This window comes from Knoellia koreensis (assembly GCF_013041615.1).
Classification (GTDB): domain Bacteria; phylum Actinomycetota; class Actinomycetes; order Actinomycetales; family Dermatophilaceae; genus Pedococcus; species Pedococcus koreensis.
In genome coordinates this window covers 340703-397091 of the sequence record NZ_JABEPQ010000003.1, presented here as the reverse complement: position 1 = coordinate 397091, position 56389 = coordinate 340703, and the positions used below count along the sequence as shown (strand labels likewise).

At 70.8% G+C, this 56389-nt stretch carries 52 protein-coding genes (2 of these 52 cut by a window edge); 26 read left to right on the top strand and 26 right to left on the bottom strand.

Annotation, left to right across the window (positions count from 1 at the left end; all coding sequences use genetic code 11):
• The 3 genes from HJG52_RS15400 to HJG52_RS15390 form a co-directional block, all read left to right on the top strand.
• On the top strand, positions 1–604 hold the 3' portion of the coding sequence (locus tag HJG52_RS15400) for a response regulator (RefSeq protein ID WP_171244485.1). Its footprint begins 71 nt before the window's first position; the window shows 604 of its 675 coding nt (coding positions 72–675); its start codon lies beyond the left edge, outside the window; it ends in the stop codon at positions 602–604.
• 86 nt (positions 605–690) lie between these two features.
• Positions 691–1572 carry an ABC transporter ATP-binding protein gene (locus tag HJG52_RS15395; RefSeq protein ID WP_171244484.1) on the top strand — a complete coding sequence of 294 codons (882 nt, stop codon included), beginning with the start codon at positions 691–693 and terminating at the stop codon, positions 1570–1572.
• Complete coding sequence (locus tag HJG52_RS15390) at positions 1569–2834, top strand: ABC transporter permease (RefSeq protein ID WP_171244483.1); 1266 nt, start codon at positions 1569–1571, stop codon at positions 2832–2834. The genes HJG52_RS15395 and HJG52_RS15390 overlap by 4 nt, the downstream gene beginning before the upstream one ends.
• 21 nt (positions 2835–2855) lie before the next feature.
• Here the strand turns inward: HJG52_RS15390 and HJG52_RS15385 are convergent, their stop codons facing one another.
• Entirely contained in the window at positions 2856–3464 is a 609-nt protein-coding gene (locus tag HJG52_RS15385; RefSeq protein ID WP_171244482.1) for an LURP-one-related family protein, read from the bottom strand.
• A gap of 24 nt (positions 3465–3488) precedes the next feature.
• Between HJG52_RS15385 and HJG52_RS15380 the strand changes: the two genes are divergently transcribed.
• The 6 genes from HJG52_RS15380 to HJG52_RS15355 all read left to right on the top strand — a co-directional run bounded on the left by HJG52_RS15380 (position 3489) and on the right by HJG52_RS15355 (position 9577).
• Complete coding sequence (locus HJG52_RS15380) at positions 3489–3854, top strand: thioesterase family protein (protein WP_206070874.1); 366 nt, start codon at positions 3489–3491, stop codon at positions 3852–3854.
• A gap of 372 nt (positions 3855–4226) precedes the next feature.
• Positions 4227–6323, top strand: a complete 2097-nt coding sequence (locus HJG52_RS15375; RefSeq protein ID WP_171244481.1) for an HNH endonuclease signature motif containing protein — start codon at positions 4227–4229, stop codon at positions 6321–6323.
• A 67-nt stretch (positions 6324–6390) separates the two neighbouring features.
• Positions 6391–7380: a DUF2332 family protein gene (locus HJG52_RS15370; RefSeq protein WP_171244480.1), complete on the top strand. Its 990-nt coding sequence runs from the start codon at positions 6391–6393 to the stop codon at positions 7378–7380.
• Between the two features lie 11 nt (positions 7381–7391).
• Complete coding sequence (locus tag HJG52_RS15365; protein WP_171244479.1) at positions 7392–8048, top strand: TMEM175 family protein; 657 nt, start codon at positions 7392–7394, stop codon at positions 8046–8048.
• The gene (locus HJG52_RS15360; RefSeq protein ID WP_171244478.1) at positions 8045–8893 is read left to right on the top strand and encodes a TrmH family RNA methyltransferase; all 849 of its coding nucleotides are present in this window, start codon (positions 8045–8047) and stop codon (positions 8891–8893) included. The genes HJG52_RS15365 and HJG52_RS15360 overlap by 4 nt, the downstream gene beginning before the upstream one ends.
• A gap of 48 nt (positions 8894–8941) precedes the next feature.
• Complete coding sequence (locus HJG52_RS15355; RefSeq protein WP_171244477.1) at positions 8942–9577, top strand: VOC family protein; 636 nt, start codon at positions 8942–8944, stop codon at positions 9575–9577.
• Positions 9578–9583: 6 nt separating this feature from the next.
• Here HJG52_RS15355 and HJG52_RS15350 read toward each other — a convergent pair whose 3' ends face one another.
• Entirely contained in the window at positions 9584–9895 is a 312-nt protein-coding gene (locus HJG52_RS15350; RefSeq protein ID WP_206070870.1) for a hypothetical protein, read from the bottom strand.
• Positions 9896–10030: 135 nt separating this feature from the next.
• Here HJG52_RS15350 and HJG52_RS15345 point away from each other — a divergent pair, with 135 nt between their 5' ends.
• Complete coding sequence (locus HJG52_RS15345) at positions 10031–10699, top strand: hypothetical protein (RefSeq protein WP_171244181.1); 669 nt, start codon at positions 10031–10033, stop codon at positions 10697–10699.
• On the opposite strand, the gene HJG52_RS15340 is transcribed toward HJG52_RS15345, so the two are convergent.
• Together HJG52_RS15340 and purB are read right to left on the bottom strand one after the other, a co-directional pair.
• A complete protein-coding gene (locus HJG52_RS15340) occupies positions 10691–11032 on the bottom strand; it encodes a YrdB family protein (RefSeq protein WP_171244476.1) in 342 nt (113 codons plus the stop codon). The genes HJG52_RS15345 and HJG52_RS15340 overlap by 9 nt on opposite strands.
• Before the next feature lie 9 nt (positions 11033–11041).
• Entirely contained in the window at positions 11042–12457 is a 1416-nt protein-coding gene (gene purB, locus HJG52_RS15335) for an adenylosuccinate lyase (RefSeq protein WP_171244475.1), read from the bottom strand.
• A 62-nt stretch (positions 12458–12519) separates the two neighbouring features.
• Here purB and HJG52_RS15330 point away from each other — a divergent pair, with 62 nt between their 5' ends.
• Complete coding sequence (locus tag HJG52_RS15330; RefSeq protein ID WP_171244474.1) at positions 12520–12987, top strand: SRPBCC family protein; 468 nt, start codon at positions 12520–12522, stop codon at positions 12985–12987.
• A gap of 5 nt (positions 12988–12992) precedes the next feature.
• Here the strand turns inward: HJG52_RS15330 and HJG52_RS15325 are convergent, their stop codons facing one another.
• From HJG52_RS15325 to HJG52_RS15285, 9 genes are read right to left on the bottom strand one after another with little or no spacing between them, the layout of a single operon-like run.
• A complete protein-coding gene (locus HJG52_RS15325; protein ID WP_171244473.1) occupies positions 12993–14408 on the bottom strand; it encodes an LLM class flavin-dependent oxidoreductase in 1416 nt (471 codons plus the stop codon).
• A 3-nt stretch (positions 14409–14411) separates the two neighbouring features.
• A complete protein-coding gene (locus HJG52_RS15320; RefSeq protein WP_171244472.1) occupies positions 14412–14819 on the bottom strand; it encodes a tetratricopeptide repeat protein in 408 nt (135 codons plus the stop codon).
• Between the two features lie 24 nt (positions 14820–14843).
• Entirely contained in the window at positions 14844–15362 is a 519-nt protein-coding gene (locus HJG52_RS15315; protein WP_171244471.1) for a low molecular weight protein-tyrosine-phosphatase, read from the bottom strand.
• An 8-nt stretch (positions 15363–15370) separates the two neighbouring features.
• On the bottom strand, positions 15371–16201 hold the full coding sequence (locus tag HJG52_RS15310; protein WP_171244470.1) for a M48 family metalloprotease: 831 nt from the start codon (positions 16199–16201) through the stop codon (positions 15371–15373).
• 38 nt (positions 16202–16239) lie between these two features.
• Positions 16240–16674: a BlaI/MecI/CopY family transcriptional regulator gene (locus HJG52_RS15305; protein ID WP_171244469.1), complete on the bottom strand. Its 435-nt coding sequence runs from the start codon at positions 16672–16674 to the stop codon at positions 16240–16242.
• Between the two features lie 7 nt (positions 16675–16681).
• Positions 16682–18289, bottom strand: coding sequence for a thiol reductant ABC exporter subunit CydC (gene cydC, locus HJG52_RS15300; RefSeq protein WP_171244468.1), 1608 nt, complete (start codon positions 18287–18289; stop codon positions 16682–16684).
• Positions 18286–19890 carry a thiol reductant ABC exporter subunit CydD gene (gene cydD, locus HJG52_RS15295; protein ID WP_171244467.1) on the bottom strand — a complete coding sequence of 535 codons (1605 nt, stop codon included), beginning with the start codon at positions 19888–19890 and terminating at the stop codon, positions 18286–18288. Before cydD ends, cydC begins: the two co-directional genes overlap by 4 nt.
• Positions 19891–19893: 3 nt before the next feature.
• Positions 19894–20919, bottom strand: a complete 1026-nt coding sequence (gene cydB, locus HJG52_RS15290; RefSeq protein WP_171244466.1) for a cytochrome d ubiquinol oxidase subunit II — start codon at positions 20917–20919, stop codon at positions 19894–19896.
• A 30-nt stretch (positions 20920–20949) separates the two neighbouring features.
• Positions 20950–22389, bottom strand: coding sequence for a cytochrome ubiquinol oxidase subunit I (locus tag HJG52_RS15285; RefSeq protein ID WP_171244465.1), 1440 nt, complete (start codon positions 22387–22389; stop codon positions 20950–20952).
• Between the two features lie 128 nt (positions 22390–22517).
• On the opposite strand from HJG52_RS15285, the gene HJG52_RS15280 reads away from it, so the two are divergent.
• Positions 22518–23255, top strand: a complete 738-nt coding sequence (locus tag HJG52_RS15280; protein ID WP_171244464.1) for a gamma-glutamyl-gamma-aminobutyrate hydrolase family protein — start codon at positions 22518–22520, stop codon at positions 23253–23255.
• Between the two features lie 73 nt (positions 23256–23328).
• Positions 23329–25341 carry a phosphocholine-specific phospholipase C gene (locus HJG52_RS15275; protein WP_171244463.1) on the top strand — a complete coding sequence of 671 codons (2013 nt, stop codon included), beginning with the start codon at positions 23329–23331 and terminating at the stop codon, positions 25339–25341.
• A 3-nt stretch (positions 25342–25344) separates the two neighbouring features.
• Here HJG52_RS15275 and galE read toward each other — a convergent pair whose 3' ends face one another.
• The 3 genes from galE to paaI form a co-directional block, all read right to left on the bottom strand.
• Entirely contained in the window at positions 25345–26361 is a 1017-nt protein-coding gene (galE, locus tag HJG52_RS15270) for a UDP-glucose 4-epimerase GalE (protein WP_171244462.1), read from the bottom strand.
• A 73-nt stretch (positions 26362–26434) separates the two neighbouring features.
• Positions 26435–27184, bottom strand: coding sequence for a peptidylprolyl isomerase (locus HJG52_RS15265; RefSeq protein WP_206070868.1), 750 nt, complete (start codon positions 27182–27184; stop codon positions 26435–26437).
• Between the two features lie 43 nt (positions 27185–27227).
• Complete coding sequence (gene paaI / locus HJG52_RS15260; RefSeq protein ID WP_240978057.1) at positions 27228–27656, bottom strand: hydroxyphenylacetyl-CoA thioesterase PaaI; 429 nt, start codon at positions 27654–27656, stop codon at positions 27228–27230.
• Positions 27657–27809: 153 nt separating this feature from the next.
• Here paaI and HJG52_RS15255 point away from each other — a divergent pair, with 153 nt between their 5' ends.
• Positions 27810–28193 (top strand): phage holin family protein, encoded by a 384-nt coding sequence (locus tag HJG52_RS15255; RefSeq protein ID WP_171244461.1) that lies wholly within the window; start codon positions 27810–27812, stop codon positions 28191–28193.
• 10 nt (positions 28194–28203) lie between these two features.
• Here HJG52_RS15255 and HJG52_RS15250 read toward each other — a convergent pair whose 3' ends face one another.
• The gene (locus HJG52_RS15250; RefSeq protein WP_346767767.1) at positions 28204–29325 is read right to left on the bottom strand and encodes an NAD(P)-binding domain-containing protein; all 1122 of its coding nucleotides are present in this window, start codon (positions 29323–29325) and stop codon (positions 28204–28206) included.
• A 114-nt stretch (positions 29326–29439) separates the two neighbouring features.
• On the opposite strand from HJG52_RS15250, the gene hisC reads away from it, so the two are divergent.
• Positions 29440–30552 (top strand): histidinol-phosphate transaminase, encoded by a 1113-nt coding sequence (gene hisC / locus HJG52_RS15245; protein ID WP_171244460.1) that lies wholly within the window; start codon positions 29440–29442, stop codon positions 30550–30552.
• Here the strand turns inward: hisC and HJG52_RS15240 are convergent.
• The gene (locus HJG52_RS15240) at positions 30444–31445 is read right to left on the bottom strand and encodes an EamA family transporter (protein WP_171244459.1); all 1002 of its coding nucleotides are present in this window, start codon (positions 31443–31445) and stop codon (positions 30444–30446) included. The genes hisC and HJG52_RS15240 overlap by 109 nt on opposite strands.
• A gap of 134 nt (positions 31446–31579) precedes the next feature.
• On the opposite strand from HJG52_RS15240, the gene HJG52_RS15235 reads away from it, so the two are divergent.
• A complete protein-coding gene (locus HJG52_RS15235; RefSeq protein ID WP_171244458.1) occupies positions 31580–32473 on the top strand; it encodes a LysR family transcriptional regulator in 894 nt (297 codons plus the stop codon).
• Positions 32474–32632: 159 nt separating this feature from the next.
• The gene (locus HJG52_RS15230) at positions 32633–35929 is read left to right on the top strand and encodes a S8 family serine peptidase (RefSeq protein WP_346767765.1); all 3297 of its coding nucleotides are present in this window, start codon (positions 32633–32635) and stop codon (positions 35927–35929) included.
• Between the two features lie 113 nt (positions 35930–36042).
• On the opposite strand, the gene HJG52_RS15225 is transcribed toward HJG52_RS15230, so the two are convergent.
• Positions 36043–36420 carry a hypothetical protein gene (locus tag HJG52_RS15225; RefSeq protein WP_171244457.1) on the bottom strand — a complete coding sequence of 126 codons (378 nt, stop codon included), beginning with the start codon at positions 36418–36420 and terminating at the stop codon, positions 36043–36045.
• Between the two features lie 67 nt (positions 36421–36487).
• Here HJG52_RS15225 and mgrA point away from each other — a divergent pair, with 67 nt between their 5' ends.
• From mgrA to HJG52_RS15205, 4 genes are all read left to right on the top strand, one after another.
• Entirely contained in the window at positions 36488–37537 is a 1050-nt protein-coding gene (gene mgrA, locus HJG52_RS15220) for an L-glyceraldehyde 3-phosphate reductase (protein ID WP_206070866.1), read from the top strand.
• A 233-nt stretch (positions 37538–37770) separates the two neighbouring features.
• Positions 37771–38985, top strand: coding sequence for a pyruvate dehydrogenase (acetyl-transferring) E1 component subunit alpha (pdhA, locus tag HJG52_RS15215; protein ID WP_430413353.1), 1215 nt, complete (start codon positions 37771–37773; stop codon positions 38983–38985).
• An 88-nt stretch (positions 38986–39073) separates the two neighbouring features.
• A complete protein-coding gene (locus tag HJG52_RS15210; protein ID WP_171244573.1) occupies positions 39074–40039 on the top strand; it encodes an alpha-ketoacid dehydrogenase subunit beta in 966 nt (321 codons plus the stop codon).
• Positions 40040–40070: 31 nt separating this feature from the next.
• A complete protein-coding gene (locus HJG52_RS15205) occupies positions 40071–41588 on the top strand; it encodes a dihydrolipoamide acetyltransferase family protein (RefSeq protein WP_171244455.1) in 1518 nt (505 codons plus the stop codon).
• Between the two features lie 81 nt (positions 41589–41669).
• On the opposite strand, the gene HJG52_RS15200 is transcribed toward HJG52_RS15205, so the two are convergent.
• From HJG52_RS15200 to HJG52_RS15180, 5 genes are all read right to left on the bottom strand, one after another.
• The gene (locus HJG52_RS15200; RefSeq protein ID WP_171244454.1) at positions 41670–44243 is read right to left on the bottom strand and encodes a glycoside hydrolase family 65 protein; all 2574 of its coding nucleotides are present in this window, start codon (positions 44241–44243) and stop codon (positions 41670–41672) included.
• Positions 44240–44968, bottom strand: a complete 729-nt coding sequence (locus tag HJG52_RS15195; protein WP_171244453.1) for a beta-phosphoglucomutase family hydrolase — start codon at positions 44966–44968, stop codon at positions 44240–44242. Before HJG52_RS15195 ends, HJG52_RS15200 begins: the two co-directional genes overlap by 4 nt.
• Positions 44969–45007: 39 nt before the next feature.
• Positions 45008–46702: an MDR family MFS transporter gene (locus tag HJG52_RS15190; protein ID WP_171244452.1), complete on the bottom strand. Its 1695-nt coding sequence runs from the start codon at positions 46700–46702 to the stop codon at positions 45008–45010.
• Positions 46703–46704: 2 nt separating this feature from the next.
• A complete protein-coding gene (locus tag HJG52_RS15185) occupies positions 46705–47262 on the bottom strand; it encodes a MarR family transcriptional regulator (protein WP_171244451.1) in 558 nt (185 codons plus the stop codon).
• 105 nt (positions 47263–47367) lie between these two features.
• On the bottom strand, positions 47368–48237 hold the full coding sequence (locus HJG52_RS15180) for a maleylpyruvate isomerase family mycothiol-dependent enzyme (RefSeq protein ID WP_171244450.1): 870 nt from the start codon (positions 48235–48237) through the stop codon (positions 47368–47370).
• A 45-nt stretch (positions 48238–48282) separates the two neighbouring features.
• Between HJG52_RS15180 and HJG52_RS15175 the strand changes: the two genes are divergently transcribed.
• Genes HJG52_RS15175 through HJG52_RS15165 form a run of 3 tightly spaced genes read left to right on the top strand, consistent with a single transcriptional unit; the run spans position 48283 to position 53102 of the window.
• Positions 48283–50301 (top strand): bifunctional copper resistance protein CopD/cytochrome c oxidase assembly protein, encoded by a 2019-nt coding sequence (locus HJG52_RS15175; protein WP_171244449.1) that lies wholly within the window; start codon positions 48283–48285, stop codon positions 50299–50301.
• Between the two features lie 48 nt (positions 50302–50349).
• A complete protein-coding gene (locus HJG52_RS15170; RefSeq protein ID WP_346767764.1) occupies positions 50350–51177 on the top strand; it encodes a carbon-nitrogen family hydrolase in 828 nt (275 codons plus the stop codon).
• Complete coding sequence (locus HJG52_RS15165) at positions 51174–53102, top strand: thioredoxin-like domain-containing protein (RefSeq protein WP_171244448.1); 1929 nt, start codon at positions 51174–51176, stop codon at positions 53100–53102. The genes HJG52_RS15170 and HJG52_RS15165 overlap by 4 nt, the downstream gene beginning before the upstream one ends.
• A 97-nt stretch (positions 53103–53199) precedes the next feature.
• On the opposite strand, the gene HJG52_RS15160 is transcribed toward HJG52_RS15165, so the two are convergent.
• The gene (locus HJG52_RS15160; protein WP_171244447.1) at positions 53200–54006 is read right to left on the bottom strand and encodes a D-alanyl-D-alanine carboxypeptidase family protein; all 807 of its coding nucleotides are present in this window, start codon (positions 54004–54006) and stop codon (positions 53200–53202) included.
• Positions 54007–54225: 219 nt separating this feature from the next.
• Between HJG52_RS15160 and HJG52_RS15155 the strand changes: the two genes are divergently transcribed.
• A complete protein-coding gene (locus tag HJG52_RS15155; RefSeq protein ID WP_171244446.1) occupies positions 54226–54489 on the top strand; it encodes a DUF6458 family protein in 264 nt (87 codons plus the stop codon).
• 209 nt (positions 54490–54698) lie between these two features.
• Entirely contained in the window at positions 54699–55478 is a 780-nt protein-coding gene (locus tag HJG52_RS15150; protein ID WP_171244445.1) for a CHAP domain-containing protein, read from the top strand.
• Between the two features lie 82 nt (positions 55479–55560).
• Here the strand turns inward: HJG52_RS15150 and HJG52_RS15145 are convergent, their stop codons facing one another.
• Positions 55561–56389, bottom strand: the 3' portion of a protein-coding gene (locus HJG52_RS15145; RefSeq protein WP_171244444.1) for an acyl-CoA dehydrogenase. Its footprint extends 1052 nt past the window's final position; 829 of the gene's 1881 nt are visible here — the last part of the coding sequence; its start codon lies beyond the right edge, outside the window; the stop codon is at positions 55561–55563.

Genomic DNA, 56389 nt, shown 5'->3' with positions numbered 1-56389 from the left:
GGCCGACCTCGAGATCGTCGGTGAGGCAGCCGACGGGGCCGAGGCCGTGCGGGCCGCCCGGGCCGAGCGGCCCGACGTGATCCTCATGGACGTGCAGATGCCCGGCACCGACGGCATCGAGGCCACCCGCCAGGTGGTCGCCGAGGACCTCGCCAAGGTCGTCATCCTCACGACGTTCGACCGCGACGACTACCTGTTCGACGCGCTCGACGCCGGGGCGAGCGGGTTCCTGCTCAAGAACGCCGAACCCGAGGCGCTCGTCGACGCGGTGCGCGCGGTCGCCGGTGGGCATGCGCTGCTCGCGCCCGAGGTGACCAAGCGGGTGATCGAGCGGATGACGGCCGGTGAGGCGCGTGACTCGGCGACGGCGCAGCAGGCGCAGCCGGCCGCACCGGGCTTGGACCTGCTCACCGAGCGCGAACGTGAGGTGCTCGTGCTCGTCGCCGAGGGCCTCTCCAACGCCGAGGTCGCAGCGCGCCTCGTCGTGGGCGAGGCGACCGTCAAGACCCACGTGTCGAACGTGCTCGCCAAGCTCCACCTGCGCGACCGGGTGCAGGCCGTCGTGTGGGCGCACCGAGCCGGTCTCATCCCTGCGGGGGAGTGAGGTATGCCGCGTGGTCGGCCACGCGGCATACAAGTTCCGTCCCGAGGCGGATCCGGTTGGTGGGCAACGGTCCTAGCGTGGGGGCCATGCTGGAGATCAAGGGGCTGACCCGACGGTTCGGGGACAAGACAGCCGTTGACCACGTGAGCTTCCCGGTGCCCGATGGCGGGCTGACCGGGTTCGTCGGGGGCAACGGGGCAGGAAAGACCACCACGATGCGGATGGTCATGGGGGTGCTCCAGGCGCACGACGGCGAGGTGCTGTGGGACGGGCGTCCGATCACCGCGGCGCAGCGGCGCCGGATCGGGTACATGCCCGAGGAGCGCGGCCTCTACCCCAAGCAGGCGATCGCCGACCAGCTCGTCTACCTGGCGACGTTGCGAGGGATGGACCCGGGTGCGGCGCGGGCGGCCGTGATGGAGCACCTCGAGCGGTTCGGGCTGGCCGAGCGCGCCAAGGACCGGGTCGAGAAGCTGTCGCTGGGCAACCAGCAGCGGGTGCAGATCATCGCCGCACTGGTGCCGCAGCCGGACGCCCTGATCCTCGACGAGCCGTTCTCAGGCCTGGACCCGACGGCGGTCGAGTCGATGGCCGGGCTGCTGCGCGAACACACGAGTCGCGGTGTGCCCGTGCTCTTTTCGTCACACCAGCTCGACCTCGTCGACCGGCTGTGCGACCGGCTGGTCATCATGGCGCAGGGCAAGGTTGTCACGCAGGGGACAGCCGAGGAGCTGCGCGCGGGTGGGCCGGTGCGCTACGAGCTCGTCACGGCCGGCGACGCCGGCTGGGTACGCGACCTGCCGGGCATCCACGTGGCCGACGTCGACGGGCGCACCGCGCTGCTCGAGGTCGTCGAGTCCGGTGCCGAACAGCGCGTCCTCGAGCAGGCGCTCCGACGCGGGCCGGTTGAGGAGTTCCGGCGCGTCGTCCCCCGACTCAGCGAGATCTACCAGGAGGCCACGTCATGAGCACCCACACCAACGAGACGACGGGCGCCGAGGCGACCACGCGGCATACGGCGGACCCCGGCCACGGCACCGAGGCGCAGCAGTCGCGCGCCGCGACGCGAGGGGCGTGGCTCCAGGTCGCCCGGCGCGAGGTGCTGGTAAAGCTCACCGACAAGGGCTTCCTCATCAGCACCGTCGTCACCGTGCTGCTCATCGGTGCGGTGCTGGCCATCCAGGGTTTCATGCAGAACCGCACGAGCACCTTCGACGTGGTCACCACCGACTCCACAGCCGCCGCCATGGTCGACCGCATCGCCGACCGGGCGCCGGACATCGACGACAAGGTCGCGGTCAAGGCGGGCACCGAGGCCGACGCGGCCGCGGCCCGGGTGGCGGTGCAGGACGAGAAGGCCGACGCCTGGCTGCAGCGCACCGACTCCGGCTGGACCCTCGTCACCAAGGACACCGCGGACAGCGACCTCAGCACCGTCGTGTCCACCGTGGTGCGCGAGACCGCGCTCGCCGACAACGCCTCCAAGGCGGGCACGACCATGGCGGCCCTGCAGGCCGGGACGACCGTGACCGCCCAGCAGCTCGACGGCAACGCCGAGCGATCGGGCCTCGTGACGGCCCTAGGGTTCATCTTCGCGATCCTGTTCTACCTCGCGTCGATCATGTTCGGCATGACCCTGGCCAGCAGCGTCGTCGAGGAGAAGCAGTCGCGCATCGTCGAGATGATCGCCGCGGCAATTCCGTTGCGGCAGCTGCTCGCCGGCAAGATCATCGGCAACACGGTGCTGGCGTTCGGGCAGATGGCGTTGTACGTCGGCGTCGGGCTGGTCGGCATGTCGTTCACCGACTACGGCAAGTACGTCGCCGGTCTGTCGGGGTCGATCGGCTGGTTCCTGGCGTTCTTCCTCGTCGGGTTCGTGGCGCTGGCCTGCCTCTGGGCCGTGGCCGGTGCGCTCGCGAGCCGCACCGAGGACATCCAGTCGACGTCGATGCCCATCACGATGCTGATGATGCTGATGTACTTCGGGGCGCTGTTCCTCGACGGGACCGCCCGCGCGATCGGGTCGTTCATCCCGCCGGTGTCCTCGATCCTCATGCCCATGCGGGTGCTGGCGGGTGAGGTGTCGTGGTGGGAGCCGGCCCTGGCGCTGTTGCTGCTCGTCGCCTTCGCGGTCGGGCTGATCCTCGTCAGCGAGCGGATCTACCGCCGGGCGCTGCTACAGACCGGCGGCAAGCTGTCCGTCAAGGACGCGTGGCGCACCCAGGAGTGACGCGGCGGCATACGACTCGGGTCAGCGGGACTGGAGCGCGTCCAGGGCGACCGACATGGCGAGGCCGACCCGCCAGTCGAGCTGGTAACCGTTGCCCTGCTTGGGGATCGTGATGTCGTAGCGGTCCCTCAGGGACATCCTGCGCTCCGACGTCAGCACCACCGAACCGTCGGCAGTCTTGAAGTCGAAGTGGAAGATGAACGGCAACGGGATCTCGCCGACGACCGGGATGAACTCCCAGATTCGGCGCAGGATCGCGATGTTCTGGTTGCGCTCGGTGCCGAACGCCTGCAGGCCGTCGGGCGTCCCGAGGTGCCACGACGAACGCAGCAGCGACTTGCCGAAGTCCTTCTTGAACCAGCCGATCGGGGTGCCGGCCGCGTCGAAGACGTCGTAGGTGGCGCCGAGGTCCATCCGCTGGCGCGCCTTGAAGGAGAACACCGGCTGGCTGCGCGCCTCGTCGGCGTAGAACGTGACCTGCTCCTTGAACGCCATCCGCTTCTGCTGCGCGACTGCGATGACCGGGCCCTCGGCGCCGTTCGCGTCGACGGGGCGGATCTCGTAGCGGTTGACCATCATGGTCAGCTTCTGGCGCAGGGCGTAGCGCTCGGGCGTCGGGTGCTGGCTCATGGGGAGCAGTCTAGGTTGGTTCGCATGGCTCGCATGGAGTTCCAGGTGACGACGGACGACACGGCGATCGCGCTGGGGAGCGGTTCGGTGGCCGTCCTCGGGACGCCGCGGGTCGTCGCGTGGCTCGAGGCGGCCACGGTGGCTGCGGCTGGGCCGCTGCTCGAGGCGGGGGAGACGACGGTCGGGACGGCTCTGCGAGTGGGGCACCACCGACCCACTCCGGTGGGTGGTCAGGTGACGGTCACGGCGGGTGAGCCGGTGGTGGACGGTCGTCGAATGACGTTCTCCGTCAAGGCGATCGACGACTCTGGTGAGGTCGTCGCCGATGGCGAGATCGACCGGATCGTGGTCGACCAAGCGAAGTTCGAGGCCCGGGCGGGCGTGCGCTGAGGCTGGGGCCAATGGGCCTTTGGGTCGCTCGGGCGGTGGCCTAGGACGGTCCGTGACGGCCGTTGGTCGCGGTCGTGGCGCCCGGGCGCAGGTATGCCGTGTGGGCCGGGTCTCAGCGCGGCGCACCTTGGGGTGTGGTTGCGCTGAAAAGGCGCTGGGGAGGACCGGCTCATCGTGCACGCTGCTGTTGCTGGTCCGTGCCCCTTCTACTCGTGGCGCGGCCGGCTTGGGTGCCGGGGCGTGCGTTCGTCGATGGGGCCTTGGGCGGCCTTCGGCGGCTGCCGGGCTTGTGAACGAATTCTCTTGGAAACACACAGGATTCGGTGTGGACAACCCTTGTCGGTGTCGGTCGACCCGAGTACAATCGAACACATGATCGATATCGTGGAGCTGTTGCGGACGGTGAGCGCTGACGCTGCCCGTCTGGCGGATGCTCCACGACGGGAGTCGATCGACGACTTCGTCCAGCTCGTCGGCGACACCCAGCGCCTGATCAGCACCGCCCAGGCCGTGCAGACCCTCGCGATCGCGAACGTGTCCGCGATCGAGGACGTCGTCGACCCGGGCACCGGTGAAGTCGTCGAACAGTTCCGCGGGTACGGACACCACCGCATGGACGCCGCCGCCCTCGTCAGCGACGAGCTCGGTGTCACCGCCCGCGGCGCGGAGACCAGGGTCGGGGTCGCAGCCCAGCTGGCGGGGCGGTACCCGTGCGTGCTCGAAGCGATGGGTCAGGGCCGGATCGACCCGTACCGGGCCAGCATCATCGAACACGAACTGGCCGATGCCCCCGACAACGCCGTGGAGGCGGTGCTGGCCAAGATCGAACCCCACCTCGGCAAGGAGACCGGTGGCCGGTTGCGGCAACGCGTCCGCCGCGTCCTGGGACAGGTCGCGGCCGAGTTCCTGCGCCAGAAAGCCGCCCAAGCGCGCAAGGACCGGTCACTGCAACGGTGGCCCGGTGACGGGCCCGGCGTCGACACCTGGGTCGCGTCGTTGCCGGTGGAGCAGTCGCAGAAGGCGTGGTCCGCGATCGACTCCCTCGCCCGCGAGTACGTGCGCGCCGGACACAACACGTGCATCGAGCAGGCCCGCGCGGACGCGATGCTCGCGTTCATCGACGGCAACACCCGCGCCGAGTACGTCATCCAAGTCGCGGTCCCCGAGTCCCGCCTCAATGGTGCGCTGGCAAGCGTCACCGAACCGTCCGCGAGACAGCCGCAACGCCCGCCCAAGACCCGCCACGCTCCCTTGACCGGCACTTCCGGTGCCCACGCGAACGAGCGAGTCCGAAGCTCGGATGCGTCACCAGTCCCGACCAGCGCAGAGGAGGCGGCGGTTGACACGGCCGACCTCGACGCCTGGGTGCGTCAAGTGCTACGCGACAACGGAATCGGCCAAGCCTGCACCGCAGCCGGGCCACCCGCACTCACAGGACCCCCAACCCGAACAATCCCTGAGGACTGGGGCGTCGACGGCGAAGGCAAGGGCAAGGGCCGCAAGAGGAAGAAGCTGCGTGCTGCCGACCCGAGTGCGCCCGCGACCGCAGGTGGTCGACCGGTGGCGCTGCCGGCGCTGGCTCCTCGGCGGGTGCGGATCGACATCCTGCCCTGCGACGAGTCGACCGGCGCCTACACCTCCACCCCGGTCAGCAGCTGGACCATCACCCCCACCGGTCAGGACGAGGCCGGTCGTGGCAGCGACAGCGCCACCGCGATGGCAGCCACCAGCCGGAGCGGAAGTGATGGCTCGGAAGGCAACTCGGGCTCGACTGGAAAGGCGGGCCTGACCGGCTCGTCCGGCGTGGCAGGGATCGAGACAGTCCTCGCCGCCGCGGTCGTGCGGCGGTGCGCGGTGCCGGAACCGGTCGTGATCGGGTACCGACCCACCGAAGCCATGATCCGCACCGTCAAAGCCAGGGACGGACACTGCCGGTTCCCCGGCTGCACCGTCGCCGCCACGTTCTGCGACCTCGACCACGTCAGCCCCTGGCGGGAAGGGTCCACCCTGACCCGGGTGAGCAACCTGATCTGTCTGTGCCGACGACACCACCGCACCAAACAACTGCGCCGCTGGTCCGTACGCATGCTCCCCGGCGCCGTCGTCGAATGGACCGACCCCACCGGCCGCCAACGCCTCACCCACCCGGTCGACCACCTGGACCCCGACCCCCAGCCCTGGCTCGACCCCACCGGCCGACCCCTCGCTGACGACACCGGCGCTGCAACAGACGGCTCGGTCGAGCTGCCCTCACTGCTCGACGAACACCTCGAGTACCTCACCGACCACCGCGAACGCTTCGGCCCCCAACACCGCAACATCTGCGACGAGTACGGCAAACCCATCGGCCAACTGATCACCCCCGGCAGCCTGTGGACCGTCGACCTCAACGACGACTACGCCACCCACCTCGCGCGCCACCGCCCCACCCGCCACCGGCCCAACGCCGACGACCCACCACCGTTCTAAGTAGGGCGCCGCTTTGCGCCCCGGCCATCCCCGCCCTGACCCCGTGACTGTCGGTACCGTCGCCATCGTGACGGCAACCGACGAGACCGCCCAGCTCTACGAACGCTTCGCGACCAACCAGGCAGCCGGCACCTCGCCGACTTACGAGGCACTCGCCCACGCGGTCGCCGCCGACCCCGGCGTCCTCGAGCTGGTCACCACGCTTCCCGCGCCCAAGCGTCAGCCGAACCTCCTCTTCGGCGTCGCCACCATGTTCGGCGCGCCCCTCACCGACCCCAAAGCGTTCACCGTCTGGGTCACCGCGAACTGGGCGCGCGTCCGACCCGAGATCCTCGCGCGCAGCACCCAGACCAACGAGGCCGCCCGCTGTGCCACGCTGCTGCCCGCACTCCTGACGATCCCCGGCCCGCTCGCCCTCATCGAGGTCGGCGCGAGCGCGGGCCTGACCCTCTACCCCGACCGCTACCGCTACGACTACGGCCAAGGCATCGTCGGCGACGGCCCCGGTCCCGTCCTCCCGTGCGATTGGTCGACACCACAGAGGTATGCCGCGGAGCCGCCCGAGCGCGTCCCGACCGTCGCGTGGCGTGGCGGGTTGGACCTGAATCCCCTTGACCTGACACGCGATGACGACCGCGACTGGCTCACCGCGCTCGTCTGGCCCGAGCACCACGAGCGCCGCAAGCGCATCACCCAAGCCACCGAACTGGTCCGAGCCGATCCGCCACACGTCATCCAGGGCGACCTCCTGACCGACCTGCCAGCCCTGGTCGCCGAAGCACCATCCGATGCCACCGTCGTCATCTTCCACTCGGCCGTCCTCGCCTACGTCGAACCCGACGACCGCCGACGCTTCGCCGACCTCGTCCGCGACCTGCCCGGTCACTGGATCGCCAACGAGGGCGTCGGCGTCATGGCAGACCTGGGCATCGCCGAGCCGACCGAACCCACGCCCGAAGGCGCACCGCGGTTCCTCACCGCGCTCGACGGCATACCGGTCGCCTGGTCCGGACCCCACGGTCAGGCCTGCCACTGGTTCGGCGACGCCGCTCGCTAGTCTCGAGACTCATGGGGGACACCACCATTCGCGCCCGCGCGGCCCAGCCCCGCGAGAACCCGACCGCCGAGCGGCTCGTCTTCTTCACCGACGCCGTCGTTGCGATCGCCATGACCTTGCTCATCCTCCCCCTGATGGAGAGCGTGTCCGAGGCGAAGGCCGAGGACCTCACGACCGCGGAGTACCTGAACGAGCACGGCGGGCAGCTGTTCAGCCTGGCCCTGAGCTTCGTCCTGATCGCGGTCTTCTGGCGCCAGCACCACGGACTCTTCGACCGCGTCGAACGCGAGACCGGCGCCCTCGTCTGGCTCAACATCGCGTGGATGTTCACCATCGTCTGGCTCCCCGTGGCCACAGCACTCACCGGCAGCCTGCACACCGACACGCTGCAACAGGTCCTCTACATCGGCACCATGCTGGCCAACGCCGTGATCATGGTCCTCATGAACGTCGTCGTCATCCGCACGCCGCGACTGCTCAAGGCCGGGCAGGAACGCCCGATCGGTGGCCTCTCGGCAGCGATCGCCCTCTCCCTGCTGTTCGGCGTCGCCCTGCTCGTGGCGATCCTGTGGCAGGACGACAAGTACTACCCGATGTTCCTGCTCTTCCTCACCGGCCCGCTGGCCCGGGTCATCCGCAGCCAGCTCGCCCGGCGGGTCCCGGCATGACCGACCTGATCATCAGCTCGCCCGGCAACCCGCGGCTGAAGTCCATCGCAGCCCTGCGACGGCGCCGCCACCGCGAGGAGACCGGCCGCACCCTCGTCGAGGGGTACGAGGAGCTCCAGCTCGCGCTCGACGCCGGCGTCACCCCCGAGGCCCTCTACTGGTGCCCCGAGCTGATGCTCGACCCCGCCACCCAGGCCCGCGTCGTCGACCAGGTGCGCGCAAGCGGTGTCGAGACCGTTCAGCTGACCCGCGCGGCGTTCGAGAAGGCGGCCTACCGCGAAGGACCGGACGGGTTCCTCGCCGTGGTGCCCGCCGTGACACGCCACGCCCGCGACCTCACCGTCGGCCAGGCCGCCCTCACGGTCCTCACCCAGGGCGTCGAGAAGCCCGGCAACCTCGGCGCGATGCTGCGCACCGCGGACGCCGCCGGCGCCGACGCCGTCATCGCCGCCGACCCGGTCACCGACTGGGGCAACCCCAACCTCGTGCGCGCCTCCAAGGGCACCGTCTTCAGCGTCCCCGTCGCCAGCGACACCACCGCCGACGCCCTCGCCTGGCTCGACGAGCAGGGCATCGCGCTCGTGGCCACCACCCCCGACACCGACCTGCTCCACACCGACGTCGACTACACCGGGCCCGTCGCCATCGCCGTCGGTGCCGAGAAGTACGGCCTCACCGACGAGGTGCTCCACCACGCGGCATACCAGGTCCGCATCCCCATGGTGGGCAAGGCAAACTCGCTCAACGTGGCGACATCGGCGGCCATCGTCATCTACGAGGCGGTGCGCCAGCGCGGCGTCGGCCGCGACTCCACCACCGGCCGGACGGGCCCCGAGTCACACTGACCCCACCCGTGTCAGGAGCACTGCGCACCGTGTGTCACGATGTTCGGTATGCGAGTTGACCATGTGTCGTATGCGGCGGAGCACGACGGTTTGCAGGCGACCGCGGAACGCCTGGCCAAGCTGATCGGTGTCGAACCGGTCGATGGCGGCATCCACCCGCGCTTTGGTACTCGCAACGTGATCCTCCCGCTCGCCCACGAGCGCTACGTCGAGGTCGTCGAGGTGCTCGACCACCCCGCGTCGGACAAGGCCCCGTTCGGACAGGCCGTCCGCGCCCGCTCCGAGGCCGGCGGTGGCTGGCTCGGCTGGGTCATCGCGGTCGACGACATCACCCCGTTCGAGCAGCGCATCGGCCGCGAGTCGGTCGAGGGCAACCGGCACCGCCCCGACGGCGTCGAGATCAAGTGGCGCCAGCTCGGCGTCAAGGGACTCATGGCCGACCCGCAGCTCCCGTTCTTCGTCCAGTGGGCCGACCCGTCCGTGCACCCGTCGGTGGGCGCGCACACCGAAGTCACCATCGAGAGCCTCGAGATCGCCGGCGACCCCGACCGGGTGCGCGACTGGCTCGACCTGCCGGCCAACGCGACCTCGTCGGTCATCGACTTCACGTTCGTCGCTCCGCGCGGCACCCCCGGGCTCCTGTCGGTCACCTTCGACACCCCGACCGGCGACGTCACCGTCTGAGCAGGATCAGCCGCCGGACCCCTCGGCGAGGAACTCCTTCGCCAGCCGCTCGGGCGCCCGCGCCAGCCATGCGTCGGTGACCACCTCGGCGAGCTCGTCGCGGGTCACCGCGCCGAGGTTGCGCAACCGCAGCAGCACCGCGCGGTAGCCGTCGAAGTGCGGTGTCGTGAACCACGGCCCGTCCGACTCGATCAGTGCGCGCTTGGTCTCGTCGTCCGGCGTGGAGAACACCACGACGTCGTCCATCCGTTCGCCCGTTGCCTCGTCGTCCGCGTCCGGCCGCGGCTCGCGGTAGATCACGAACGCCTTGCCGCGCACCTTGTACGACGGTCGGTCGCCCCAGGACGTGCCCGAGATGTCTCGGGTATGCCGCTGGGCTGCGTCAGTTGACGGAGGCGCCGCCGGCTGCCTGCGGGCTCTACTGGCGGAGGAGGAGAGGACGGAGAGCCGACCATGTCCGAACCCGCACCGACGCCGGCGCCCGCGATGGTGCCAGCAGCCGCCGTCCGTGCCCAGATCCTGGCGACCGAGCACTGGTCGTTGCTCGCCACCCGCAGCATGACGTGGGGCGAGGTGATGAGCCGCATCACGATCCACCTCACCGTCACCTCGGCCTCGCTGGTTGTGCTTGCCCTGGTGGCGCAGGCGTCGGGTTTCGGAAAGCCGTTCCATGTCATGGCGATCGGGCTGGCCTCGTCGTCGCTCATCCTCGGCACCCTCACGGTGGCCAGGGTGCACAACGCCAGCTCCGACGACGCCGCGATGCTGCTGGGCATGAACCGGCTGCGGGCGGCCTACCTCGAGCTCGACCCGGGCATCGAGCGCTACCTCGTCACCTCCGCGAACGACGACCTGACCGGGCTGATGCGGTCCTACACCATGGGGTGGCGTCGGTCGGTCTTCTCCCACGTCGCAGCGAGCACGTCCATCTTCCTGGCGGCGGTCAACTCGATCGTCGCAGGCACGCTGGGCGCCCTCGTGGCCGACGCCGTCGGCGGCAGCACCCCGGTCGTCGCCCTTGCGGGAGTCCTGGCCGGGTTGGCCTACCTCGCCGTCATGCTCGACTGGGGTCGGCGCACCTTCGCCGCCGTGCCGTGGGAACCCCGATTCCCTTCAGGCTGAGGCCGTCAGGGCACGGATGAGCGGCAGCTGAGCCAGTGCGTTCACCACGACCGAGAAGGCGAGGAACCAGACCGCGGCCGTGTGGTGACCTGCCACCCACAGCCCGACCGTGGCGAGCCCGAAGACGATCACCTTCACCACCGGTCGCGTGACCGGCCCGGAGTAGGGGGCCTTCGGTGAGGCGAACGCCCACCAGACGGTGACCACGACGAGAGGCGCGAGGACCGCGAGCGCCCACCCACCGGCATACCGGCCCCACACGCCCGCAGCCACGGCCGCCAGGACCTCGTCGACGAACACCAGGGCGAGCACCAGCCACCCGAACGCGACCATGGCCGGCGCTCAGTCGGCGTCGAGGTAGTCGACCAGCTGCGGTGCCGCCCCGACGTAGGTGGCCGGAGTCATCGCCGACAGCCGCGCCGCGACATCGTCCGGCAGCCCCAGCTTGGCGATGAACTCGCGCAGGTCGTCCCCGTTGATGCGGCGACCTCGGGTGAGCTCCTTGAGCCGCTCGTAGGGCTCCTCCATGCCCGGAACCCCTTGTGCCCCAAGGGCTCTCATCGCCGACTGCACAGGCTCGCCGAGCACCTCCCAGTTGGCGTCGAGGTCGGCGGCCATCGCCGCAGGCACCGCGTCGAGTCCGGCGAGTCCGCGCGCCACGTTGTCGATCGCGAGCAGCGAGTGGCCGAACGCGGACCCGATGTTGCGCTGCATCGAGGAGTCCGTGAGATCGCGCTGCAACCGCGACTGCACCAGTGTCGAGCCGAGCACGTCGAGCAGCGCGTTGCTGACCTCGAGGTTGGCCTCGGCGTTCTCGAACCGGATCGGGTTGACCTTGTGCGGCATCGTCGACGAGCCGACGGTGCCCTGGCCGCGGACCTGCGCGAAGTAGCCCATCGAGATGTAGGTCCAGACGTCGGTGCACAGGTTGTGCAGCACCCGGTTGAACCGGGCGACATCGGCGTAGAGCTCGGCCTGCCAGTCGTGTGACTCGATCTGGGTGGTGAGCGGGTTCCACTGCAGCCCAAGGGATTCCACAAACTCGCGGCTCAGCTCAGGCCAGTCCGCACCGGGCACGGCAGCCAGGTGGGCACCGAACGTGCCAGTGGCACCGTTGAGCTTGCCGAGGTACTCAGCGCCCCGGATGCGGCGCAGCTGCCGGCCCAACCGGTGCGCGAGGACGGCCAGCTCCTTGCCCATCGTCGTCGGGGTCGCCGGCTGCCCGTGGGTGTGCGCCAGCAACGGCACGTCGCGCAGGTCGGACGCCATCGTCGCCACGGTCTCTACCAGTGCGGTGGCGCGCGGCAGCCACACCTGCTCGACGGCCCCCTTCACCATCAGCGCGTAGGACAGGTTGTTGATGTCCTCGCTGGTGCAGCAGAAGTGGATCAGCTCGGCCAGCCCCCGGTCGGACTCGTCGGGCGCGATCGCCGACAGCCGGCGCTTGAGGAAGTACTCGACCGCCTTCACGTCGTGCTGGGTCTCGCGCTCGATCTCCGCCAGCTCGGCGATCTCGTCGGCCCCGAAGTCCTCGACCACCTGCCGCAGCGCGGTCTGCTCCGCCTCGGTCAGCGACCGGACACCCGGCACCACACCATGGGTGGTGAGGAAGACCAGCCACTCGACCTCGACCCGCACCCGCTCGCGGTTGAGCGCAGGCTCGGAGAGGTGGTCGACGAGCGGCGCCACCGCGCCGCGGTAGCGGCCGTCGAGTGCCCCGAGGGCGATGGGTGGGGTCGCGTCAGCAAGCGAAGCCATGACCCACAGTCTCCCAGAGCCGAGGGCGTGCTCCGGACGCGAGGTGTGCCACGATGCCGCGTATGCCCTACACCACCCGCCCACTGGACGCGTCGGTCGAGATCGCCGCACCGCCTGAGCGCGTCTGGGAGGTCGTCTCCGACGTGCGCCGCACCGGCGAGTGGTCACCGGAGTGCCGCAAGGTGGTCGTCCTCGGCGACGGGGCGGTCGGTGTCGGCACCCGCTTCGTCGGGGTCAACCGGCGCGGGCTCATGGTGTGGCCGACGCGGTCCCGAGTCACGGCATACGACGTCGGCCGGCGCATCGAGTGGCGCGTCCTCGACAACGACGCGCTCTGGTCCTACGACCTCGAACCGACCGGCTCGGGCACCACGCGGCTCACCTCACGGCGCCGAACTCCGCACGGCGTCAAGGACTTTGCCGCCCGCTTCACCGAACTGCTCCTCGGCGGCAACCCCGAGCACACCGTCGAGCTCGAGGACGGCATGCGCCGGTCGCTGGGACGCATCCGCGAGCTCGCCGAGCGCTGACGGCCCTACTGGAAGCCGTACCGGTCCAGCGCCCCCACGAGGTGCTCCTCCTCGTAGGACAGGTGCGCCAGCAGGTCGTCGCTCAGCCGGTCGACGACCCGTTGCAGCTCAGCAGTTCCCGAGCCGCCGGACACCAGGCCGACCAGCGCGTCGTCGAGCTGCTCGAGGATGTCGTGGATGACGACGTGCTCCTGCTCGAGCCGGTCGATGACGGGCGTGAGCGCCGGGTCGCTGCGCCGCAGGTGCGGGAAGATCGAGCGGTCCTCGAGCGTGTGGTGCCCGGTGACGAACCGGCAGTACTGCGCGCAGTAGGCGCCGAGCGTCCAGTTGTTCTGGCGCATGGTGAGCTCGTTGATGATGTTGCGCGCGCGGTGGGCCTGCTCCTCGCCGGCCATCACCTGCTGCACGATGTCGCGCAGCTGTGCCAGCTCGGCCCGCAGGCCATCGTGGATCTCCACGAGGTGGGCGCCGGAGCCGGCGTGCGGTTCGGCTGACTTGGCTTGTGCCGCAACAGTTTCCGTGGCGGTCGCCGACGTCGTCACGGTATGCCGCGTGCTCGCCTCCTCGGGCTGGCTCGCCCGGCGTGCCCGCTCGGCATCGACCAGCTCGCGCACCGCCGGCGCGGTCTCCGCCGCGAACCGCTGCACGTCGCGCACCGACCCGACGCCGGTGATGAAGGTGCTCATGCCCTGTTCGAGGGCGAGCTCGGCCAGGGCCTCGGCCTCGAGGCCGAAGACGTTGTAGAGCCGTCGGACTGCGGCGGGATCGCGCCCGGCCGCCAACGCCGCCGCGTCGATCTGCTCACTGAGGGCACCCAAGGCGGGCGGGTCGGCATACCCCATCGACGGCAGCCAGCCGTCGGCGAGGCGACCGGTGAGGCGCAGCATGCGCGGCTTGTAGGCGCCGACCCAGATCTCGACGGGATGCACGGGTGACGGCCCGGAATGCAGGCCCTTCACCTGGTAGTGCTCGCCGTCGACGTTGACCGACCCCGACCCGGCCCAGACGCCGCGCAGGATTGCGATGCCCTCCTCGAGCGCCTTGATCGACTCACCCGGCGACCGACGCGGCCCGCCGGCGGCGACGATCGCATCCCAGAAGGCGCCGGTGCCGATGCCCAGCTCCGCCCGTCCGCCGGTGAGCCGGTCCAGTGTGGCGACACTTCGGCCCAGCACCACCGGCGGGCGGAGCGGGAGGTTGGCGACGTTGGGCGCCAACCGGATCTGTGACGTGCGCGCGCCGATGAAGGACAGGAGCGTCCAGGCGTCCACCTGACGCGCGTTGTAGGGGTGGTCCTGGATGGTGACGTAGTCGAGCCCGGCGACGTCTGCCGCCTCGCTCAGCTCGACGACCTGGTCGACCGCGTCGGCGTCCGGGGCCGGGAAGATCCCGAACCGCAGCTCCTGCCCGTAGTCAGGCATGGCTCAAGCGTCGTCGGACGACGCGTCGTCGCGCGGGGTCTCGCCGTAGGCCCCCGGGCGCTCGTAGTCGCCCAGGACCTCGGCCAGCGCGAGGTGCTGACGCGCCTCGTCGTGGCGGGCCTGACGCTGCAGCGTGCGCCCGAGCAGCAGGTGGGCGTAGGCGTCGGTGGGCACGTCGGCGACCAGGTCGCGCAGCGTGGCCTCGGCGCGGCCCAGCTGGGCGGAGCCGAAGTAGGCGCGGGCGAGCATCTCGCGCAGCTCGGTGGTGCCGTGCATCATCTCGGACTCGCGGGCCTCGTCCACGAGCTCGACGAGCGCAGTCGCGGCCGCGGCGTAGTCGCCGTGCTCGAACAGGCTGCGGGCCCAGGTGAGCCGCAGCTCGAAGGGGCTGGTGTTCGTCATCGTGGTCATGCCCCCATCAACTTAGTTTTGGATTCAACTATTCCGGCTGAGCTCGGCCCGCACGTACTCCACGATGCCATCGGCCGCCGCCGTCACCTCGGCGTAGGTCTGGTCGAAGGCGGCGTCGTCGCCGTACCAGGGGTCGTCCATGTCGAGCTCGCCGTCGCCCTCCGACACCGGGTCGAACGAGCGCAGCAGGCGCACCTTGGCGCGGTCCTCGTCGGTGCGCGCCATCCGCTGCAGGGCCTTGAGGTGGCCGGAGTCCGCGGCCAGCACGAGGTCGACGTCGCCGAACCAGCTGCGCTCGAACTGCCGCGCCACGTGCGCCTCACCGCCGAAGTCGTCGTGGCCGTTGCGGCGCAGCACATCGAGGGTCCGCGGGTCCGCCGGGTTGCCGACCTCCCAGCTGCTCGTGCCGGCCGAGTCGACCTCGACCCGGTCGCCCAGCCCGGCCTCTTCGAACCGCTCACGCAGCACGAACTCACCCATCGGCGACCGGCAGATGTTCCCGGTGCAGACAACGGTGACGCGGTAGGGACGGTCCACGCTCATGCCTCCATTCAAACCAGCGTCATGACCAGCAGGATCACCGGGGCGGCCACGACCACCAGCCCGAACGCCGTCATCACGAGCCGCATTCCGAACCCGGCGGTCGGCTGGGCCAGCAGTGCCATGCGCGCCACGGTGGTCGACTCGCCCCCGGACCCACCACCGGCCCCCAGGGCCTCCTGCGGGTGGACGCCGCGCGCGAGCGTCACGAGGGCGCGGGCCAGCGGCACCTCACCGGCGGTGCGGCGGGCCGCCCGGTCGGCGAGCACCTCGATGAGCAGCCGCACCTCGCGCAGCGCCTCGGGGGCGCGCAGCCACGGCGGGGCCGACCGGTGCAGGACCGTGAAGAACTCGAGCACCAGGTCGTGCCGCGCCCGCAGGTGGGCACGCTCGTGGGCGAGGACGGCGGTGAGCTCGTCGGCGGGCAGCGCAGCGAGGGCGCCCTCGCTCAGGACGACCCGGCGACGCAGACCGGGCAGGCAGTATGCCGTCGGCGTCGGGTGGGCGAGCACCCGCACCTGGGTGCCGTGGACGGGGTCGGCGTGGGTGCCGAGCAGGTCGACGAGGTCGCGGTGGCGGCGCCGGTCGGCGCGGATCCCTGAGCCGACGGTGTGACCGGACCACAGCAGCCGCGCCACCATCGCCGCGGCGATGAGCAGCCCCAGCCAGACGAGCCACGTCGGCGCCTCCCGGAAGCCGGCCACCGAGGCCGGCGCGAGCGACAGCGCCGCGAGCACACCACCCAGCGACACCGCCTGCCAGACCAGCAGCGCCTCACGCGGTGCACGGCGGAACCGGTGCATCCGGGCCATGAGCCGCTGCGCCGGACCGGTGAGCAGCACCGCCAGCGCCGCCAGCCCGACCAGTGGCAGGACGGTGGTCAGCGACGAACTCCCTTGCTGTCCTTGCCGATCGAGCCCGCCTGCCGCGCCTCGACCTCAGCGAGGGCCGCCTTGAGCTCACTGATCTCGTCGGCCGAAGCGTCATCGAGGAAGTGCAGGATGGCCGCACGGCGGTCCTCGGCATTGACGGTGTTGAGCTGCTCGCGCATCGTCGAGGCGGTGAGCTCCTCCCGCGTGCCCACCGCGGCATACAGGTAGGCACGTCCCGACCGTTGCCGGCTGAGCAGGTCACCCTCAGCCAGCCGGCCCATCACCGTCATAACCGTCGTGTAGGCGATGTCCCGGCCCGTCGACAACGCCTGGTGCACCTCGCGCACCGACACGGTGCGACGCTCGGGGGTGGTCATGGCCCACACGGTCTCCATGACGGCGCGCTCGAGCTCGCCGAGCCGGTTGATCGACTTGCGTGCCATGGCTACCTCATCCTGCGGCGGCCATCGGGGCATGGTCGCGAAGATCAATGATGCCGTGCGCCCCGTGCAGGCCTTCGGGCCGGTGGCTCACCACGACGACGCTGCGACCGCCCCGGTGAGCCATGAGGTCGTCGAGGACGGCCACGGCAGTCGCGTGGTCGAGGTGGGCCACGGGTTCGTCGAGCAACAGCACCGGGCGACCGGACAGCAGCGCCCGCGCGATCGACAACCGGGCGCGCTCGCCGCCGGACAGGCCACGGCCCCCGGTGCCGAGCCTGGTGTCGAGGTCCGCGTCCAGCCCGCCGAGCCCAGCCGAAGCCAGGGCTGCGCGCAGGTCGTCGTCCGTGGCCGACGGGCGGGCAAAGCGCAGGTTCTCGCGCAGGGTCGTCGCGAACACGTGGGGCTCGTCGTCGACGATCGCGAAGAGGCCGCGCACCTGGTTCAGCGGCAGGTCGAGGGCGTCCGTCCCGTCGATGGTGTAGCTGCCCGACTCCGGGTCGAGCTGACGGGCCAGCACCGCGAGGACCGTCGACTTGCCGACACCCGAGGGGCCGGTGACGGCCACCACCGAACCCGGCGCCACATCGAGGTCGACCGGCCCGGCCGCACGCCGGGTGCCGTCCCACGACGCAGTGACCCCGGACAGCCGCAGGTGCGGCACGGAGCCGTGCTCCAGCACCCGCCCGCGGGTCGTGGCCCTGACCGCTGGCTGGGCGTCGAGGAGGGTCTTCAGGTCGCGGTCGGCGGCCTGGGCCCGGGCCAGCGCGCGCGCCACGTCGGGCAGGGGCGCGAACACCTCGGCGAGGGCGAACGGCGCCAGCACGAGCAGGCCCAGCACCGGCGCTGAGCGGTCGCTTCCGGCGGCCACCACCGCGCAGACCACCGTCGCCACCGCGGTCGCGGCCGGCAGCACCGCCGCAGCCAGCGCCCGCCCGGTCACCTGTCGGCGGACCGCACGGTCGAGCCGCGCGTGTGCGTCGTCGAGCCACCCGGTCGCCGCCTCCTGCGCCCCAATCGCTTGCAGCTCCAAGGCCTGCGACGTCACCAGCTCGGACACCCGGCCGACCTCGGCCCGCGCGGCACCGAGGTCGTCATGCCCACGCGTCTCGACCCGCCAGGCGACCCAGGTCGTGAGGGCCACCACGACGGTCAGCGCCGCGACCGTCAGGCCCGCGGCCGGTTCGACCAGCCAGCACAGCACCGTCGCGAACACCGCCGTCAGCGTGGTCGCGACCGCCGGGACCGTCACGCGCACCCGCGCCTCGACCCGGTCGGTGAGGTCGTCGACGACACCGGTGAGCATGGCGGCCCGGCCCCGGCGCACGAGGCGCGCGGGCGTCAGGGGGATCAACGCGGCATACAGACTCGTGCGCTCGCGGGCGAGGTCGGCCAGGGCCGCGTCGTGCGACCGCAGCCGCTCCCAGTAGCGGAACACCGGTCGCGCCATCCCGAACGCGCGCACCGCCACGATCGCTGTGAGCAGCGTGAGGATCACCGGCTTCTCGCTGGCCCGCACGATGAGCCAGCCGGACGTCGCGGTAAGGGCCACACCCGAGGACACGGCGACGGCTCCGAGCAGACCGGCGGCGATGGTCTGGCGGTCGGCGAGCCTCATGCCGGGACCTCCTCGGTATGCCGCGTGCTCGCGTGGGCGCGCAGGTGCACGTGGTGGTCGGCGAGGGCCACGAGCTCCGGCCGGTGGGTGACCGCGATGACCGTGCGGGTGGCCGCCAGGTCGCGAATCGCCCTGTGCGCCACCGTGACCGACTCGTCGTCGAGGTGGGCCGTGGGTTCGTCGAGCAGCACCAGGGGTGCGTCGCTGAGCAGCGCCCGGGCGAGCACCAGCCTGGCCCGCTGACCCGCCGACAGGCCGCGCCCGTCGTCGCCCAGCGTCTCGTCGAGGTCGTGGGGGAGTGACTCGACCAGTGAGTCCAGTGCGACGGCGCGCAGGGCGGCCCACTGCTCGTCCTCGCAGACCGGGCGCCCTTGTCCCAGAGTGAGGTTGGCCCGCACGGTGCCGGTCATGAGGAACGGGCGCTGGGTCACCAGGTGCGCCTCCGGGGCCTCGATGGTGCCGGCGTCCGGGGTCCGCAGGCCGGCCACGAGCTCGAGGAGGGTGGACTTGCCCACGCCGGACTCGCCGGTCACGACCGTCAGCCCCGGTCCCGCCTCGAGGTCGACCCCGTCGAGCACCGGGCGGCTGCTGCCGGGGTAGGTGTAGGAGAGCCGAGTGAGCACGACCGTGCCTGACGTCGCGGGAGCCCGTGCCGGCGCGGCCGTCGCTGCCTCGAGTTCGTCGAGCGCACTCTCGAGGGCGGCCGTGCCGTCGGCTGCGCTGTGGAACTCGGCACCGACCCGGCGCACCGGCCAGTAGGCCTCGGGTGCCAGCAGGATCGCGACGAGTCCCGGCAGCAGCTCCATCGACCCGTAGGCCAGCCGCAGCCCGACGAAGACCGCCACGATGGCCACGCAGATCGTGGCGAGCAATTCCAGCGCCGCCGAGCTGAGGAAGGCGAGCCGCAGGGTCGCCATCGTCGCGCGCCGGTGGCGGCCGCTCACCTCGGCGATGGTGTCGACCTGGCGCTCGGCGCGCCCGTAACCGACGAGGGTGGGCAGCCCGCGCATGACGTCGAGGAAGTGCCCGGACAGGCCGGCGAGTGAGCTCCAGCGCCGCTGCGTCTCGTCCCTCGTGGCCGCACCGATGAGTGCGGCGAAGACCGGCAGCAGCGGCAACGTGAGGGCCACGACGAGCGCGCTCACCCAGTCGACGGCCACGAGGGCGACCAGCGCCAGCGCCGGCACCACCGCGGCGGTGACGAGCGCTGGGAGGAAGCGCGCGGCATACGGCTCGACGCTCGTCGTCCCCTGGGTCGCGAGGGTGACGGCGACGCCCGGCTCGGGGCGATCTTCGGCTGGCAGCGACAGCCAGCGCGAGACGAGCCGGCGGCGCAGGGCGGTGCTCACCGCGACGCCGCCGCGGGCCGCGACACGTTCGCCCAGAAAGGCGAGGATGCCGCGAATCACGAACAGCCCCAACAGGTATGCCGCGGGCTCACCCAGCGACTGACCACGCACCACTGCGACCGCGAGGTGTGCCAACGCGAACGCCGTCGCGATCGTGGCGACGCCCTGGACGGTGCCCACGACGGCAAGCAGCACCAGCGGCCGGCGGGCCTCCGGGATGCTGCGCAGCAGGCGCGGGTCGAACGGTCGCATGGCTCAGTGGCTCGACGTGGCCGGCAGGTGCTGCGTGCCGATGCGCTTGCGGAAGATCCAGTAGGTCCACGATTGGTAGAGCAGGACCACGGGCGTGAACACCACGGCCACCCAGGTCATGATCGTCAGGGTGTAGTGCGTGCTGGAGGCGTTCTCGGTGGTCAGCGACCAGGCCGGGTTGGTGCTGCTCGGCATGACGTTCGGGAACAGCATGAGGAAGTACGTCACGACCGCCAGCGCGATGGCGACGAACGTGCCGAGGAAGGCCCAGCCGTTGCGGTCGCGGCTGTTGGCCACCAGCGAGCCGACGAGCGCGGCCGCCGCGAGGACCGAGGTCACCCACGAGGCGGCGTTGCCGTTGCTGGTGCCGAGGAGGACGAGCAGCACCAGGGCGAGCACGGCAGCGACGACTCCGGTGCGCGCGGCGACCCGGCGGGCGTCGTCACTGATCGGGCCCATCGTCTTGAGCGCCGTGAACAGCGCGCCGTGGGTGAGGAACAGGGCCACCGTCACGAGGCCGCCGAGGATTGCCACGGGGTGGAACAGGTCGAGCAGCGAGCCCGTGAAGTCCTTGTCGGCGTTGATCGGCAGGCCGCGCACGACGCTGGTGAACGCGAGCCCCCACACGAAGGCCGGCACGGTCGACCCGAACGTGATCGCCAGGTCGCAGTTCCGCCGCCACTGCGCCTCGTCCCGCTTGGGCCGGTAGTCGATGCCGAGGGCGCGGACGATGAGGGCGACGAGGATGAGCAGCAGCGGCAGGTAGAACGCGCTGAACATCGTTGCGTACCAGTGGGGGAAGGCTGCAAACATGGCGCCGGCCGCGGTGATGACCCACACCTCGTTGCCATCCCAGACCGGGCCGATCGTGTTGATCATGACGCGGCGGCGCTTCTCGGTCAGCTCGGCGTCCCCGCCCCGGCCGAGGACCGGGAGCAGCATGCCGACGCCGAAGTCGAAACCCTCGAGGACGAAGTAGCCGGTCCACAGAACGGCGATGATGACGAACCAGACGGTGCTGAGTTCCATGGTGAAATCCCTTGTCCCAGAGTCGAGTTCTCAGTAGGCGAACGCCAGCTCGGCGTCCTCGTCGTCGTGGTGGTCCGGCTTGGGCGGCTCCTCGAAGGGTTGCGCGCCGGCCCGGACGTACTTGAGGAAGAGCTTGACCTCGATGACGGCCAGCGCCCCGTAGAGCAGCGTGTAGACGACCATCGACGTCACCACGTCACCGGCCGACACCGACGGTGAGACCCCGGACTGCGTCGTGTAGACACCGAACACCAGCCACGGCTGCCGCCCGATCTCGGTGAAGATCCACCCGAAGCTGTTGCCGAAGAGCGGCAGGAGCGGCGTCGCCATGAGCACCCAGTGCCACCACCTGGCCCGTGGGATGCGGTCGCCGCGGGTCACCCACAGCACGACGAGGGCGATGAGCGCCGCCGACATGCCGACCCCGATCATGAGCCGGAAGCTCCAGTACGCCAACGGGATGTTGGGCGTGTAGGTCGCGTCCCGCGTCATCGGGTTGCCGGCCTCGCCGTACTTCTGGGCGTACTCCTTCTTGAGGTCGTTGATGCCCTGGACGGTGCCGTCGAAGTGCCCGGTCGCGAGGAAGCTGAGCAGGCTCGGCACGGTGATCGCGAACTTCTCCTCCTGCCCGTTGAGCGAGCCGATCGTGAGCAGGGAGAAGGGCGCGTGGCCGTCGGACGTCTCGTAGAGCGCCTCCGCGGCAGCCATCTTCATCGGCTGGACGTCGGTCATGATCTTGCCCTGGATGTCGCCGGTGAGCCCGACGCCCATCGCCGCGACGAGGGTGACGATCGCGCCGAGGCGGGTGGAGCGGCGGTACATGGGTGCGTCCGCGCCGACGTCGCGGCGGCGCAGGTGCCACAGGGCGACCGCCATGACGGTCGCGCCACCCACCATGTATGCCGCCGTGACGATGTGGGGGAACGTCACCAGCTGCACCTTGTTGGTCAGCACGGCCATGAAGTCGGTCAGCTCGGCACGCCCGGTGTCGGGGTTGAACCGCCAGCCGACGGGGTTCTGCATGAACGAGTTGGCGGCGAGGATGAAGTAGGCCGACAGCAGCGTGCCGACGTGGACGATCCACATGCAGGCGGCGTGCAGCCTCTCGGGCAGGCGCCCCCAGCCGAAGATCCACAGCCCGAGGAAGGTCGACTCGAGGAAGAACGCGAGCAGCGCCTCGAGGGCCAATGGGGCACCGAAGATGTCACCGACGAACCGGCTGTAGCTCGACCAGTTCATGCCGAACTGGAACTCCTGCACGAGGCCGGTCACCAGCCCGAGCGCGAAGTTGATCGTGAAGAGCTTGCCGAAGAACTTCGCCAGCCGCAGGTCGTCCGGGCGCCGCCTGCGCACCCAGGCCGAGTGGTACCAGGCCACCACGGCCGACAGCCCGATCGTCACGGGGACGAAGAGGAAGTGGTAGACGGTGGTGATGGCGAACTGCCAACGGGCGAGGTCGAGGTTGTCCATCGCTGTCTCCGGCTCGGTGACGCTCCTGAGTTACTACATTGCGTAGTAGATACTACGACGTGTAGTAGGAACTGTCACCTCGAAAGTCGTCGCGAGCCCGGCAGGCGTCCGCCGATAGCCTCAGGGGTATGCCGCCTGCTCACCGGAGTGCCCCGCATCGCCCCCTCGTGCTGGTCCCCGGTCGGTGGACCGACGAGATCGGCGGCCGCAAGCGCGAGGGCGTCTTCGTCCCACGCACGCTCGTCGACGCGATCACCCGCGCCGGCGGTGAGCCCCTCCTCGCCTGGCCAGACACCACGGAGCGGGCAGCCGCGCTCGTCGAGCTCGCGGATGCCGTTGTCCTGCAAGGCGGAGCCGACCTCGACCTGCGCCCGTTCGGGGTCCCCGAGGTGCACCCACGCGAGGAACATGCGCCGCCGGAGCAGGACGCCGCAGACCTGGCCGTGACGCGCGCGGCCCTCGCGGCCGGCATACCGATCCTCGCGGTCTGCCGGGGCATGCAGGTGCTCAACATCGTCCTCGGCGGCACGATCTTCGCCCACTTCGACGAGACGTCGGTCAGGCACGCCGACAACCCCCACGAGGTCGACATCGTGCCCGGCACCCTGCTCGAGGAGATCATGGGCGCCGGACCCCTCGTGGGCTGGTCCAACCACCACCAGGCCTGCGACCGGCTCGCCGACGACATGCTGCTCAGCGCGACGACGCCTGACGGCATCATCGAGGCCTTCGAGTCCCGCGACGCGAATATCGTTGCGGTGCAATGGCATCCGGAGATGGACGCCGCGCAGCTGCCGTTCCAGCAGGCGCTCTTCGACTGGGTCGTCAAGGCGGCGGGCTCGGGGGAGACGACCCCGCAGGGCTGAGGTTTCCCGAAAGGTCACCGGTTCGGCGCGTGACGTTCACCCGCGCGGGCCGGGGCAGCGGGAGGTTGGGCGCATGGTGAACATCGACCGCCGCCGCTTCCTGCAGATCGCTGGTGGCGCCGCCGCCCTGACCATGCTCGACCAGAGCATCGCCCGCGCGGCCTCCATCCCCGCCGCCCGAACCTCCGGCTCGATCCGCGACGTCGACCACGTCGTGGTCCTCATGCAGGAGAACCGGTCCTTCGAGCACTACCTCGGCAAGCTCCGCGGCGTGCGCGGCTTCGGCGACCCGCACCCGGTGCAGCTGCCCAGCGGCAAGTCGGTATGGCACCAGGTCAAGAACGGTCGCGAGTACCTGCCGTTCCACCCGACCGCCGAGGACCTCGGCGCCCAGTTCCTCGAGGGCCTGCCGCACAGCTGGACCGACGGCCAGGCCGCGGTCAACAAGGGGCACTACGACGGTTGGGTGCCGGCCAAGGGCACCACGACGATGGCCTACCTCGAGCGCGCGGACGCGGCCTTCCACTATGCGCTCGCCGACGCCTTCACCGTCTGCGACGCCTACTACTGCTCGTTCATCGGCAACACCGACCCCAACCGCTACTACCTGTGGTCGGGCTGGACCGGCAACGACGGGAAGGGCGGCGGTCCCGTCCTCTACAACGACGAGCTCGGCTACGACTGGACGACCTACCCTGAGCGGCTCGAGCAGGCCGGGGTGTCGTGGAAGGTCTACCAGGACGAGGGCACCGGTCTCGACGGTCCCGGCTCCTGGGGCTGGACGTCGGACGCCTACATCGGCAACTACGGCGACAACTCCCTTCTCTACTTCAACAAGTACCGCAACGCCGAGCCCGGGAACCCGTTGTACGAGAAGGCCCGTCGCGGCACCAAGGCGCGCGACGGCGAGGACTACTTCGCCCAGCTCCAGCGTGACGTCGATGCCGGCACGCTCCCGTCCGTGAGCTGGATCGCCGCGCCCGAGGCGTTCAGCGAGCACTCGAACTGGCCCACCAACTACGGCGCCTGGTACCTCAGCAAGGTCCTCGACACCCTGACCTCCAACCCCGACCTGTGGAGCCGTACCGCGCTGTTCATCACCTACGACGAGAACGACGGCTTCTTCGACCACCTGGTCCCGCCGCACGCTCCGTCCCCGGTGATCCCGGGCGAGTCGACCGTCCCCACGGACCACGAGTTCTACGACGGCCGCCACGGTCCGGGCAGCTACGGCCTCGGCCCGCGCGTCCCGATGTTCGTCGTCTCGCCGTGGAGCACCGGCGGCTGGGTCTGCTCCGAGACCTTCGACCACACCTCGGTGATCCGGTTCATCGAGGAGCGGTTCGGCGTCGAGGAGCCCAACATCACGCCGTGGCGCCGCGCCATCTGTGGTGACCTCACCTCCGCCTTCGACTTCTCCCGCACCGCTGCCAAGGTCCCGGCCCTGCCCAGCACCGACGCGTGGAAGCCTGCCGACGACGGACGGCACCCGAGCTACCGGCCGGTGCCGCCGGCCCAGGGGCAGATGCCGAGGCAGGAGCCGGGCACCCGCCCCGCGCGGCCCATCGGTTACGCCCTGGACGTCGAGGAGCGCCGGACCGCGGGCGCCATCGCACTGAACCTGCGCAACACCGGCACCCTGGCCGCGCACCTGCAGGCCCGGCTCATCGCGCCGGCCGGACAGCCGCACGCCTACACGGTCGGCGCCGGCAAGAGCGTCGACGCGTCCTTCCCCGTCACCGGCGAGTACGACGTGCACCTGCACGGCCCCAACGGGTTCTTCCGCCGCTACCGCGGTGACGCCTCCGTGCCGGATCCGGTGCAGGTCAAGGTGGTTCGCTCCGGCCAGAGCCACGTCCTGCGGATCGAGGTCGACGCACCCACGGGCGTGGAGGTGACCATCCACGACGGGTATGCCGGGACGGTGCCGACCAAGGGACGGGTCACCACCGTCGACACCCGCGCTGCAGCCGGCTGGTACGACCTCACCGTCACGGTGACGGGCACGGCATACCTGCGTGCCTTTGCCGGCCACCTCGAGAACGGCAAGCCGTCGCGCAGCGAGCCCGCCCTCGGTGCCGGCTAGCCGTCAGTCCGGGTAGCCCAGCGGGTTCTGGCTCTGCCAGCGCCACTGGTCGGCGCACATGTCGTCGATGTCGCGCGTCGCCTTCCAGCCCAGCTCGCGCTCGGCAAGCGACGGGTCGGCGAACGACGCGGCGATGTCACCGGCGCGACGGCCCACCACCTCGTAGGGCAGCTCGCGACCGGCGGCCCGCTCGAACGCGTGCAGCACCTCCAGCACCGAGGTGCCGTGGCCGGTGCCGAGGTTCCACGTCGACACCCGGTCGTCGACCGCGCCGAGCCGAGTCAGCGCCGCGAGGTGCCCGGCGGCGAGGTCCTCGACGTGGATGTAGTCGCGCAGCGCCGTGCCGTCGGCCGTGGGGTAGTCGTCGCCGAACACCTTGAGCTCGGGCAGCTTGCCGACGGCGACCTGGGCGATGAACGGCATGAGGTTGTTGGGTATGCCGTTCGGGTCCTCGCCGATCGTGCCGGACGAGTGTGCCCCCACGGGGTTGAAGTAGCGCAGCAACGCGATCCGCCACCGCTCGTCGGTGCGGGCGACGTCGCGCAGGATCTGCTCCTGCATGACCTTGGTCCAGCCGTAGGGGTTGGTCGCCGACGTCGGCAGGTCCTCGGCGAACGGCGGCTGGGCGCTCTCGCCGTAGACCGTCGCCGACGACGAGAACACGAGCGTGAAGCACCCGTGCCGCTGCATCGCCCGGACGAGCGCGAAGGTCGAGTCGAGGTTGTTCTGGTAGTACTCCAGCGGCACCTCGGTGCTCTCGCCGACCGCCTTGAGCCCGGCGAAGTGGATCACCGCGTCGAACTGCCGCTGCGCGAACAACGCCTCGGTCTTGTCGCGGTCGGTGAGGTCGAACGCGTGCACCTCCAGGTGCCCGCCGATCAGCGTCTCGAGCCGCGGCACGACGGTCGGCTTGGCGTTGCTGAAGTTGTCGACGACCACCACCTCGTGGCCTGCGGCTGCCAGCTGGACGACGGTGTGGGACCCGATGTACCCGGCGCCGCCGGTGACGAGGACTCGCATGATGCATGAGTATGCCGTGTGGTCGCCACGGCGACCACACGGCATACCTTGTGGTTGTTGGCTTTTCGCGCCCTCAGGCGCCGCGCTTGGCCCGCAGGATGTGCACCGGCTGGGCGGGCGCGCCGTCCTCGGGGCTGCCCTCGGTGCCCGGGTCGATGCCGCCCGCGGCGATCTGGTCGAGCACCTTCATGCCTTCCTCGGTGACGTACCCGAAGACGGTGTAGTCGGGCCGCAGCCGCGAGTCCTCGTAGACGAGGAAGAACTGGCTGCCGTTGGTGTCGGGGCCGCCGTTGGCCATCGCGAGCGTGCCGCGCGGGTAGTTCTTGCGGCTGCCGTCGGGGAAGCCCGGCCAGTTCTGCAGCGCCTTGGCGGAGTCGAGCTCGTCCTTGAACCAGTAGCCCGGGTCGCCCCAGCCGGTGCCGAGCGGGTCACCGCACTGCAACACCGACAGCGCGTACGGCGGCGTCTGGTAGGCCGTCAGCCGGTGGCACATCGTGTCGTCGAAGTACTTGCGCGCGGTGAGGTAGGCGAAACTCTGGACGGTGCAGGGGGCGAGCGAGCGGTCGAGCACCATCGGGATGTCACCGCGGTTGGTCTTGAGGGTGATCCGGACCAGGCCCTTGTCGGGGGTCTTGCGCGGGTCCTGCGGCAGGCCGGCCCACGTGGAGTAGGTCTGGTCCTCCAGCGGGGTGTAGGCGCAGGGGCCCTTGGTGGGGCCGCTCGCCGGGGTGTCCGCGGCCGAGGCGGCGGACGGCGTGAGGGTCAGGGCGCCCGCGGTGGCGAGGGCCAGGACCGTGCTGGACACGAGCTTCATTGATCGCATGCCCCGCACGATAGGGACGAAACGGGCGCCGCGCCTGACGAGATCAGCGTAGGTTTCGCGACCGCCCGCGAAACTCCGCGATGACGGCGCCGTCGCACTCGCGGGTCACCGTCACGTCGGTGAGGCCACTGCGTCCGTATGCCGCACGCGTGCGTCCCTCGGCCACGAGGACGTCGCCGAGCCGCGCCGCCGCGATGAACGTGACGTCCGCGCCCGCCGCGACGGTCGGGCGCCCGCCGGAGTTGCAGACGAGGGCGAAGGTCGAGTCGGCGAGGGTGAAGATGTAGCCGCCGTGGGCGATGTCGTGCCCGTTGACCATGTCCTCGGTGACGGGCATCGCGACGACCGCGTGGTCGAGCTCGATGGTGCGCGCGTCCATGCCGAGCGCCCGGCTCGCACGGTCGTCGGCCCACATCCGGCGGACCATGGTCAGGTCAGGGGTGCCCTCGGGGGCCGGCTCGGCGTCGCTCATGCCGACATCCTCGCGAACTTTGGCCCAAAGTTCGCCCACGCCGGGAAGGTTCCGGGCACTGGCGAACTTTGGCCCAAAGTTCGGGTATGCCGGGAGGTGGGCGCGGTGCCCACCTCCCGGCATACCCGCTCCCGGTCTGGCACGATCGGTGCCATGAACTTCCTGATCAAGGTCGCGGTCAACGCGGTGGCCCTGTGGGTCGCGGCATGGATCGTGCCCGGCATCTCCTTCGGTGACGGCAAGTTCGGCTCGAAGTTCGCGACGGTGATCCTCGTCGCGCTGCTCTTCGGCCTCATCAACGCGGTCGTCAAGCCGATCGCCAAGTTCCTGAGCTTCCCGCTGATCGTGCTGACACTGGGGCTGTTCACCTTCGTGGTCAACGCGTTCATGCTCCAGCTCACCGAGTGGCTGTCCGGGCCGCTGGGACTGTCGTTCGTGATCGACCACTTCTGGTGGGACGCCATTCTTGGCGCGCTCATCATCACCATCGTCTCGATGGTGCTCGGCTGGGTCCTGCCCGACGCCGACGACAACTGAGCCCCAGCCGCTAGGCGGGTCGGGCGTCCGCGGGGCGCTCGGCCGGGGTCGAGTCGAGGCAGCGCTGGACCGCCAGCGCGGCCTGGCGTCCGGCTCGGCTCGCGCCGATGGTGCTGGCCGACGGGCCGTAGCCGACGAGCTGCACCCGCCGGTCGCGGGCCGCGGTGGTGGCGCCCTGGACGTTGCCGCGCACCGGAAGCAGCTGGATGCCGCCGTGCTCCGAGGTGAGGTCGAGCGGTGCGAGGTGGGTGACCGCGGGCCGGAACCCGGTGGCCCACAGGATGACGTCGACCGGCTCGAAGTGCCCGTCGGCCCAGCGGACCCCGTGCGGCTCGATGCGCTCGAACATCGGGTGCCGCTCATAGGCGCCGAGCTCGGCGGCACGCTGCTCCTGCGGGCGCAGCATCAGGCCGGTCACGCTGACGACGCTCGCCGGTGGCAGGCCGGCGCGCACCCGCTCCTCGACGAGGGTCACGGCGGCGAGCCCGGCGCCGGGGTCGAAGTCCCCGGTGCGCCAGACGGGCGGGCGGCGCGTGACCCAGAGCGTGTCGGTGACGGGGGCGAGCTCACCGAGGAACTGGACAGCTGACGCGCCACCCCCGACGACGAGGACCCGCTGGCCGGTGAAGTGCTCGGGCCCCGGGAAGTCGACCGTGTGCAGCTGCCTGCCCGCGAACGACTCCTGGCCCGGGTAGTGCGGCACGAACGGCCGGGTCCACGTGCCTGTCGCGTTGACCAGCGTCCGGGTGCGCCAGGTGCGGTCGCCGGCGTGGACCACGAGCAGGTCGCTGCCGGGCTCGGGGTCCGGCTCGACGCGGTCGACCCGCACCGGTCGCACCACCGGCAGGTCGTGCCGCCGCTCGTAGTCCGCGAAGTAGGCCGGGACGACCACGTTGGCGCGGGCATGCGGGTCGTCGGTGGTGGGTGCGGTCGAGTCGGGCAGGTCGGCGACGCCGTGGACGTCATGCATCGACAGGCTGTCCCACCGGTGCTGCCACGCGCCGCCGGGTGCGTCGTCGGCGTCGAGGACGACGTGGTCGATGCCACGCCGCCGCAGATGGAACGACGCGGCCAGCCCCGCCTGCCCCGCGCCGATGACGATCGACTCGAAGATCCTGTCGTCGTGCTGCACGTGGTGGTCAACGCGCCGCCACGGTCACGTATGCCGCCCGCCGCTTGCTTGCGTCTGCGTGAACGGTTGCCCTAGCCGCCATTGACGCAGACGCAAGCAATTACAGTGACCGGCATGAGCGACAGCGCCCCGAACCTTCCCGGCGTCCGCCTGCGCGCGGCCCTCGACCAGGTCCCCGCCTACGTGCCCGGCAAGCCCGCGGCCGCGCCCGAGGGCGTCACGGCATACAAGATCTCCTCCAACGAGAACCCGTACTCGCCGCTTCCCTCGGTCGTCGATGTCATCCACGAGGCGGCCGGCGGCATCAACCGCTACCCCGACATGGCAGTCACCGGGCTGACCCAGGCGCTCGCCGACAAGCTCGGGGTGCCGGCCGAGCACATCGCCACGGGCACGGGTTCGGTGGGCGTCCTCGGCCAGGTCATCCAGGCGCTCTGCGACCCGGGCGACGAGGTCGTCTACGCGTGGCGCTCGTTCGAGGCCTACCCGATCGTGACGGCGCTCGCGGGCGCCAACAGCGTCCAGGTCGGGCTCGATGACCACGCGCGCCACCGGCTCGACGCAATGCGTGCGGCGATCACCGACCGCACCAAGGTCGTCATCGTCTGCACGCCCAACAACCCGACCGGGCCGATGGTGACCCACACCGAGCTCGAGCGCTTCCTCGACGACGTCCCCGACCACGTGCTCGTCGTCATCGACGAGGCCTACGTCGAGTTCGTCACCGGCGACGACGCCCCGCGCAGCATCGACCTCTACCGCGAGCGCCCGAACGTCATGGTGCTGCGCACCTTCAGCAAGGCCTACGGCCTGGCCGGACTGCGAGTGGGGTATGCCGTGGCGCACGAGCCGGTGGCCCAGGCCTTGCGCAAGACGGCCGTGCCGTTCGGGGTCAACTCGATCGCGCAGGCAGCCGCCGTGGCGTCGCTGGAGGCGTACGACGAGCTCAAGGAACGCGTGGACTCCCTTGTGGCAGAACGCACCCGGGTCGTCGAGGCGTTGCGCGGCCAGGGCTGGTTCATCCCCGACACCGAGGCCAACTTCGTGTGGTTCGGGCTGGGGGAGCGGTCGGCTGCCTTCGCCGAGGCGGCGCAGGAGGCGGGGTTGACCGTCCGTCGCTACGGCGACGACGGCGTTCGGGCGACCATCGGCGAGACCGAGGCCAACGACGTGCTCATCAAGGTCGCGGGCGACTTCCTCTCGGACAACCCGGTCAACCCTTCCTGAGGCGGCTGCGGGCGTCGGCTCCGTCGACTCCGCGTCGCCCCGAGCAGGACGCCGCCCACCACGAGTGCGGCCCCGACCCACTCCCAACCGCGCGGGCGCTCGCCCAGCACGAGCCACGCGGCGGCGATGCCGGTGACGGGCACAAGCATCGAGAACGGCGCCACCGAGCTGGCGGGGTGCCGGCCAAGGAGCCACGCCCAGGTGCCCGACCCGACGACGGTGGCAACCACCACGGTGTAGGCCAGACCGGCGAGCGCCCACAGGCCGCGGCTGCTCGTCAGGACGTCGGCGTCGAAGGCGGCGGCGATGCGGGCCGGGCGCTCGACCGCCAGGGACAGGGCCAGGAGCGGCAGTGGCGGCACGACGCTCATCCAGAGCGTGAGGCGCAGCGGGTGGACCGGACCTGCGCGCCGGACCGCGAGGTTGCCGAACGCCCAGCCCAGCCCACCGAGGACGGTCAGCAGGAACGGGAACCACGCCGCCACCGCACCGCGTGCGACCCCCACGACTGCCAGCCCGGCGACCGCCACGACCACCCCGACCGCGCGGCGCCGGGTCAGCCGTTCGCCGGCCATGGCCACACCGAGCAGGACGGTGAACGGTGCCGAGCACTGGAGCACCAGCGACGCCAGGCCGGTTGGCATGCCGGCCGCCATGCCCCAGTAGAGGAAGGCGAACTGGGCGACGCCGAACCCGGCGCCGTAGAGCAGCAGCCACCGCCAGGCGATGCGCGGCCGCGGCACGAACAGCAGGGCCGGCACGGCGAGGGCGGTCCACCGCAGGGCGGCCAGGAGGAACGGCGGGAACGCCTCGAGCGAGGCGTGGATCGCGAGGAAGTTGACGCCCCAGATGGCGGCGACGAGGACGGCGAGGGCGCGGTGCCGGACGGGCATGGCTCCTCCGTTCGAGGTAATCGGTGACCGGATCCGGGGCGCGGATTACCTCGACCCGGTGGGAGAACCACTGTCACGCGCCAAACTCATCAGCACCAGCGAAGAATTGTGACTAGACCATTTAGGCTGCCTACATGGATGTCCGGCACCTGTCGCTCCTGCGCGAGCTCGCGGACCGGGGGAGCGTGGCCGCGGTCGCGCAGGCCACGCACCGCACCCCCAGCGCGGTATCGCAACAGCTGCGCACCGCCGAGCGGGCACTTCGGGTGCGCCTCGTCGAGCCGGCCGGACGCGGCATACGCCTCACCGACGCGGGGCGACTGCTTGCGGAGGCGGCCGGCGACGTCGAGGCAACTCTCGCCGCCGTGCAGGCGCGGCTCGACGAGTTCCGCGGGCGGCCCGTCGGAACGGTGCGGATCGCGGCGCTCGCGAGCGCCGCCGAGTTCCTGCTGCCCGCGGTCACCGGCGAGCTGGCCGCCGAAGGCATCGAGGTCGAGCTGACCGACATCGACGTGTCCGAGGGCGACTACGCCCGGTGGGCCGCCGACCACGACATCGTCATCGGCCACAGCCTCGCCGGACCGGTGCCCGCCGACGCGAGCACCCTCGCCCACCGGGTGCTCGCGCGTGAGCCGATCGACGTGGCCCTTCCCGCTCGGCACCCGCTGGCGCGCAAGGAGATCCTGAACCCCCGCGACGTCGTCGACGAGACCTGGATCGGGGTCCCGACCGGCTACCCGTTCGCGACGCTGCTCGAGGCGGTGGAGCGCTCCGCGGGACGACCCGCCCACGTCGCCCAGCGCCTGCGCGACAACCGGCTGGTGCGCTCCTACGTCGCCACGGGCGCGGGCATCGCGATGCTGCCCCGGTTCACCACCCTCGTCGACGACGACGTGGTGCTGCGGCCACTGCGCGGTGTCAACGCCAAACGGTGGGTAGTCGCGCTGTCGCGCCCCGACCGGGCGGAGCGGGCCGTGGTGCGGCGCACCGTGACGCGGCTGCGCGCCATCGGTCGCGCCGCCGAGTAAAGGCGACCTGACCTGCGGTTTTCTTGGTGAAGTCTTTACGTTCCTCTCCCGCCGCGAGCAGCGGGCCAGCCGCGAAACTGACCCGACGTGCCCGGTCCGCACCGGGCAGCGACTCGCAGCACACGGAGGACTGCGAGGCAACTCGAAGGGAACCCCCACGTGAGATCTCCACGCCCCACGCGCCGCGGCATCACCGCGGTCGCAGGACTGGCGACGGCTGGTGTCGTCGCCGCCACGTTCGCCACGGCGGCGAACGCCGCACCCCCCGGTGACCCCGGCAGCGGAGTCGACCGCGCCCCCAAGGCGCAGGCCCCGACCAGCAAGGTCAAGAAGTCCGCGCCGAAGGACAAGCTCGGCTCGCACGACCGGCAGCTCCTCGCCAAGGCCGAGAGCACCGGCGCCAAGCGCGTCACCATCATGGTGGCCACCGACAAGGGCGACAGCGCCGCCGCGGTGAAGAGCATCCGGGCGGCCGGTGGCACCCCGCTCACGGTCAGCGACAAGCTCGGCTACGTCAGCGCCAGCGTGCCGACCGGCAAGGTCGACGGTCTCACCAAGGCGGGCTCGATCCTCGCGATCGACCTCGACGAGAGCATCCCGCTGCCCAAGCCGCAGGAGGTCAAGACGTCCAGCGGTCGGGCGGCGGCCGCGACCGGGCCGGGCGCGTCGACGCCCGACGACAACCCCTACATGCCGACCCGTGACATCGGGTCGATCGCGTTCAAGACGGCCAACCCGACCTGGGACGGCCGCGGCACCACCATCGGCATCCTCGACTCCGGTGTCGACCTCGACTCGCCCGCGTTGCAGAAGACCAGCACCGGTGAGCGCAAGATCGTCGACTGGGTCACCGCGACCCACCCGCTCACCGATGGTGACGGGTCGTGGCGCGCGATGCTCACCTCCGTGACCGGGCCGACCTTCACGTATGCCGGGTCGACCTGGACCGCTCCCTCCAGCGGCACCTACCGGATCAACCGGGTCGCGGAGAACATCTCCAGCGCCTCCGACGCGGCCGGTGACTTCAACCGCGACGGCGACACCACCGACCGGTGGGGCGTCCTCTACGACGAGACCACCCACGACATCTGGGTCGACGCCAACCAGGACTTCACCTTCTCGGCCGACGAGAAGATGCGGCCCTACAAGGAGAAGTTCGACGTCGGCCACTTCGGCACCGACAACCCCGACACTGCCATCTCCGAGTCGATGCCCTTCGTCGTCGAGTACCGCGAGGACGTCGACCTGACCCCCGCCGGCATGCCGGGGCAGAAGGCCGACTACGTCAACATCGGCGTCGTCGAGTCCGCGCATGGCACCCACGTCGCCGGGATCACCGCCGCGAACGGCCTGTTCGGCGGAAAGATGAACGGCCAGGCGCCGGGCGCGAAGATCGTGTCGAGCCGCGCCTGCAGCTGGGGTGGTGGCTGCACGGCCGTCGCCCTGACCGACGGCATGGTCGACCTGGTGGTCAACCGCGGCGTCGACGTCGTCAACATGTCGATCGGTGGCCTCCCGGCCCTCAACGACGGCAACAACGCCCGGGCCCGGCTCTACGACCGGCTCATCAACGACGAGGGCGTGCAGCTGGTCATCTCCGCCGGCAACAGCGGCCCCGGCATCAACACCGTCGGTGACCCGTCGGTGGCGACCGACGTCATCAGCGTGGGGTCCTCGATCACCAAGGAGACCTGGTCGGCGAACTACGGCAGCGAGGTCACCAGCCCCCTCAACCTGCACAACTACTCCTCGCGCGGCCCGCGTGAGGACGGCGGCTTCAAGCCCAACGTGGTTGCGCCCGGCTCGGCGATCTCGACGATCCCGACCTGGCAGCCCGGTGGCCCTGTTCCCGAGGCCGGCTACTCGCTGCCGCCCGGTTACGCCATGTTCAACGGCACGTCGATGGCGTCGCCGCAGACGGCCGGTGCCGTGTCGCTGCTGCTGTCGGCCGCCAAGGCCAGCAACGTCGCCGTGACCCCGCGCCAGCTGCGTGACTCGATCTACACCTCGGCGAAGTTCGTGTCCGGTGTCGAGGCCCTCGCCCAGGGCGCGGGCCAGGTCAACGTCCCCGGTGCGTGGTCGCTGCTCAAGGGCAAGTCGGTGGCGCAGGACATCACCGTGACCGCCCCGGTCTGCACCGAGCTGTCCGACTTCCTGGCCGTCCCTGACCAGGGCACGGGCGTCTACAACCGGTGCACCGCGGCCAACGGCGGCCAGGTGTTCGGCGAGAGCAAGACGTACGTCGTCCAGGCCACCCGCACCAGCGGCGCCTCCGGCCGGGTCGCGCACAACCTGCGTCTCGTCGGCAACGACGGCACGTTCACCCTGCCGGCGACCAGCCGCCCGATGCCGCTCGGCGGCACGGTCGACATCCCGGTCAAGGCCCGGACGTCCACGCCCGGCGCCCACTCGGCGATCCTCGAGATCGACGACCCGGCGACCCCGGTCGTCGACAAGCGGGTGCTCCTCACGGTGGTGCTGTCCCAGGACCTCGCCGCCCCGGCATACAGCCAGACCCAGAAGGGTTCGGTCGAGCGGAACCTCACCAAGAAGCTCTACGTGAGCGTTCCGCAGGGTGCCAAGGCGCTGCAGGTCAACCTCAGCGGTGTCGGCGCGAAGGACCAGGTCCGCTGGATCGCGTTCAACCCGTACGGCGTCCCGGTGGAGTCGACCGCGTCGACGGCCTGCTTCACCAACTACAGCGCCCCGAGCTGCAACAGCACGTCGCGTGCCTACGCGAACCCGCTGCCCGGCATCTGGGAGCTCGAGGTGGAGGCGCGTCGCACGTCGCCGTCGCTGGTCAACCCGTACACCCTCACCGCCGCGGTGCAGGGCGTGACGGTCGACCCGGCCAGCCAGACGCTGGCGTCGGTCACCAAGGGCCAGCCGGCCCCGGTGAAGTGGACCGTGACCAACCAGTTCGGCCAGGTGACCGCCACCCCGCAGGGTGGGCCGCTCGGCAGCTCGGTGAACGGTCGCAAGACCATCGCCAACCACGAGGTGCAGGAGTTCACCGTCGAGGTGCCGGCCGGTGCCACGCGGCTCAACGCCAGCATCGGTGGGACGTCCGACCCGGGCGCCGACCTCGACCTGTTCGTGCTGCGCGGCGGGACCGTCGTGGCCCAGCAGGCCGACGGTGACTCCGAGGAGGCCGTGACCATCGCCAACCCGCCCGCGGGCACCTACACGGTGCGTGTCGACGGGTATGCCGTGCCGTCCGGGAGCACGCAGTACAACTACCTCGACGTGTTCTTCAGCCCGGCTCTCGGCTCGCTCGCGGTCCCCGCGACCCCGTTCGAGCTCGCGCCGGGTGCGTCGAAGGTCGTCGAGGGCACCCTCACCGCCAACGCCGAGCCGGCCGCCGGCCGTCAGCTGTTCGGTGAGATGCGGGTCGTCTCCGGCCAGGGTGCGGTGCTCGGCACCGGCTCGGTCATCGTGGGAGCCGTGACTCCGTAACCCGTTGTCCCGCAACACCCCTCACGCAACACCACTGGACCCCGCGGCCGTCTCGGTCGCGGGGTCCAGTGCGTGGGCGGTGCGGTGTGGCGTGTTGGGTCGTGTGGTCGGCCCTAGCTGCGCGTGACTTCCTCGACCCACAGCGCGGTGCCCTGCTGGCAGGTGGTCATGAGGTCCGCACGCACCTGCCCGCGGACCGTCACCGTGGTGCCCGGCTCGAGCTTGGCCAGCTCGCGGGTGTCACCGACCAGGGTGAACGTCTCCTGCGCTGTCGTCAGCACGAGGCACCCGGCCTCGACCCCGTCGTCCACGGTCCCCTCGACGGTGACGGCGCGGCCACGCGGCGAGGTCGTCACGGTGAGGTCCTCGACTGGTGTCGTCGCCGAGCCGCCCGGCACCGGCGTCGTCCGGCCCGGTCCAGGGTCGCTGCTGCCACACGCGGTCAGCAGCAGCATCGCCAGGACCGCGAGGAAGACTGGTCGTGCGGGCATGCCCCCATCGTTCACCATGACACCGGTCGGCGCGCCCACCCGGCCGGCCCACCGGCATACTGCCTGCATGGTCGAGACCTGGTTGCCCCCTTACGTCGCGAGCCCCGAGCGCTACGACGGTCGGATGCCGTACCGGCAGGTCGGCCACTCCGGTCTGCGGCTGCCGGCGGTGAGCCTTGGCATGTGGCACAACTTCGGCGACGACAAGCCGATGGACGTCCAGCGCGACATCCTGCGCCGCGCGTTCGACCTGGGCATCACGCACTTCGACCTGGCCAACAACTACGGCCCGCCCTACGGCGCAGCCGAACGCAACTTCGGGGTCCACTTCGCCCGCGACTTCCGGCCCTACCGCGACGAGCTGATCATCAGCTCCAAGGCCGGCTGGGACATGTGGCCCGGCCCCTACGGCGACGGCGGCTCGCGCAAGTACCTCATCGCCAGCCTCGACCAGACCCTGAAGCGCACCGGGCTCGACTACGTCGACATCTTCTACAGCCACCGGCCCGACCCGGACACCCCGCTCGAGGAGACGATGGGCGCACTCGCCTCGATCGTCAAGCAGGGCAAGGCGTTGTATGCCGGGATCTCCAGCTATGGCCCCGAGCTCACCGACAAGGCACGCAAGATCCTCGCCGACATGGGCGTGCCGCTGCTCATCCACCAGCCGAGCTACTCGATGCTCAACCGCTGGGTCGAGGGCGGGCTGCTCGAGGTGCTCGGGCGCGAGGGCATCGGGTGCATCGCGTTCAGCCCACTCGCCCAGGGGATGCTCACGAACAAGTACCTCGGCGGCATACCCGAGGGGTCGCGGGCGGCGGCCGGCAAGTCGCTGTCGCCCGACCTGCTCACCGACGAGGCGCTGGCGCACATCCGGGGGCTCAACGACCTCGCCGCCTCGCGCGGGCAGACGCTCGCCCAGATGGCGCTGGCGTGGGCACTGCGCGACGAGCGGGTCACCTCGGTGCTCATCGGCGCCTCCAGTGTCGGCCAGCTCGAGGACTCGGCCGCGGCCGTGAAGAACCTGAGCTTCACCAAGGAGGAGCTGGCCACGATCGACCGCGACGCCGTCGAGGCCGGCATCGACCTCTGGCGCACCCAGTCCCAGCTCTCCTGACCCCGGCTCCCCCCGCAAAACGGGGGTTGCGTGCATGAAACGGGGGCCACGACACCCCGTTTCATGCACGCAACCCCCGTTTTGCCACCGGTGCAGTCCGGATTCTGAGATTTTCCGGGTGCCGGATATCTTGGGCCCTGCAACCCCAGCTGTGAGCGCCGCCACAAGCGGTGGCTCCACGACCGCCGACCCCCGCGGCGGAGACCCCGCCCTCGGGTGAAGAAGGAGTGCCTGTGAGCGACAACGCAGTCGCCGAGAACGCCGCCGACCCGGCCGCGAACCCGACCCACGAGGACGAGGTCCTCGCCGAGCTGACGGCTCCGGTCCCCGAGGTGGGTGACGGCGGGCCCGAGATGGTGCAGCTGCTCACGCCCGAGGGCCAGCGCGTCGACAACACCGAGTACGACGAGTACGTCAAGGACCTCAGCGACGAGGACCTGCGCGGCTTCTACCGCGACCTCGTCCTCATCCGCCGCGTCGACGCCGAGGCCACCGCGCTCCAGCGCCAGGGCGAGCTCGGCATCTGGGCCAGCCTGCTCGGCCAGGAGGCCGCCCAGGTCGGTTCCGGCCGTGCGATGCGCCCGCAGGACTACGCCTTCCCGACCTACCGCGAGCACGGCGTCGCGTGGTGCCGCGGGGTCGACCCGCTCAACCTGCTCGGCCTCTTCCGCGGAGTCAACCACGGTGGCTGGGACCCGAACGAGAAGAACTTCCACCTCTACACGATCGTCATCGGCGCCCAGACGCTGCACGCCACCGGCTACGCCATGGGCATCCAGCGCGACGGCGACGTCGGCACCGGCGAGGAGGACCGCGACGCCGCGGTCATCGCCTACTTCGGTGACGGCGCGACCGCCCAGGGCGACGTCAACGAGTCGTTCGTCTACGCCGCGGTCAACAACGCGCCGGTCGTGTTCTTCTGCCAGAACAACCAGTGGGCCATCTCCGAGCCCAACGAGCGCCAGACCCGCATCCCGCTCTACCAGCGGGCGCGCGGCTTCGGCTTCCCCGGCGTGCGGGTCGACGGCAACGACGTCCTTGCGGTGTATGCCGTGACGCAGCAGGCGTTGAACGCCGCCCGGTCGGGCCAGGGCCCGACCTTCATCGAGGCGTACACCTACCGCATGGGTGCCCACACGACCTCCGATGACCCGACGAAGTACCGCGTCTCGGCCGAGGTCGAGGTGTGGAAGCACCGCGACCCGATCGAGCGGCTCAAGTCCTACCTCGTCCACGAGAACAAGGCCGACCAGGCATTCTTCGACCAGGTTGACGCCGAGGCCGACGAGCTCGCGGCCCACGTCCGCGAGGGCTGTCTGTCGATGCCCGACCCCACCGGTGACTCGATGTTCGACCACATCTACGTCGAGGAGCACCCCGTCGTGGAGGCCGAGCGCAAGGAGTTCGCCGCCTACCACGCCGGCTTCGCCGAGGAGGGGGGTCACTGATGGCCATGCACTCCCGGCCCCGCTCCTCGTCCTTGCGGGCCTCACTCCTTCGTCGTTCGTGTCCTCAGGAGGTCGTCGCGTGACCAACATGACCATTGCCAAGGGCATCAACAACGGGCTCCGCGCCGCGATGGAGCGCGACCCCAAGGTCGTCCTCATGGGTGAGGACATCGGCAAGCTCGGCGGCGTCTTCCGCGTCACCGAGGGCCTGCAGAAGGACTTCGGTGAGGAGCGGGTCATCGACACCCCGCTCGCCGAGGCTGGCATCGTCGGCACCGCGATCGGTCTGGCCCTGCGCGGCTACCGGCCGGTGGTCGAGATCCAGTTCGACGGGTTCATCTACCCGGCGTTCGACCACATCATCAGCCAGGTCGCCAAGATGCGCGCCCGCTCGCTCGGCAAGGTGACCCTGCCGATGGTGATCCGCATCCCCGTGGGTGGCGGCATCGGCGCGGTCGAGCACCACTCGGAGTCCAACGAGGCCTACTTCGCCCACACGGCCGGTCTCAAGGTCGTGTGCTGCTCCAACCCCGAGGACGCCTACTGGATGATCCAGCAGGCCATTGAGTCCGACGACCCGGTGCTGTTCTACGAACCCAAGCGCCGATACTGGGACAAGGGTGAGGTCGACACCGACTCCGCGTCGCGAGAGCTTTTGCGCGCCAACGTCGTTCGTGAGGGCACCGACCTGACCCTGCTGGCCTACGGGCCCATGGTCAAGACCTGCCTGCAGGCCGCCGAGGCGGCCGAGGCCGAGGGCAAGAGCCTCGAGGTCGTCGACCTGCGCTCGCTCAGCCCGCTCGACCTCGACACCCTCAAGGCCTCCACCGAGAAGACCGGCCGGGTCGTCGTCGTGCACGAGGCGCCGACGTTCCTCGGCATGGGTGCCGAGCTGGCGGCGCTGCTGCAGCAGGAGTGCTTCTACCACCTCGAGGCGCCGGTGATGCGGGTCGGCGGCTACAACCTGCCCTACCCGCCGAGCAAGCTCGAGGAGGAGTTCCTCCCGGACCTCGACCGCGTGCTCGACACCGTCGACCGCTCGCTGGCCTACTGAGCCACCTGACCGAAAGAGGCTGCGAAAACCCATGTCAGTCAAGGAGTTCAAGCTTCCCGACCCGGGTGAGGGCCTGACCGAGGCCGAGATCGTCACCTGGAACGTCAAGGTCGGCGACACCGTCAAGGTCAACGACATCGTGGTCGAGATCGAGACCGCCAAGTCGCTCGTCGAGCTGCCCGTGCCGTTCGCCGGCACCGTCACCGCCCTGCTCGTCGACGAGGGGTCGACCGTCGAGGTCGGCACCCCGATCATCGCCGTCGACACCGGTGGTGGCGCCGGGGCCGGTGCCCCGACGACCGTGCAGGACGCGCCCGCCGAGGGCCCGGTCGAGCCGGGTCTCGAGGGCAGCCCGGCCCCGAAGCTGGCTGCCGAGGTCGCCGCTGCTGCGGCGGACGAGGAGATCGAGGAGGGCAAGATCGGCGGCACGACCTCGACCGGTCGCACCGCGGTCCTCGTCGGCTACGGCGTCAAGCAGACCGAGGCCAAGCGCCGCCCGCGCAAGGGCAGTGCCGCACCCGAGGCACCTGCTGCTGCACCGACGGCACCGGCTGCACCCGCTGCCCCGGCGGCCGCCCCGGCGGCTGCTGCACCCGCTGCCCCAGCTGGCGGTGCGCGTGCGCTGGCCAAGCCCCCGGTGCGAAAGCTCGCCAAGGACCTCGGGGTCGACCTCGGCTCCGTCACGGGGTCCGGCGAGGGTGGCATCGTCACCCGCGCCGACGTCGAGGCGTATGCCGCGGGCGCGGGCTCCCAGCCCGCCGGCACCTCGGGTGACGCGACCGCCGCAGCCGGCGACGCGGCATACGTGGCGCCTGTCTTTGCCCAGTCCGGTGAGCGCGAGACGCGCGTGCCGATCAAGGGTGTCCGCAAGATGACGGCGCAGGCGATGGTGAGCAGCGCGTTCACGGCGCCGCACGTCACCGAGTGGGTGACCGTCGACGCAACCGCCACGATGGAGCTCGTCGAGCGGCTGAAGAAGGACCGCGAGTTCCGCGACGTCAAGGTCACGCCGCTGCTGGTGCTGGCCAAGGCGATGACGGTCGCGATCCGGCGCCACCCCGAGATCAACGCGACCTGGGACGAGGCCGCGCAGGAGATCGTGGTCAAGAACTACGTCAACCTCGGCATCGCCGCCGCCACCCCGCGCGGTCTCATCGTCCCGAACATCAAGGACGCCGACCGCATGTCGATGCGCCAGCTCGCCGAGGCGATCAGCGCCCTCACCGCGACCGCGCGCGAGGGTCGCACGCAGCCGGCCGACATGTCCGGCGGGACGATCACGATCACCAACGTCGGTGTCTTCGGTGTCGACACCGGCACCCCGATCATCAACCCGGGTGAGTCCGCGATCCTCGCGTTCGGTGCGATCCGGCGCCAGCCGTGGGTCGTCGAGCAGGCCGACGGCACCGAGACGATCGAGCCGCGCTGGGTCACCCAGCTGGCGCTGTCGTTCGACCACCGGCTCATCGACGGCGAGCTCGGCAGCAAGTTCATCGCCGATGTCGGCGCGATCCTCGCCGACCCGGCGCGCGGCCTCGTCTGGGGCTGAGCGAACGACCAACACCTGTGGGCTGCCAGAGGCGCGGAATGCTGCGCCCCTGGCAGCCCACAGCGGTGTCGACCCCGCGGGTCAGCCGGGCCTGGTGTCCTTGGAGTCGTCCTTGGAGCTGTCCCTGGACCCGCCGCCGTTGGTGGTGCTGCGGCGGCGCAGCGTCGGGTCGGGGACCCCGGCGGTGTAGACCATGTCGTGCTCGTCGCTCGACCCGACGAGCGGCATGCTGCCCAGCTGGCGCTCGATGTGCGGCCCCTGGTCGGCCAGCGGCACGACGGTCGGCGAGCCCGACCGCACGGCATACTCCTCGCCGCGCACCTTGACCGTCGTGTCGGGGCCGCGCCGCAGCGTGATGCTCATCTGGTGCTGCTCGAGCTCGACCAGCAGCGCCGACTCGTGGTGCTCGATCCGGTAGGTCAGCTTCGGCCAGGCCGCCGGCAGCCGCGGGTCGAAGGTCAGGGTGCCGTTGTAGTCGCGCATCCCACCGAACCCGTAGACGAGGCAGTTCCACACGCCACCGGTCGAGGCGATGTGCACGCCGTCGGGGGTGTTCCCGTGCAGGTTGGCGAGGTCGACGAAGAGGCCGGCGTAGAAGTACTTGAGCGCCAGGTCGCGGTAGCCCACCTCGGCCGCGATGATCGACTGAACCACCGCCGACAACGTCGAGTCACCCGTCGTGATCGGGTCGTAGTACTCGAAGTCGGCGCGCTTCTGGTCGCGCGTGAAGTCGTTGCCCTGCAACACCAACGCCGCCACGACGTCGGCCTGCTTGAGCACCTGGAACCGGTAGATCACCAGCGGGTGGTAGTGCAGCATCAGCGGCCGCTTCTCCCGCGGCGTCGCGGCGAGGTCCCATACCTCCCGTTCGAGGAAGTGCTGGTCCTGCGGGTGCACGCGCAGCGCGAAGTCGTACGGCACGTACATGCCGTCGGCGCAGTTGCCCCACTCGGCCGGCTCGTCCGGGTCGAGGTCGAGCTCCTGGCTGATCCGCTCGAACGCCCGCGGGTGGTCGGCTGCGATCTTCTCGCACCACCGCTTGGCCTGGCGCAGGTTGTCGCGCGCCATGACGTTGGTGAACAGGTTGTTGTTGACGACCGTCGTGTACTCGTCCGGGCCGGTGACGCCGTGGATCTGGAACGTCGGCTCACCACCGCGGTTGAGCCAGAACCCGAGATCGGCCCACATCCGCGCCGTCTCGATGAGGATCTCCAGCCCGCCGTGGAGCATGAAGTCCTCGTCGCCGGTGGCGCCCACGTACTTGTTGATGGCGTAGGCGATGTCGGCGTCGATGTGGAACTGCGCGGTGCCGGCTGCGTAGTAGGCCGAGGCCTCCTCGCCGTTGATGGTGCGCCACGGGAACAGCGCCCCGCGCTGGGAGAGCTCCCGCGCGCGCTGCCGCGCCTTGGGGAGCATGTGGTAGCGGAACCGCAGCGCACCACGGGTCACCCACGGGCTGGTGTAGTCGAAGAACGGCAGGACGTAGATCTCGGTGTCCCAGAAGTAGTGCCCCTCGTAGCCCGACCCGGTCACGCCCTTCGCGGGGATGCCGAGCTGTTCCACCCGCATCGACGCTGACGCGAGCTGGAAGAGGTTCCACCGGATCGCCTGCTGGAGCGCCGGGTGGTCGGCCACCTCGACGTCGGAGTCGCGCCAGAACCGGTCGAGGAAGCGGCGCTGCTCGGCGAAGCACTCAGCCACCCCTTCCTCTCGGACCCGGTCGAGGGTGCGTCGGCAGCGGTCGACCAGCTCGCGTGTGGGCACGCCACGTGAGGAGTGGTATGCCGCGACCTTGGTGATGCGGATCGGCACACCTTTGCGGGCGCGGACGCGGTAGACCTTCTTGGCGACGTCCTCCTCGGCGTGCGACAGCTCCTCGAACTCGTTGTCGGTGCGGATCTCGTGGTCGACGCCCACCGCCATCGTCATGCCGGAGTGGGCCGCCCGGTAGGCCAGCACGATCCGCCGGTCGCTGCTCCAGTGGCTCTGCGGCAGCAGCACCCGGTCGGCGAGGACGCTGCCCTTGCGCGGGTCGAAGCCGGCGCCCATCGCGTCGGCGGACGCGTGGTACTCGTCGGTGCCGTCCTGCCGGTTGAGCACCTGCGAGGAGATCGCCACCGGGGCGTCACCGTCGAGCAGGGTCACGTCGAACGTCATGACGGCCAGGTGGCGCTGCTCGAACGACACCATGCGCTTGGACTCCACGAGCACCCGCTGGCCGGAGGGCATGCGCCACACCAGCTCTCGCCGCAGCACGCCGTCGCGGAAGTCGAGGGTGCGGGAGTAGTCGTCGAGGTCGGCGATCGACAGCAGCAGCGGCTCGTCGTCGACGTAGAGCTTGATCGTCTTGACGTCCGGCACGTTGACGGTGGTCTGGCCGGTGCGGGCGAACCCGAACGCCTCCTCGGCGTGCCTGATCTGCCAGGTCTCGTGGAACCCGTTGATGTAGGTGCCGTGCAGGTAGGTGTCGCGGCCCTCCTCGACGTTGCCGCGCATGCCGAGGTAGCCGTTGCCGATGGCGAAGATGGTCTCGGTCGTGCCGAGGTCGTCGGTCGTGTAGCGCGTCTCGGTCAGTCCCCACTCGTTGATGGGGAAGCGGCCGCGGTCGAGCGGATCCGCCTGTGCCTCAAGGGCTTCCGGCCCGGGGGCGGTCACACCAGCTCCTCGAGGTCGCGCACGACGACGTCGGCGCCCTGGCCCAGCAGCGCCTGCTCGCCGGCGCCCCGGTCGACGCCGACCACGAGGCCGAAGTCGCCGGCCCGCCCGGCCGCGACGCCGGACAGGGCGTCCTCGACCACGACGGCACGCTCCTTGGGCACCTCGAGCTGGTCCGCGGCATACAGGAACGTCTCCGGGGAAGGCTTGCCCTGCAACGACTCCCGCGCCGCGACCGACCCGTCGACGACGACCTCGAACCGGTCCGCCAGCCCGGCCGCCTCGAGCACGGCGGGTGCGTTGCGCGAGGAGGAGACCACCGCGACCTTCGTGCCACGGGCGGCGAGGGCGTCGAGCAGGCGCACCGAACCGGCATACGGCTGCACACCCTCGTCGTGGAGGATCTGCGCGAAGACCGCGTTCTTGCGGTTGCCGAGCCCGCTGACGGTGTCCTGCGACGGGTCGTCCTCCGGGGTGCCCTCGGCGAGCTCGATTCCGCGCGAGGCGAGCATCGAGCGCACGCCGTCATACCGCGGCTTGCCGTCGATGTGGGCGAAGTAGTCCTGCGTCGTGTAGCCCGGGACCTCCGGGTGGGCGGAGGCGAGGTAGTCGCGGAACAGCCGCTCCCAGGCGCGCATGTGCACGTCGGCGGTCGGCGTCAGGACCCCGTCGAGGTCGAACAGCACGGCGTCGTAGTCATCCCACGTGACATCGCTCGATTTCACGCTTACCGAGGGTAGGGCACGAGGGGCGTGCCTTCGCCCTCAGGCGGGAGGAGCGGCCGGTGCCTCGGCCGTGCCGCGCTCGCTGTACGCCGACCCGCCACGCAGCTCGACGTGCGGCAGCAGCAGCATCACGAGGAAGCCCACGACCATCACGCCCGACCCGACGAGGAAGACGAGGTCCATCGAGTCGGAGAAGCCCTGGAGGAACGGCTTGGCCAGCCGCGGGTCGAGCTGGTTCAGGAAGGAGCTGTCCTTGAGGACGTCCCCTCCGGCGCCGGATACCCCGGAGCCGCCGCCCGCCTGGGCGGCCTGCAGGCTCTTGACGAACTGCGCGTTGGCCGGGTGCGCCAGCACCTGCGGGTCCTTGATCGCGCCCTGGAACTCCGCGGTCGGCACCGCCTTGGCCATCGCGGCCGCGATCTTGTCGCCCACGGTCGAGAACAGGATCGAGAGGAACACCGCGGTGCCGAGCGTGCCGCCGATCTGGCGGGTGAAGGTCGCCGACGACGTGGCGACGCCGATGAGGCGCGGCGACACGGCGTTCTGCACGGCGAGGGTGAGCGGCTGGAAGTTGAAGCCGAGACCCAGCCCGAAGAACACCATCACGACCATCGTCTGCCACAGCGGGGTGTCGGCGTGGACGTAGTGGAAGACGAACAGCGCGACCATGAGCAGCGCGGCACCGGTGATCGGGAAGCGGCGGTAGCGGCCGGTCTTGCTGATCACCTGGCCGGAGATGACCGACCCGGCCATGATGCCGAGCGTCAGCGGCAGCAGCATCAGGCCGGCCTCGGTCGGCGACGCGCCCTTGACGATCTGCAGGTAGAGCGGCAGCGCGGCGAGCCCGCCGAACATGGCCATGCCGATGAGCACCGACGCGCCCGACGCCACCGCGATGGTGCGGTTGCGGAACAGGTCGAGCGGCAGCAGCGCCTCGTCCTTCATGGCCCGCTCGACGAGCAGGAACGCGACGACACCGACGGCACCCACGACGAAGCAGGCCAGCGAGCGGCCCGACGTCCAGCCCCAGTCGCGCCCCTGCTCGGCCACGAGCAGCAACGGCACGAGGCCGACGGTCAGGGTGACCGCACCCCACCAGTCGATGCGGTGGTCGAGGCGGGTGTGGTGCAGGTGCAGGGTGCGCGCCACGACGACGAGGGCAGCGATGCCGATCGGCACGTTGACGAGGAAGACCCAGCGCCACCCGTCGATGCCGAGGATGCTCGACTGCCCGGCGAAGAACCCGCCGATGACCGGCCCCAGCACCGAGGACGTGCCGAAGACGGCGAGGAAGTAGCCCTGGTACTTGGCGCGCTCGCGCGGCGGCACGATGTCGCCGATGATCGCCAGTGCCAGCGAGAACAGGCCGCCGGCGCCGAGCCCCTGCACCGCGCGGAAGAACGCCAGCTGGAGCATCGAGGTGGCGAAGGTGCACAGGACCGACCCGACGATGAAGATCGTGATGGCCGTGGAGAAGAACTTCTTGCGGCCGTAGATGTCGGAGAGCTTGCCGTAGAGCGGCGTGACGATGGTCGAGGTGATGAGGTATGCCGTCGTCGCCCACGCCTGCTCGTCGAGCCCCTTGAGGTCGTCGGCGATGGTGCGGATCGCCGTCGCGACGATCGTCTGGTCGAGGGCGGCGAGGAACATGCCCATCATCAGGCCGACGAGGATCGTGACGATCTGCCGGTGGGTGAGGGGTCCCTCGGGACGGGCGGGGGCAGTGGCTGCCATGGTCAGTTCTCCGTGGTCGTGGGGGAGGAAGCGGTCGGGGAGGTCGTGGCCGAAGAAGTGGGGTCGAGGATGGTCGGCGCCTGGGCCTCGAGCGTGGCCGTGAACCGCTCGAGGTCGTCGGCGAACCGGCTGGCCTCCTCGGGCGTCCAGTCGGCCAGCAGCTCGCGGAACCACGCGAGCCGTTGCGCCTTGACCTGCTCGAGCAGGGCGAGCCCGTCGGGGCTGAGCCGCACCACCTGGGCGCGGCCGTCCTCGGGGTCGCTGACCTTCTCGAGCAGGCCGTGGCCGACGAGGGTGGTCACCTGTCGGCTGGTGGTCGAGATGTCGGAGTGGATCCGCTCGGCGAGCGCCGAGACCCGCAGCTCCTCCTGCGCGAGGTTGAACAGCAGCGGGTAGGCCATGGTGTCGATGGCCGGGTGGATGCGGGGTGCGCGCATCCGGACCACCTTGACCAGCTTGACCAACCGGACCAGGTCGAGGCTGACGCGCTCGGCCGTGGCGCGGTCGAGTGGGGACCGGTCGAGTCGGGACTGGTCCGAGGACGGTTTCTTGGGTGACACGGGCGGTGGCGCTCTCGACGAAAAATTTGCTTGCGGCATACAACTAGCACGAGATGGTTGCGCAACGCAAACAAGCCCCGGGAGGGGTGGCCGAACGGACGAGGGTCAGCTGACGAAGACGAGGTTCTCCAGCACCCGCCGCGCGACGTGCTCGTCGCCCTGGGCGGTCCAGTGGATGTCGTCCACCGTGCCGCGGCCGGCGGCCCTGCGCGTGACCGCGTCGGTCGAGGCGGTGATGGTGGTGAAGACGTCGTCGGGGTCGCCGTCGTGCGCGACGCCGGAGAAGAGGGGTATGCCGCGGGGCAAGCCGTCGTCGGACTGCTCCACCCACACGCCCGCGCGGCCCTTGACGGGTCCGGTGACCTCGAGGATGACGACGTTGCCCGGTGGCACCGCCGCGTCGCGCGCCACCAGCCGCGGGAACACCGAGAACAGCACGTCCACGAAGACCGCGGCCCCGCCGGAGTCGAGGTCGCCCGGCCGCCCCAGCGCCTGGCGGATGTCCTGCTCGTGGGTCCAGATGTCGAGGGTGCGGATGCGCAGCGCGTCGATGAGCGGGCGGTCGCCCAGCGGGGTGCGGACGACGCGGGTGCTGTCCACGGGCTCGGTGGCGTCCGGGCCGCCGGTCAGGTCGTCCATCCGCTGGGCGAGGACGGTCTCGAGCTCGGCGACGACCTTGTCGCCGCGCACCCGCCGCCGCTGCTCCACCGCCACCTCGGTGAACCGGCCGAGCTCGTTCCGCACGTGCGGGTAGTCGGGCACCTCCACCCGCGGCTGGCTGCCGCTGCGCATCCACGACTCGAGGCCCACGACGTGCGAGACCTGGTCCTTGACGGTCCAGCCGGGTGCGGCAGTCGGGCGGTCGAAGTCGGCGTCGGAGCAGCTGTGGCCGAGGTCGATGACGGCCTGCGTCGCCTGCCGGTAGGCCTCGACCAGGCCGGGGAAGTCCTCGGGTGCGGCCGGGTGCTGTGGCATGAACCCACCCTACGCAGGAGCGGCGAGGCTACTTAGGCTGTCCGCATGACGACGACCGTGCGCACCGCCCCGGGGAGCCGTCCCACGGGCCGGGACGCGGCCACCCCCGCCGGCGTGCCGTGGGTGGCGCTCGGCGTCGCGGCCGCGGTCGCCGCCCCGCTGGCCGCGATCATCGGCGAGGCCGCCGCGGCCCCGGTGATCGCCGACCCCGGCGTCGTCGTCCGCTGGGGGATCATCTACGCCCGCGTCGTCCACGACCTCGCGGCGGCGGCCACGATCGGCCTCCTCGGGCTCGCGGCATACCTCATGCCGGAGACCACGCGCACCCACCGCCGGGCCACGGCCACCCGCCTGGCGGCCATCGCGGCCGGTGTCTGGGCGCTCGCCTCCCTGGCGGTCGCGGTGCTCGGCATGGCCGACTTCATCGGCATCCCCGTGTCGGACCCGGCGTTCGGGCAGCAGTTCACGACGTTCGCGTGGCAGTTCGTCGCCACCCGCGTGCAGCTCATCACGACCGGGGTGGCGCTGCTGCTGGTGCCGTTCGCGCTGCTCGCCCGCAGCCGGGCGACGATGGCGTGGGCCTCGGTCGTCGCCGTCGCGGGCGTGGTCCCGCTCGCACTCGGAGGCCACTCGGCCGCGGCCAGCGACCACGCCACCGCAGTCAACTCCCTCGCCGTGCACCTCGTCGCGGCCGCGGTCTGGGTGGGTGGGCTGCTCGCACTCGCGGTGATGCGGCCGACGCTCGGCAAGGACCTCGCGGCCACCGCCGAGCGCTTCTCCGTCATCGCACTGTGGTGCTTCGGCGCCGTCGCGCTGTCGGGCATCCAGGCCGCGTGGCTGCGGCTGGGTTCACTGGACAACCTCGCGACGCGCTACGGCGTGCTGCTGCTCGTCAAGTCGCTGGCTCTCGTGCTGTTGGGTTACGCGGGGTGGCAGCACCGGCGGGCCCTGCTGCCCCGGCTGCGCGACGCCGGCTCGTCCACGGCCGCGTTCGTGCGGCTGGTGCTGGCCGAGCTCGTCGTCATGGGCGTCGCCATCGGCACCGGCGTCTCGCTGTCGCGGTCGGCGCCGCCCGTGCCCGACGAGGCCGTCCCCGACCCGACACCCGCGTTCCTCCTCACGGGCTACCCGGAGCCCCCGCGGTTCACGTCGGAGTCGTGGTTCACCACGTGGCAGACCGACTGGCTGTGGCTCGCCATCGCCTGCGTGGCCGTCGGCCTCTACGTCGGCGCGGTCGTGCGCCTGCGCCGCCGGGGTGACACCTGGCCGGTGCGCCGCACCGTGCTGTGGGTGCTCGGCTGGGTGGTGTTCGTGTATGCCGTGTCGGGCGCCCCGGGCGTGTACGGCCGGGTGCTCTTCTCGATGCACATGGTCATGCACATGGCGATCGCGATGCTCGTGCCGCTGCTGCTCGTGCCCGCGGCCCCGATCCTGCTCGCGCTGCGGGCGTTGACCCCTCGACGTGACAAGACGTGGGGTCCGCGCGAGGTGCTGCTGCAGGTCGTGCACTCGCGAGTCATGGCGGTGCTCGCCAACCCCGTCGTCGCCGCGGCCCTGTTCTTCTTCAGCCTCGCGATCTTCTACTACTCGCCGCTGTTCGAGCTGGCGCTGCGCACCCACACCGGGCACGAGCTGATGATGGTGCACTTCCTGCTCACCGGGTACCTCTTCGTATGGGTGCTCGTCGGCATCGACCCCGGCCCCAAGCGGTGGCCGCCGCTCATGCTGCTCGTCGTGCTGTTCGCGACGATGAGCTTCCACGCCTTCTTCGGGGTGGTCATGACCGGCAGCACGACCCTGCTGGCCCCCGGCTTCTTCGACGCGCTCAAGCTGCCGTGGATGACCGACCCGCTGGGCGACCAGCACCGGGCCGGCGCGATCGCCTGGGGCATCGGCGAGGCGCCGACGGTCGCGTTGACGCTCATGGTCGCCATCTCCTGGGTCCGCAGCGACCGGGCCGAGACCAGGCGCAAGGACCGCCAGGCCGAGCGCGACGGCGACGCCGAGCTCGCGGCATACAACGCCCACCTCCAGGAGCTGCGAAACAAGGGCAGCCAGCGATGAGTTGGACCCACTGACGAGCCGCCCTCCCGCGACGAACGAGGAAGCACGATGACCAGCATGCGCGTGGCCCTGATCCAGGTCGCGTACGGCGACGACGAGCCGATGGACGCCCGCATCGAGCGGGTGGCCGGCCTGGTGCGCGAGCACGGGCCCGGGCACGACCTCGTGGTGCTGCCCGAGCTGTGGGCCCCGGGCGGCTTCGCCTACCGCGAGTGGGCCGACCGCGCCCAGCCCATCGACGGCCCGATCGGGCAGGTGATGTCGGCGGCCGCCCGGGACGCTGGCGTGACGCTGCACGCGGGCTCGATCGTCGAGCAGCGCGAGTCGTCATCGGTTGCCGACGGGGACCACGGCCTGTCGAACACCTCGCTCGTCTACGGTCCCGACGGCGAGCTCATCGCGGCATACCGGAAGATCCACCGCTTCGGGTTCGGGGCGGGCGAGCCCCGGCTCATGGACGCCGGTGAGGAGGTCGTCGTCGTCGACCTGCCGCTGGCGACCAGCCCCGGCGAGACGGTGCGGGTGGGGCTCTCGACGTGCTACGACCTGCGCTTCCCCGAGCTCTACCGCCGCCAGCTCGACGACGGTGCGTCCGTGTTCCTCGTGCCCGCCGCGTGGCCGGCGCCGCGGGTGCGGCACTGGACCCTGCTCGCCCACGCCCGGGCCGTCGAGAACCAGTGCGTCGTCATCGCCTGCAACACGGCCGGCACGCACGCGGGCACCGAGATGGGCGGCCACTCGCAGGTCGTGTCGGCCAAGGGCGACGCCCTCGCGATGGCCGGCACTGGCGAAGAGGTGGTGCGCGTCGAGATCGACCTCGACGAGACCGCCCAGTGGCGCGAGCAGTTCCCCGTCCTCGCGGACCGGCGACTGTGACCGCCCAAGCCCACGGCACGGCCCGTGGCACCCGGCTGCGTGCGCCCGAGCTGCGTGGTCGCGGCTGGCTCAACACCGGCGAGGTCGAGGTGTCGCTGGCCGACCTGCGCGGGCGGGTCGTCGTGCTCGACTTCTGGACCTTCTGCTGCGTCAACTGCCTGCACGTGCTCGACGAGCTGCGCCCGCTGGAGGAGGAGTACGCCGACTCGCTCGTCCTCATCGGGGTCCACTCGCCGAAGTTCGAGCACGAGGCCGACCCGGACGCGTTGGCGGCGGCGGTGGAGCGGTATGCCGTGCACCACCCGGTGCTCGACGACCCCGAGCTCGTGACGTGGCAGGCCTACACGGCCCGGGCGTGGCCGACGCTGGTCGTCATCGACCCCGAGGGCTACATCGTCGCCTCCATGTCGGGGGAGGGACACGCGCACGGGCTGCGGGTCCTCATCGAGGAGCTCATCGCCGAGCACCGCGCGAAAGGCACTCTGCGCGAAGGGGTTTCGCCCTACACGCCCCCGCCGCCGGCGCAGACGGCGCTGCGCTTCCCGGGAAAGGTCGTGGCGCTGGACGACGGGTCGTTCCTCGTCAGCGACACCGCGCACCACGGCGTCGTCCAGCTCGAGGCCGACCTCGAGACCGAGCGTCGCCGGTTCGGTGGCGCCGTTGGTCGAGCGGGCGTTGATCGAACCGGCGAGGTGCGAGTAGGCCAGCCCGGGTTGCTCAACGAGCCGCAGGGGCTGCTCCTTCTGCCGCCGGAGGTGCGCGCCAGGGTCGGTTACGACGTGGTCGTTGCCGACTCCGTCAACCACCAGGTCAAGGGGCTGCGGCTGGCCGACGGCGCGTGGACCGTCCTCGCCGGGACGGGGCGCCAGCTGCGCGAACGGTCCGGCGGTGGGCCGGCGCTGAAGCAGGACCTGTCGACCCCGTGGGACGTCGCGTGGTTCGCCGACCGGGTCGTCATCGCCATGGCGGGCACGCACCAGCTGTGGGCGCTGCACCTGGCGACGGACCCGGCCGAGAACACGGTGGCCGTGCTGGGCGGCACGACCGCCGAGGGCATCCGCGACGGCGCGGCCGACGAGGCGTGGTTCGCGCAGCCGTCGGGACTGGCCACTGCGCCGGCTCCTGACGGTGAACGGTCGACCCGACTCTGGGTGGCCGACTCCGAGACGTCCGCGCTGCGCTCGCTCGACCTCACCGACGAGGGCTTCACGGTCACCACACACGTGGGCCAGGGGCTGTTCGACTTCGGCCACCGGGACGGCCCGGCCGCCGAGGCGCTGCTCCAGCACCCGCTCGGGGTCACCGCGCTGCCCGACGGCTCGGTGGCGGTCAGTGACACCTACAACGGTGCGATCCGCCGGTTCGACCCGGTGACCGGAGAGGTCAGCACACTGGCGACCGGTCTCGCCGAGCCGAGCGATGCGGTCGTCGAGCCGGCCAGCGACGGCGGCCCGGCAGCCCTGGTCGTGGTCGAGTCCGCCGCCCACCGGCTCACGCGGATCCCGTTGCCCGACAAGGCGACCCGTGTCGACGGGCTGGCGCACCGCACCCAGCGTCCCCGCACCGAGGTGGCACCCGACGCGGTCGACCTGACCGTCACGTTCACGCCGCCGACTGGTCAGAAGCTCGACCGGCGCTGGGGCGACCCGACCCGGCTGATGGTGTCGGCCACCCCCGAGTCGCTGCTGCGCGAGGGCGCGGGCAGTGCGGAGGGGCTCACCCGCCGGCTCGTGCTCGACCCCGCCGTCGGTGACGGCGTGCTCCACGTCTCGGTGCAGGCCGCTGCGTGTGACGGGGACCCCGACACCGGCGAGGTGCCCGAGCACGCCGCCTGCCACCTCTACCAGCAGGACTGGGGCATCCCGGTCGTCCTCACGCCGGGCGCCCCCGCCGAGCTCGCCCTCGACCTGCGCGGCACCCGCTAGCGACGCGGCAGACGCGTCGACCCACGTTCGCGCAGTTCGGCACTGCTCGCGCAGCTGCGGGTGCGCGAACAGTGCCAACCTGCGCGATCGTCACCCCTCAGCCGCGATACTCCCAGTGCCACGGCTCGGGCAGCTTGCCGCCAGGCTCGGCCCAGTCGGGGTGCACCCAGCCGAACTTGGGGCCGTTGGCCTTCATCCAGCGGTAGGCGTCGCTGCCGAACGTGCCCACCCCGCCGCACAGGTCGACCGCCTTGCCGAGCCCGTGCTCGCTGGTGCCGGGCTTCGCAGCCCACTTGCCGCGCTTGGCCTTGACGGCGACCTGCTCCTCCAGCGAGCGGTAGGAGTCGGTCACGCACAGCGCACGGCCGTTCTCCCGCTCGTAGGCCATGCTCAGCGCGTTGAACGCCGCGGCCGCCCGCGGACGCAGCGACTCGCCCTTGTCGCCGTACAAGGCGCACCGTGCGCTCGCCGGGACCCGTCCGTTCGCGTAGCCGCGCTCGTCACTGCTGCACGCCCGCGCCCCCTTGAACGCCACCAGCTGCACGGTCCGCAGCTGGGTCGACGAGCACTGGGGAGCCTTCTCGGTCGAGGTCGTGAACGCGTCCGAGACGTACCGGCCGTCGCCGACCTTGTTCCAGACGTCGGTCGCGCCGTAGGGACCGGAGACCCGAGTTCCCTTGGTACGGCAGGAGATCGTGAGTGACGCGCCCTTCGCGACGGTGCCGACCGCGGCATACCCGGTGCCCGGCCCGGAGCGCACGGTGAGGGGCGACTCCTGGGTGCGCACCTGCCCCATCGCGGCGTTGGCGGCGGCGGCGCCGCCGAACAGCACGCCGAGCCCGAGCACGGACACCAGCGCGAGGCGGGCGGGCCTGCGGCGAAGGATCGTGGCGAGTGCGGACATCGGGTGCTCCTGGGTGTTTCGGGTGGGCGTCTCCCACCCCGCGAGCAGGAACGTAAGCCGCCACACGGCGCACCGTCGATGGGGAACACTCCCCACCGCCAGGGCACAACTTGGTCGCGATCTGGAGTTTTCGCACAGCATTGCCGCAGGTCAGGGGCCCGGGACGCTACAGTCATGGGCGCCGGGACAACCCCCCACCTGCAACCAGGAGGACAGAGCATGTACATCGGAGTCGGCATCTTCTTGCTCGTCGTCGGCGCGATCATCACGTTCGCCTACACCGGCGACGCGACCCTTGGTGGAGTGCTGAGCGTGCACGCCGTCGGCTGGATCTGCATCATCGCCGGTGTGCTGGCGATCATCCTGTCGCTCGTGATGCGGCCCCGCCGTGACACCGGCAGCTACTCCACCCGCCGGGTCAGCCAGACAGACCCCAACACGGGCACCCGCGTCGACGAGACCCACGTCGACCGCGACCGCTGACACACCGCCGGCACCGGCCGGCAACACAGCTCGACCTCACGGGGCGGCGCCACCTTTCGTTGTGGCGCCGCCCCTTTGGTATGCCGCGTGGTCGCCTCGACGGGTAGTTCTCCCCATCGACGTCGCGCTTCGCCTCTCCTAGCGTCCTCGACGAAGCAGCCGGTCCGACAAGGGGGCGGGCCGAACCAATCACGAGTCAGGAGAATGCAATGCGCACACTCAGCATGAGCGAGAAGCCGGTCCGCCTGGCGGTCGCGGGAGCCATCGGGCTCGCCGTCGTCGCCGGTGGTGCAGCGGTCGCCGACGCCGCGACCGGCACGGTCCGGACCTCCGGCGCCAACCTCACGGTCCGCACCGGCCCCGGCACGGGCTACGGCGCCGTGGGCACCGTCAGTAAGGGCCAGAAGGTCAACATCATCTGCCAGACCTACGGCAGCACCGTCCGTGGCACCTACGGCACGTCGAACATCTGGGACAAGATCGGCACGGGCCGCTACGTCTCCGACGCCTACATCTACACCGGTTCCGACGGCATGGTCGCGCCCAAGTGTGGCGGTGGCTCCACCAACCCGGCCCCGACCGGCGCGATCAAGGACGACTACCCCTACCGCGGTGCCACCTCGGGCGTCGACCGCTGGAACTTCTACAAGGGCCAGTGCACGTCCTTCGCCGCGTGGCGGGTCAACCACAACCTCGGCATCAAGTTCACCAACCAGTACAAGGGCCAGCACTGGGGCAACGCCAACCACTGGGACAACGCCGCCCGTGGCGCCGGCATCCCCGTGTCGGGCACCCCGCACGTCGGTGACATCGCGGTCCGCAACTCCGGCACCTGGGGCCACGTCGCCTACGTCGCCAAGGTGAACCGCGATGGGTCGTTCATGGTGGAGGAGTACAACCACGTGCGCCCCGACACCTACAGCTACCGCAAGGCCACCAAGGGTGAGGGCAGCGACCAGTTCAGCCAGTTCATCCACTTCCGGCGCTAGGTGACACAACGCATTCCGGTCTGCCGAAGGGCCGGCTCCCGTGGGGAGCCGGCCCTTCGCGTGTGCCCGGGATCGGGCGGGGTCAGAACGCGCTCTCGGGCACGTCCATGAGCGTGTTGTCGGTGGCCTCGGCGATCGCGCGCTCGGCGGCAATCTTCGGCAGGACGGTGCGGGCGAAGAACGACGCGGCGGCGATCTTGCCCTCGTAGAAGTCCTTGTCCTTGGCCGACACGTCACCGGCAGCGAGCGCCTTGTGCGCGACGTCGGCCTGGCGCAGCAGCAGCCAGCCGATGACGAGGTCGCCGGCGGCGAGCAGCAGCCGCGAGGTGTTCTGGCCGACCTTGTAGACGTTGCGGATGTCGTTCGACTCGTCCGCGCGCACGTCGGACTTCATCAGCTCGCCGACCATGTACCCGAGGATGCCCTGGACGTTCTCAAGGGCCTCACCGAGCAGCTCGCGCTCGCGGTCGATGCGGCCGTCGGTTGCGCCGAGGTCCTTGGCGAACTCCTGCACCTGCATCGCCACCGCGGCCAGGGCCTGCGCCTTGTCCTTGATGATCTTGCGGAAGAAGAAGTCCATCCCCTGGATCGCGGTGGTGCCCTCGTAGAGGGTGTCGATCTTGGCGTCGCGGATGTACTGCTCGATCGGGTAGTCCTGCAGGAAGCCGGACCCACCGAGCGTCTGTAGCGACTCGGTGCCGAGCAGCACCCACGCGCGCTCCGAGCCGACGCCCTTGACGATCGGCAGCAGCAGGTCGTTGATGCGGCTCGCGACCTCGGCGGGGCTGTCCTTCTCGAGCTCCTCCGAACCGGTCTCGAGCTGGGCCTGGTCGACGATGTCCTGCTGGGTCGCGGTGTAGACGACCAGCGCGCGCAGCCCCTCGGCATACGCCTTCTGGGTCATCAGCGAG

Excerpts from the sequence above, each read along its gene's own strand:
- HJG52_RS15395 (WP_171244484.1), top strand. The coding sequence starts at position 691 with ATGCTGGAGATCAAGGGGCTGACCCGACGGTTCGGGGACAAGACAGCC.
- HJG52_RS15390 (WP_171244483.1), top strand. The coding sequence starts at position 1,569 with ATGAGCACCCACACCAACGAGACGACGGGCGCCGAGGCGACCACGCGG.
- HJG52_RS15385 (WP_171244482.1), bottom strand. The coding sequence starts at position 3,464 with ATGAGCCAGCACCCGACGCCCGAGCGCTACGCCCTGCGCCAGAAGCTG.
- HJG52_RS15380 (WP_206070874.1), top strand. The coding sequence starts at position 3,489 with ATGGCTCGCATGGAGTTCCAGGTGACGACGGACGACACGGCGATCGCG.
- HJG52_RS15375 (WP_171244481.1), top strand. The coding sequence starts at position 4,227 with ATGATCGATATCGTGGAGCTGTTGCGGACGGTGAGCGCTGACGCTGCC.
- HJG52_RS15365 (WP_171244479.1), top strand. The coding sequence starts at position 7,392 with ATGGGGGACACCACCATTCGCGCCCGCGCGGCCCAGCCCCGCGAGAAC.
- HJG52_RS15360 (WP_171244478.1), top strand. The coding sequence starts at position 8,045 with ATGACCGACCTGATCATCAGCTCGCCCGGCAACCCGCGGCTGAAGTCC.
- HJG52_RS15355 (WP_171244477.1), top strand. The coding sequence starts at position 8,942 with ATGCGAGTTGACCATGTGTCGTATGCGGCGGAGCACGACGGTTTGCAG.
- HJG52_RS15345 (WP_171244181.1), top strand. The coding sequence starts at position 10,031 with ATGTCCGAACCCGCACCGACGCCGGCGCCCGCGATGGTGCCAGCAGCC.
- HJG52_RS15340 (WP_171244476.1), bottom strand. The coding sequence starts at position 11,032 with ATGGTCGCGTTCGGGTGGCTGGTGCTCGCCCTGGTGTTCGTCGACGAG.
- purB (WP_171244475.1), bottom strand. The coding sequence starts at position 12,457 with ATGGCTTCGCTTGCTGACGCGACCCCACCCATCGCCCTCGGGGCACTC.
- HJG52_RS15330 (WP_171244474.1), top strand. The coding sequence starts at position 12,520 with ATGCCCTACACCACCCGCCCACTGGACGCGTCGGTCGAGATCGCCGCA.
- HJG52_RS15325 (WP_171244473.1), bottom strand. The coding sequence starts at position 14,408 with ATGCCTGACTACGGGCAGGAGCTGCGGTTCGGGATCTTCCCGGCCCCG.
- HJG52_RS15320 (WP_171244472.1), bottom strand. The coding sequence starts at position 14,819 with ATGACCACGATGACGAACACCAGCCCCTTCGAGCTGCGGCTCACCTGG.
- HJG52_RS15315 (WP_171244471.1), bottom strand. The coding sequence starts at position 15,362 with ATGAGCGTGGACCGTCCCTACCGCGTCACCGTTGTCTGCACCGGGAAC.
- HJG52_RS15305 (WP_171244469.1), bottom strand. The coding sequence starts at position 16,674 with ATGGCACGCAAGTCGATCAACCGGCTCGGCGAGCTCGAGCGCGCCGTC.
- cydC (WP_171244468.1), bottom strand. The coding sequence starts at position 18,289 with ATGAGGCTCGCCGACCGCCAGACCATCGCCGCCGGTCTGCTCGGAGCC.
- cydD (WP_171244467.1), bottom strand. The coding sequence starts at position 19,890 with ATGCGACCGTTCGACCCGCGCCTGCTGCGCAGCATCCCGGAGGCCCGC.
- cydB (WP_171244466.1), bottom strand. The coding sequence starts at position 20,919 with ATGGAACTCAGCACCGTCTGGTTCGTCATCATCGCCGTTCTGTGGACC.
- HJG52_RS15285 (WP_171244465.1), bottom strand. The coding sequence starts at position 22,389 with ATGGACAACCTCGACCTCGCCCGTTGGCAGTTCGCCATCACCACCGTC.
- HJG52_RS15280 (WP_171244464.1), top strand. The coding sequence starts at position 22,518 with ATGCCGCCTGCTCACCGGAGTGCCCCGCATCGCCCCCTCGTGCTGGTC.
- HJG52_RS15275 (WP_171244463.1), top strand. The coding sequence starts at position 23,329 with ATGGTGAACATCGACCGCCGCCGCTTCCTGCAGATCGCTGGTGGCGCC.
- galE (WP_171244462.1), bottom strand. The coding sequence starts at position 26,361 with ATGCGAGTCCTCGTCACCGGCGGCGCCGGGTACATCGGGTCCCACACC.
- HJG52_RS15265 (WP_206070868.1), bottom strand. The coding sequence starts at position 27,184 with ATGCGATCAATGAAGCTCGTGTCCAGCACGGTCCTGGCCCTCGCCACC.
- paaI (WP_240978057.1), bottom strand. The coding sequence starts at position 27,656 with ATGAGCGACGCCGAGCCGGCCCCCGAGGGCACCCCTGACCTGACCATG.
- HJG52_RS15255 (WP_171244461.1), top strand. The coding sequence starts at position 27,810 with ATGAACTTCCTGATCAAGGTCGCGGTCAACGCGGTGGCCCTGTGGGTC.
- hisC (WP_171244460.1), top strand. The coding sequence starts at position 29,440 with ATGAGCGACAGCGCCCCGAACCTTCCCGGCGTCCGCCTGCGCGCGGCC.
- HJG52_RS15240 (WP_171244459.1), bottom strand. The coding sequence starts at position 31,445 with ATGCCCGTCCGGCACCGCGCCCTCGCCGTCCTCGTCGCCGCCATCTGG.
- HJG52_RS15235 (WP_171244458.1), top strand. The coding sequence starts at position 31,580 with ATGGATGTCCGGCACCTGTCGCTCCTGCGCGAGCTCGCGGACCGGGGG.
- HJG52_RS15225 (WP_171244457.1), bottom strand. The coding sequence starts at position 36,420 with ATGCCCGCACGACCAGTCTTCCTCGCGGTCCTGGCGATGCTGCTGCTG.
- mgrA (WP_206070866.1), top strand. The coding sequence starts at position 36,488 with ATGGTCGAGACCTGGTTGCCCCCTTACGTCGCGAGCCCCGAGCGCTAC.
- HJG52_RS15210 (WP_171244573.1), top strand. The coding sequence starts at position 39,074 with ATGACCATTGCCAAGGGCATCAACAACGGGCTCCGCGCCGCGATGGAG.
- HJG52_RS15205 (WP_171244455.1), top strand. The coding sequence starts at position 40,071 with ATGTCAGTCAAGGAGTTCAAGCTTCCCGACCCGGGTGAGGGCCTGACC.
- HJG52_RS15190 (WP_171244452.1), bottom strand. The coding sequence starts at position 46,702 with ATGGCAGCCACTGCCCCCGCCCGTCCCGAGGGACCCCTCACCCACCGG.
- HJG52_RS15180 (WP_171244450.1), bottom strand. The coding sequence starts at position 48,237 with ATGCCACAGCACCCGGCCGCACCCGAGGACTTCCCCGGCCTGGTCGAG.
- HJG52_RS15175 (WP_171244449.1), top strand. The coding sequence starts at position 48,283 with ATGACGACGACCGTGCGCACCGCCCCGGGGAGCCGTCCCACGGGCCGG.
- HJG52_RS15170 (WP_346767764.1), top strand. The coding sequence starts at position 50,350 with ATGACCAGCATGCGCGTGGCCCTGATCCAGGTCGCGTACGGCGACGAC.
- HJG52_RS15160 (WP_171244447.1), bottom strand. The coding sequence starts at position 54,006 with ATGTCCGCACTCGCCACGATCCTTCGCCGCAGGCCCGCCCGCCTCGCG.
- HJG52_RS15155 (WP_171244446.1), top strand. The coding sequence starts at position 54,226 with ATGTACATCGGAGTCGGCATCTTCTTGCTCGTCGTCGGCGCGATCATC.
- HJG52_RS15150 (WP_171244445.1), top strand. The coding sequence starts at position 54,699 with ATGCGCACACTCAGCATGAGCGAGAAGCCGGTCCGCCTGGCGGTCGCG.